Source organism: Citrobacter sedlakii NBRC 105722 (assembly GCF_000759835.1).
Classification (GTDB): domain Bacteria; phylum Pseudomonadota; class Gammaproteobacteria; order Enterobacterales; family Enterobacteriaceae; genus Citrobacter_A; species Citrobacter_A sedlakii.
On sequence record NZ_BBNB01000009.1, the window covers coordinates 170,161 to 227,831 of the forward strand.

49 protein-coding genes (2 of these 49 only partly in view) are annotated in these 57,671 nt (G+C 56.6%); 22 read left to right on the plus strand and 27 right to left on the minus strand.

From position 1 onward, the window contains the following. Nucleotides 1-824, plus strand: partial view of an N-acetylglucosamine-binding protein GbpA gene (gene gbpA, locus CSE01S_RS13630; RefSeq protein WP_042289422.1) — the 3' portion only. Its footprint begins 628 nt before the window's first position; 824 of the gene's 1,452 nt are visible here — the last part of the coding sequence; the start codon falls outside the window, past its left edge; the stop codon is at nt 822-824. 100 nt (nt 825-924) lie between these two features. Here the strand turns inward: gbpA and mgtA are convergent, their stop codons facing one another. Together mgtA and mgtL are read right to left on the minus strand one after the other, a co-directional pair. Then, entirely contained in the window at nt 925-3,633 is a 2,709-nt protein-coding gene (mgtA, locus tag CSE01S_RS13635; RefSeq protein WP_042289424.1) for a magnesium-translocating P-type ATPase, read from the minus strand. A gap of 146 nt (nt 3,634-3,779) precedes the next feature. Next, on the minus strand, nt 3,780-3,833 hold the full coding sequence (mgtL, locus tag CSE01S_RS23535; RefSeq protein WP_350396681.1) for a mgtA regulatory leader peptide MgtL: 54 nt from the start codon (nt 3,831-3,833) through the stop codon (nt 3,780-3,782). A gap of 189 nt (nt 3,834-4,022) precedes the next feature. On the opposite strand from mgtL, the gene treR reads away from it, so the two are divergent. The 5 genes from treR (at nt 4,023) to nrdG (ending at nt 11,403) form a co-directional block, all read left to right on the plus strand. Further along, a complete protein-coding gene (gene treR, locus CSE01S_RS13640) occupies nt 4,023-4,970 on the plus strand; it encodes a trehalose operon repressor TreR (protein WP_042289426.1) in 948 nt (315 codons plus the stop codon). Nucleotides 4,971-5,115: 145 nt separating this feature from the next. Further along, a complete protein-coding gene (treB, locus tag CSE01S_RS13645; protein ID WP_042289756.1) occupies nt 5,116-6,534 on the plus strand; it encodes a PTS trehalose transporter subunit IIBC in 1,419 nt (472 codons plus the stop codon). A 48-nt stretch (nt 6,535-6,582) separates the two neighbouring features. Then, on the plus strand, nt 6,583-8,238 hold the full coding sequence (gene treC, locus CSE01S_RS13650) for an alpha,alpha-phosphotrehalase (protein ID WP_042289428.1): 1,656 nt from the start codon (nt 6,583-6,585) through the stop codon (nt 8,236-8,238). Between the two features lie 403 nt (nt 8,239-8,641). Continuing rightward, a complete protein-coding gene (gene nrdD, locus CSE01S_RS13655; RefSeq protein WP_042289430.1) occupies nt 8,642-10,780 on the plus strand; it encodes an anaerobic ribonucleoside-triphosphate reductase in 2,139 nt (712 codons plus the stop codon). A 158-nt stretch (nt 10,781-10,938) separates the two neighbouring features. Next, nucleotides 10,939-11,403 (plus strand): anaerobic ribonucleoside-triphosphate reductase-activating protein, encoded by a 465-nt coding sequence (gene nrdG, locus CSE01S_RS13660; protein WP_042289432.1) that lies wholly within the window; start codon nt 10,939-10,941, stop codon nt 11,401-11,403. A 48-nt stretch (nt 11,404-11,451) separates the two neighbouring features. Here the strand turns inward: nrdG and CSE01S_RS13665 are convergent, their stop codons facing one another. The 10 genes from CSE01S_RS13665 to pmbA all read right to left on the minus strand — a co-directional run bounded on the left by CSE01S_RS13665 (nt 11,452) and on the right by pmbA (nt 20,595). After that, on the minus strand, nt 11,452-13,362 hold the full coding sequence (locus CSE01S_RS13665; protein ID WP_042289435.1) for a BglG family transcription antiterminator: 1,911 nt from the start codon (nt 13,360-13,362) through the stop codon (nt 11,452-11,454). Nucleotides 13,363-13,380: 18 nt separating this feature from the next. Further along, a complete protein-coding gene (gene dagF, locus CSE01S_RS13670; protein WP_042289437.1) occupies nt 13,381-14,121 on the minus strand; it encodes a 2-dehydro-3-deoxy-phosphogluconate aldolase in 741 nt (246 codons plus the stop codon). Continuing rightward, nucleotides 14,118-15,236, minus strand: coding sequence for a DgaE family pyridoxal phosphate-dependent ammonia lyase (locus CSE01S_RS13675; RefSeq protein ID WP_042289439.1), 1,119 nt, complete (start codon nt 15,234-15,236; stop codon nt 14,118-14,120). The genes dagF and CSE01S_RS13675 overlap by 4 nt, the downstream gene beginning before the upstream one ends. Further along, nucleotides 15,220-16,353: an amidohydrolase/deacetylase family metallohydrolase gene (locus tag CSE01S_RS13680; RefSeq protein WP_042289442.1), complete on the minus strand. Its 1,134-nt coding sequence runs from the start codon at nt 16,351-16,353 to the stop codon at nt 15,220-15,222. Before CSE01S_RS13680 ends, CSE01S_RS13675 begins: the two co-directional genes overlap by 17 nt. Before the next feature lie 92 nt (nt 16,354-16,445). Beyond that, nucleotides 16,446-17,090 (minus strand): DUF4310 family protein, encoded by a 645-nt coding sequence (locus tag CSE01S_RS13685; protein WP_042289444.1) that lies wholly within the window; start codon nt 17,088-17,090, stop codon nt 16,446-16,448. Nucleotides 17,091-17,101: 11 nt separating this feature from the next. Then, nucleotides 17,102-17,878 (minus strand): DUF4311 domain-containing protein, encoded by a 777-nt coding sequence (locus CSE01S_RS13690; RefSeq protein ID WP_042289446.1) that lies wholly within the window; start codon nt 17,876-17,878, stop codon nt 17,102-17,104. Between the two features lie 22 nt (nt 17,879-17,900). Continuing rightward, on the minus strand, nt 17,901-18,200 hold the full coding sequence (locus tag CSE01S_RS13695; protein WP_042289449.1) for a DUF4312 family protein: 300 nt from the start codon (nt 18,198-18,200) through the stop codon (nt 17,901-17,903). A 2-nt stretch (nt 18,201-18,202) separates the two neighbouring features. Next, nucleotides 18,203-18,565, minus strand: coding sequence for an SFCGS family glycine-rich protein (locus CSE01S_RS13700; RefSeq protein WP_000435389.1), 363 nt, complete (start codon nt 18,563-18,565; stop codon nt 18,203-18,205). Nucleotides 18,566-18,575: 10 nt separating this feature from the next. Further along, nucleotides 18,576-18,914, minus strand: coding sequence for a glycine dehydrogenase (locus CSE01S_RS13705; RefSeq protein WP_060570912.1), 339 nt, complete (start codon nt 18,912-18,914; stop codon nt 18,576-18,578). A gap of 328 nt (nt 18,915-19,242) precedes the next feature. Then, on the minus strand, nt 19,243-20,595 hold the full coding sequence (pmbA, locus tag CSE01S_RS13710; RefSeq protein ID WP_042289456.1) for a metalloprotease PmbA: 1,353 nt from the start codon (nt 20,593-20,595) through the stop codon (nt 19,243-19,245). A 95-nt stretch (nt 20,596-20,690) separates the two neighbouring features. Between pmbA and yjgA the strand changes: the two genes are divergently transcribed. Then, on the plus strand, nt 20,691-21,242 hold the full coding sequence (gene yjgA / locus CSE01S_RS13715) for a ribosome biogenesis factor YjgA (RefSeq protein ID WP_042289458.1): 552 nt from the start codon (nt 20,691-20,693) through the stop codon (nt 21,240-21,242). Nucleotides 21,243-21,345: 103 nt separating this feature from the next. On the opposite strand, the gene mpl is transcribed toward yjgA, so the two are convergent. Then, nucleotides 21,346-22,719: a UDP-N-acetylmuramate:L-alanyl-gamma-D-glutamyl-meso-diaminopimelate ligase gene (gene mpl, locus CSE01S_RS13720; protein WP_042289460.1), complete on the minus strand. Its 1,374-nt coding sequence runs from the start codon at nt 22,717-22,719 to the stop codon at nt 21,346-21,348. A 175-nt stretch (nt 22,720-22,894) separates the two neighbouring features. Here mpl and fbp point away from each other — a divergent pair, with 175 nt between their 5' ends. Beyond that, on the plus strand, nt 22,895-23,893 hold the full coding sequence (gene fbp / locus CSE01S_RS13725) for a class 1 fructose-bisphosphatase (RefSeq protein ID WP_042289463.1): 999 nt from the start codon (nt 22,895-22,897) through the stop codon (nt 23,891-23,893). A gap of 63 nt (nt 23,894-23,956) precedes the next feature. Here the strand turns inward: fbp and CSE01S_RS13730 are convergent, their stop codons facing one another. From CSE01S_RS13730 to ytfQ, 5 genes are all read right to left on the minus strand, one after another. Further along, nucleotides 23,957-25,069, minus strand: a complete 1,113-nt coding sequence (locus CSE01S_RS13730) for a methyl-accepting chemotaxis protein (RefSeq protein WP_084589017.1) — start codon at nt 25,067-25,069, stop codon at nt 23,957-23,959. Between the two features lie 81 nt (nt 25,070-25,150). Beyond that, the gene (gene yjfF / locus CSE01S_RS13735; protein ID WP_042289465.1) at nt 25,151-26,152 is read right to left on the minus strand and encodes a galactofuranose ABC transporter, permease protein YjfF; all 1,002 of its coding nucleotides are present in this window, start codon (nt 26,150-26,152) and stop codon (nt 25,151-25,153) included. Next, entirely contained in the window at nt 26,139-27,161 is a 1,023-nt protein-coding gene (ytfT, locus tag CSE01S_RS13740; RefSeq protein WP_042289468.1) for a galactofuranose ABC transporter, ATP-binding protein YtfT, read from the minus strand. Before ytfT ends, yjfF begins: the two co-directional genes overlap by 14 nt. Nucleotides 27,162-27,174: 13 nt before the next feature. Beyond that, entirely contained in the window at nt 27,175-28,677 is a 1,503-nt protein-coding gene (gene ytfR, locus CSE01S_RS13745; protein ID WP_042289762.1) for a galactofuranose ABC transporter, ATP-binding protein YtfR, read from the minus strand. A gap of 75 nt (nt 28,678-28,752) precedes the next feature. Then, nucleotides 28,753-29,709, minus strand: a complete 957-nt coding sequence (ytfQ, locus tag CSE01S_RS13750) for a galactofuranose ABC transporter substrate-binding protein YtfQ (protein ID WP_042289469.1) — start codon at nt 29,707-29,709, stop codon at nt 28,753-28,755. A 308-nt stretch (nt 29,710-30,017) separates the two neighbouring features. Here ytfQ and ppa point away from each other — a divergent pair, with 308 nt between their 5' ends. Continuing rightward, a complete protein-coding gene (ppa, locus tag CSE01S_RS13755; RefSeq protein ID WP_042289473.1) occupies nt 30,018-30,548 on the plus strand; it encodes an inorganic diphosphatase in 531 nt (176 codons plus the stop codon). A gap of 338 nt (nt 30,549-30,886) precedes the next feature. Here ppa and CSE01S_RS13760 read toward each other — a convergent pair whose 3' ends face one another. From CSE01S_RS13760 to tamA, 3 genes are read right to left on the minus strand one after another with little or no spacing between them, the layout of a single operon-like run. Further along, complete coding sequence (locus CSE01S_RS13760; protein WP_042289476.1) at nt 30,887-31,231, minus strand: gamma-glutamylcyclotransferase family protein; 345 nt, start codon at nt 31,229-31,231, stop codon at nt 30,887-30,889. A gap of 2 nt (nt 31,232-31,233) precedes the next feature. Next, complete coding sequence (gene tamB / locus CSE01S_RS13765) at nt 31,234-35,013, minus strand: autotransporter assembly complex protein TamB (RefSeq protein WP_042289478.1); 3,780 nt, start codon at nt 35,011-35,013, stop codon at nt 31,234-31,236. Further along, nucleotides 35,010-36,743 (minus strand): autotransporter assembly complex protein TamA, encoded by a 1,734-nt coding sequence (tamA, locus tag CSE01S_RS13770; RefSeq protein ID WP_042289480.1) that lies wholly within the window; start codon nt 36,741-36,743, stop codon nt 35,010-35,012. The genes tamB and tamA overlap by 4 nt, the downstream gene beginning before the upstream one ends. A 215-nt stretch (nt 36,744-36,958) precedes the next feature. Between tamA and msrA the strand changes: the two genes are divergently transcribed. Continuing rightward, nucleotides 36,959-37,597: a peptide-methionine (S)-S-oxide reductase MsrA gene (msrA, locus tag CSE01S_RS13775; RefSeq protein ID WP_042289483.1), complete on the plus strand. Its 639-nt coding sequence runs from the start codon at nt 36,959-36,961 to the stop codon at nt 37,595-37,597. A gap of 1 nt (nt 37,598) precedes the next feature. On the opposite strand, the gene CSE01S_RS13780 is transcribed toward msrA, so the two are convergent. Further along, complete coding sequence (locus CSE01S_RS13780) at nt 37,599-38,654, minus strand: LacI family DNA-binding transcriptional regulator (protein ID WP_042289486.1); 1,056 nt, start codon at nt 38,652-38,654, stop codon at nt 37,599-37,601. A 189-nt stretch (nt 38,655-38,843) separates the two neighbouring features. Between CSE01S_RS13780 and CSE01S_RS13785 the strand changes: the two genes are divergently transcribed. From CSE01S_RS13785 to paeA, 6 genes are all read left to right on the plus strand, one after another. Further along, nucleotides 38,844-39,998, plus strand: a complete 1,155-nt coding sequence (locus tag CSE01S_RS13785; protein WP_042289489.1) for a Gfo/Idh/MocA family protein — start codon at nt 38,844-38,846, stop codon at nt 39,996-39,998. A gap of 15 nt (nt 39,999-40,013) precedes the next feature. Continuing rightward, on the plus strand, nt 40,014-41,198 hold the full coding sequence (locus CSE01S_RS13790) for a Gfo/Idh/MocA family protein (RefSeq protein ID WP_042289491.1): 1,185 nt from the start codon (nt 40,014-40,016) through the stop codon (nt 41,196-41,198). Continuing rightward, complete coding sequence (locus tag CSE01S_RS13795) at nt 41,195-42,262, plus strand: Gfo/Idh/MocA family protein (protein ID WP_042289492.1); 1,068 nt, start codon at nt 41,195-41,197, stop codon at nt 42,260-42,262. Before CSE01S_RS13790 ends, CSE01S_RS13795 begins: the two co-directional genes overlap by 4 nt. Nucleotides 42,263-42,272: 10 nt before the next feature. Further along, nucleotides 42,273-43,295: a Gfo/Idh/MocA family protein gene (locus tag CSE01S_RS13800; protein WP_042289765.1), complete on the plus strand. Its 1,023-nt coding sequence runs from the start codon at nt 42,273-42,275 to the stop codon at nt 43,293-43,295. 79 nt (nt 43,296-43,374) lie between these two features. Then, complete coding sequence (locus CSE01S_RS13805) at nt 43,375-44,913, plus strand: MFS transporter (RefSeq protein WP_042289494.1); 1,539 nt, start codon at nt 43,375-43,377, stop codon at nt 44,911-44,913. Nucleotides 44,914-45,055: 142 nt separating this feature from the next. Further along, on the plus strand, nt 45,056-46,396 hold the full coding sequence (gene paeA / locus CSE01S_RS13810) for a polyamine export protein PaeA (protein WP_042289497.1): 1,341 nt from the start codon (nt 45,056-45,058) through the stop codon (nt 46,394-46,396). A 71-nt stretch (nt 46,397-46,467) separates the two neighbouring features. Here the strand turns inward: paeA and CSE01S_RS13815 are convergent, their stop codons facing one another. Continuing rightward, on the minus strand, nt 46,468-46,674 hold the full coding sequence (locus CSE01S_RS13815) for a DUF1107 domain-containing protein (protein WP_004857160.1): 207 nt from the start codon (nt 46,672-46,674) through the stop codon (nt 46,468-46,470). A gap of 325 nt (nt 46,675-46,999) precedes the next feature. Between CSE01S_RS13815 and CSE01S_RS13820 the strand changes: the two genes are divergently transcribed. Further along, nucleotides 47,000-47,557: a YtfJ family protein gene (locus CSE01S_RS13820; protein WP_042289501.1), complete on the plus strand. Its 558-nt coding sequence runs from the start codon at nt 47,000-47,002 to the stop codon at nt 47,555-47,557. Here the strand turns inward: CSE01S_RS13820 and cysQ are convergent. Beyond that, a complete protein-coding gene (gene cysQ, locus CSE01S_RS13825; protein WP_042289503.1) occupies nt 47,547-48,287 on the minus strand; it encodes a 3'(2'),5'-bisphosphate nucleotidase CysQ in 741 nt (246 codons plus the stop codon). The two genes, CSE01S_RS13820 and cysQ, sit on opposite strands and share 11 nt — an antisense overlap. Nucleotides 48,288-48,477: 190 nt before the next feature. On the opposite strand from cysQ, the gene CSE01S_RS13830 reads away from it, so the two are divergent. Beyond that, nucleotides 48,478-50,421 carry a bifunctional 2',3'-cyclic-nucleotide 2'-phosphodiesterase/3'-nucleotidase gene (locus CSE01S_RS13830; RefSeq protein ID WP_042289506.1) on the plus strand — a complete coding sequence of 648 codons (1,944 nt, stop codon included), beginning with the start codon at nt 48,478-48,480 and terminating at the stop codon, nt 50,419-50,421. Nucleotides 50,422-50,473: 52 nt separating this feature from the next. Here CSE01S_RS13830 and CSE01S_RS13835 read toward each other — a convergent pair whose 3' ends face one another. After that, entirely contained in the window at nt 50,474-50,854 is a 381-nt protein-coding gene (locus tag CSE01S_RS13835) for a winged helix-turn-helix transcriptional regulator (RefSeq protein WP_042289507.1), read from the minus strand. An 87-nt stretch (nt 50,855-50,941) separates the two neighbouring features. On the opposite strand from CSE01S_RS13835, the gene CSE01S_RS13840 reads away from it, so the two are divergent. From CSE01S_RS13840 to CSE01S_RS13850, 3 genes are all read left to right on the plus strand, one after another. Next, on the plus strand, nt 50,942-51,808 hold the full coding sequence (locus tag CSE01S_RS13840) for an SDR family oxidoreductase (protein WP_042289511.1): 867 nt from the start codon (nt 50,942-50,944) through the stop codon (nt 51,806-51,808). Nucleotides 51,809-51,871: 63 nt separating this feature from the next. Continuing rightward, nucleotides 51,872-52,696 (plus strand): AraC family transcriptional regulator, encoded by an 825-nt coding sequence (locus CSE01S_RS13845; protein WP_042289514.1) that lies wholly within the window; start codon nt 51,872-51,874, stop codon nt 52,694-52,696. 76 nt (nt 52,697-52,772) lie between these two features. After that, nucleotides 52,773-53,738, plus strand: a complete 966-nt coding sequence (locus tag CSE01S_RS13850) for a DMT family transporter (protein ID WP_042289515.1) — start codon at nt 52,773-52,775, stop codon at nt 53,736-53,738. Nucleotides 53,739-53,784: 46 nt separating this feature from the next. On the opposite strand, the gene CSE01S_RS13855 is transcribed toward CSE01S_RS13850, so the two are convergent. After that, nucleotides 53,785-55,338, minus strand: a complete 1,554-nt coding sequence (locus CSE01S_RS13855) for a methyl-accepting chemotaxis protein (RefSeq protein ID WP_042289517.1) — start codon at nt 55,336-55,338, stop codon at nt 53,785-53,787. A gap of 245 nt (nt 55,339-55,583) precedes the next feature. On the opposite strand from CSE01S_RS13855, the gene ytfE reads away from it, so the two are divergent. Next, complete coding sequence (gene ytfE / locus CSE01S_RS13860; RefSeq protein WP_042289519.1) at nt 55,584-56,246, plus strand: iron-sulfur cluster repair protein YtfE; 663 nt, start codon at nt 55,584-55,586, stop codon at nt 56,244-56,246. A 93-nt stretch (nt 56,247-56,339) separates the two neighbouring features. On the opposite strand, the gene cycA is transcribed toward ytfE, so the two are convergent. Beyond that, nucleotides 56,340-57,671: the 3' portion of a D-serine/D-alanine/glycine transporter gene (gene cycA / locus CSE01S_RS13865; protein ID WP_042289521.1), read on the minus strand. 78 nt of this gene lie beyond the right edge of the window; 1,332 of the gene's 1,410 nt are visible here — the last part of the coding sequence; the start codon falls outside the window, past its right edge; the stop codon is at nt 56,340-56,342.

Genomic DNA, 57,671 nt, shown 5'->3' on the forward strand with positions numbered 1-57,671 from the left:
CTCTCAGCGGTCAGATTGCCGGTAATAACCTGAACGCAGGCGATAAAGTCATTGCCCGCTTCTTTGACGCCAATGGTGAAGTAACCTCAATGCGCACTGAAATGACCATTGCCTCCGCTGCTCAGGGCGATGCGAACCAGTGGGCCTTCGATATGGCGCAATTGATCAACAGCACCCACAGCGATGTGCGCGTAGGCGTGAAAGACGAAGGGGGTGAGATCGGCCCGGTACATGGCGCGAATAGCGTGTTCGTAAGAGAAGGCAGCGCGCTGCAGTCTGTCGCTATCTCTTATGAAGAGCAAAAAGCGCAAGTGAACGAAACCATCGCCGTTACCGATCTGCAGTACAGCAAGATTGCGCACGGCAATGCCACCGTGACTTTCCACGTGAATACGCACGGCGATGTGAATTTTGAAGCCCACGTGATGAATCATCACGGCGCGGAAAAAGGCTATCTGAAGCAGGACATGAACAACGCCAACCAGGACGTCACCATGACCCTGACTGACGTGACTGCTGGTCACCATATGCTGAAATACTATGCGACCAACAAAGACGGCACGCTGTTTGCTCAGGACGTGTTGAACCTGATGCTGGAAAGCGACGCGGCGACCGACAACGCCGGTCACCACGACTTTACCTTCCCGGACAGTATCGCGTCTTACAAAGCCGGTACCGTGGTGCTGCAACCGAAAGACGGTAAGACCTACGAATGTAAGCCTTTCCCGTACAGCGGCTACTGCGTCCAGTACGCTCCAGGCGCTAACCAGTTTGAGCCAGGCGTTGGCGCACACTGGAAAGAAGCGTGGGTGCTGAAGCACTAAGCCGACTGCCGGACGGGGTCATGCTCGTCCGGCTTTTTACCGCAGACACCGGAGGGCGGTTTCGCTTTGCCCGACCGGCTCATAAGCGACCCACTGCGCATTACTGCCAACCGTAGCGGCGACTATAGAAGCCTTTCACCAACTGCGTTAACGTCATATAGCCTACCAGAATACCGACCAGCCACGGGAAGTAGCTCAGCGGCAGCGCCTGCAATTGCAGATACCCGGCCAGCGGCGAGAACGGCAGCGCAATGCCCACCATCATCACCACCAGCGTCATCAACAGCAGCGGCCACGCGGCGCGACTCTGAATGAACGGCACGCGGCGGGTACGAATCATATGCACAATCAGCGTTTGCGACAGTAGCCCCACCACAAACCAGCCGGACTGGAACAAGGTTTGCGCCTCCGGCACGTTCGCGTGGAAGACCCACCACATCACGCAGAACGTGATAATGTCGAAGATCGAGCTAATCGGACCAAAGAAGATCATAAAACGCCCCAGATCTGTCGGATTCCAGCGCTGCGGCTTCTGGATCTGCTCATCGTCCACGTTATCAAACGGGATCGCCACCTGCGATACATCGTACAGCAGATTCTGAATCAGTAAGTGTAGCGGCAGCATGGGCAGGAACGGTAAAAAGGCGCTCGCCACCAGCACGCTGAAGACGTTACCGAAGTTGGAGCTGGCGGTCATCTTAATGTACTTCAGCATATTCGAGAAAGTGCGACGACCTTCGATCACCCCTTCTTCCAGCACCATCAGGCTCTTTTCCAGCAGGATAATGTCGGCGGCTTCCCGGGCAATGTCCACGGCGCCATCGACGGAAATACCGATATCCGCCGCACGCAACGCCGGAGCGTCATTAATACCGTCGCCCATAAAGCCCACGACATGCCCTTCGCGCTTAAGCAGTGTGACAATGCGTTCTTTATGCATCGGCGTCAGACGGGCAAACAGCGTGGTACGCTGCGCCAGCGTCGCCAGCTCGTCGTCGCTCAGGCTTTCGATATCGCTGCCAACAACCACTTCACCCGCGTACAGTCCGACGTCATGGCACACTTTTGCCGCGACCAACTCGCTGTCGCCGGTCAGAATTTTCACCGTGATACCGCTGGCCTTCAGCGCCTTTAACGCAGGCGCCGTCGTCTCTTTCGGCGGATCGAGGAAGGCGATGTACCCTTCAAGGATCAGATCGGATTCGTCGATACGCTGGTAATCGCCTTCTCGCGCAGGCAGATAGCGGGTAGCCACCGCCACCACGCGCAGCCCCTGACGATTCAGGGTATCGGTGACGCGCTTCACGCGGCGCAGCATGTTGTCATCCAGCGGCACGATTTCTCCGTTATGGCGCACATGCGTGCTGACGTTGAGGATTTCCTGCAGCGCGCCTTTGCACACCAGCTGATGCACCTCCGCATGTTCAGCGACCACCACCGACATGCGGCGACGTTCGAAATCAAACGGGATCTCATCAATTTTCTGCCAGCGGGTCGCAAGTTCGCGCGCGGAGGCTTCATCCACGCCCTCCAGCACGGCGGTATCAAGCAGATTTTTCAACCCCGTCTGATAATGGCTGTTCAGCCATGCCGCGTGCAGAACGCGATCGCTGGGTTTGCCGGAAATGTCAGTGTGGTTTTCCAGAACAATTTTGTCCTGGGTCAGCGTACCGGTTTTGTCGGTGCAAAGAATATCCATCGCGCCAAAGTTCTGAATGGCGTCGAGATGCTTCACAATCACCTTTTGCTTCGACAGTTTCACCGCGCCGCGCGCCAGTGTGGAAGTGACGATCATCGGCAGCATTTCCGGCGTCAGTCCGACGGCCACCGAGAGCGCGAACAGCGCCGCTTCCCACCAGTCGCCTTTGGTATAGCCGTTGATCACCAGCACGATGGGCGCCATCACCAGCATAAAGCGAATCAACAACATACTGACGCGGCTGATGCCTTTCTGAAAGGCGTTCTGTTCGCTTTCCTGTTCGCTGACGCGGCCTGCCAGTTGCCCAAACCAGGTGTTGGCTCCCGTGGCAATCACAAGGGCCTGCGCCGTACCGCTCACGACGTTGGTCCCCATAAAGCACAGGGTATCGCACTCAAGCGGGTTGTTATGCGCCGGCTCGCGGGTGTTAGCCACTTTTTCCACCGGCAGCGACTCGCCGGTTAACGACGCCTGGGCGACAAACAGATCGCGCGCCTGAAGCACCCGCAGATCAGCCGGGATCATGTCTCCCGCCGCCAGTTTTACGATATCGCCAGGTACCAGTTGATCAATCGGGACGTCGATCCAGCCGTTCTCGCCTTTTTCATTGATCACCCGCAACACCGTCGCGGTATTGCTGACCATCGCTTTTAGCGCATCCGCCGCTTTGGTCGAGCGTGCTTCCTGAACGAAATTCAGCAGCGTGGAGATCGCCACCATCAGCGCGATCACTCCCGCCGCAAACAGATCCTCCGTGGCGTAAGAGATGGCCCCCAGAATGGTTAACAGAATATTAAATGGATTGCGGTAGCAGACCCACAGATGTACCCACCACGGCGATGGCTGCTGGGCGGGTAACTGATTGTCGCCGTGCTTTTCACGCGCCGCATCCACTTCCGTCGGCGTCAACCCTTCCGGGTGGGCGCCGAAAGTTTTCCACAACGTCGCGTCATCCATGACGGCCACTTTCAGGCAGTGTTCGCTGAGTGATGACGGGATCGGCGTACTGGCAAGCGTCTGCGCGTTCGGTAACGGATCGCGATGCACCAGGCGATCGGGCAAATGGCGGCTGAGCCGGGCAAAAAGCTGGCGAGTGATATTTTTAAACATAGGCAGTCCCTCCGCGCCAAAAACAGAAAGGCGCAGAAAAAGCGTTCAGGCGTGGCAAAGCCTTACCTGACAGGCAATTTATTTTCTTAACAGGGACGTTAACGCGTCACTGTCTTACGTCGCCGGTAAGACAGCGAAAGGCAGGCTTACCGGAAAAAAGTGTTTCTCCATCGCGGGAGAGGGGTGGGATCGGGATCCATAAAGCCTCCGGTAAGTGAATAATTTAAGACGCAGATTATAAGCCGCAGATCATACTCTTTGTGGCTATTATGGCGATATAATAACACCCTGTGATTAAACCAATGATAAACCAGACTTTGCTCATTGCGGTTCAAATGCGTAAAGTTATCCTCTTTACCTCTTCTTGATGCCTGCTATGGGAAAACGGGATGCAAAATCGGCTGACTATCAAAGACATCGCCCGTCTGAGCGGCGTGGGAAAATCCACGGTTTCGCGCGTACTCAATAACGAAAGCGGCGTGAGCGAGCGCACCCGCGAACGCGTGGAAGCGGTAATGAATCAGCACGGTTTCTCCCCCTCCCGCTCTGCGCGCGCCATGCGCGGTCAGAGTGACAAAGTGGTTGCCATTATGGTCACCCGCCTTGACTCGCTGTCCGAAAATCTTGCCGTACAGACCATGCTGCCCGTGTTTTATGAACAGGGCTACGATCCCATCATGATGGAAAGCCAGTTCTCCACAGCGAAAGTAGAAGAACACCTCGGCATGCTGAAGCGCCGCAATATTGACGGCGTCGTGTTATTTGGCTTTACCGGCATTACCGACGCGATGATTGCGCCGTGGCAGGCTTCGCTGGTGCTGCTGGCGCGCGACGCGCAGGGCTTTGCTTCCGTCTGTTATGACGACGAAGGGGCGATAAAAATGTTGATGCAGCGCCTGTACGATCAGGGTCACCGCAACATCAGTTTTCTCGGCGTCCCCCACAGCGACGTCACCACCGGTAAGCGCCGCCATGAGGCGTACCTGGCGTTTTGCAAACAGCGCAAGCTGCATCCCGTCGCCGCGCTGCCGGGTCTGGCAATGAAGCAAGGTTACGATCATGCCGCCAGCGTGATCACGCCAGAAACCACGGCGCTGGTCTGCGCCACTGACACCCTCGCCCTCGGGGCCAGCAAGTATTTGCAGGAACAGCGGATCGACGCGCTGCAACTGGCGAGCGTTGGCAATACGCCGTTGATGAAATTCCTCCATCCCGAGATCGTCACCGTCGATCCGGGCTACGCCGAAGCCGGACGCCAGGCGGCTTCCCAACTGATCGATCAGATCACCGGGCGCGGCGAACTGCGCCAGATCGTCATTCCTTCAATGCTTTCCTGATCCGCAACTGACCGCTTTCTGTACACGAATTTGTGATCTTCGCTGCGTTTCGGGAACGTTCCCATTTTTAAATATTCATCGCGGATATATTCTGTCGCCAGTCCAGCAACACCCATTTTCACAGTCATCGCCATGAGGCTTCATGATGAGTAAAATCAAACAAACGGATATCGACCAGCTTATTGCGCTGGTTGGCGGGCGGGAAAACATCGCGACGGTGAGCCACTGCCTGACACGTCTGCGCTTTGTACTGAATCAACCAGCCATTGCCCGTCCGAAAGAGATCGAACAACTGCCGATGGTTAAAGGCTGCTTCACCAACGCCGGACAATTTCAGGTAGTGATTGGCACCAATGTCGGTGATTACTATAAGGCGCTGCTGGCCACCACCGGCCAGGCCCACGCCGACAAAGAGCAGGCGAAAAAAGCCGCGCGCCAGAATATGAAATGGCATGAGCAGTTGATCTCCCATTTCGCCGAAATCTTCTTCCCGCTACTGCCGGCGCTGATCAGCGGCGGCTTAATCCTTGGCTTTCGCAACGTGATTGGCGATGTGCCGATGAGCAACGGCCAGACGCTGGCGCAGATGTATCCGGCACTGAAAACCGTCTATGACTTTTTATGGCTGATTGGCGAAGCGATTTTCTTCTACCTGCCGGTCGGGATCTGCTGGTCGGCGGTCAAAAAAATGGGCGGCACGCCGATCCTGGGTATTGTGTTGGGCGTCACGCTGGTTTCACCGCAGCTAATGAACGCGTATCTCCTCGGGCAACAACTGCCGGAAGTCTGGGACTTTGGCCTGTTCAGCATCGCTAAAGTTGGTTACCAGGCGCAGGTGATCCCGGCACTGCTGGCAGGTCTGACGCTCGGTTTTATTGAAACGCGCCTGAAGCGCATCGTGCCGGACTACCTGTACCTGGTGATCGTACCGGTTTGTTCGTTAATCCTCGCGGTCTTCCTCGCCCACGCGCTGATCGGTCCGTTTGGTCGGATGATCGGCGACGGCGTCGCGTTCGCGGTGCGCCATCTGATGACCGGTAGCTTCGCCCCCATTGGCGCCGCCCTGTTTGGCTTCCTGTACGCCCCGCTGGTGATCACCGGGGTGCACCAGACAACGCTCGCCATCGATATGCAGATGATCCAGAGCATGAACGGCACGCCAGTCTGGCCGCTTATCGCGCTGTCTAACATCGCCCAGGCGTCCGCCGTGGTAGGAATTATTATTTCCAGCCGTAAACATAACGAACGCGAAATCTCCGTGCCCGCCGCCATTTCCGCCTACCTGGGCGTTACGGAACCGGCGATGTACGGCATCAACCTGAAATACCGCTTCCCGATGCTCTGCGCAATGATTGGCTCCGGGCTTGCCGGTCTGCTGTGCGGCCTGAACGGCGTGATGGCAAACGGGATTGGCGTCGGCGGCCTGCCGGGCATTCTCTCGATTCAGCCCACCTACTGGCAGGTGTACGCCGCCGCTATGGCGATCGCGATTGTTATTCCGATGGTGCTGACTTCGTTTGTGTATCAGCGTAAACACCGTCAGGGCACCTTACAGATTGTCTGACTTCATTTGGGGCGCAGTTGCGCCCCCTCGCATAACCAGGAATTTGCTATGACTACCCTTCCCCATTGGTGGCAAAACGGCGTGATCTACCAGATCTATCCAAAGAGTTTTCAGGATACCACCGGAAGCGGCACCGGCGATTTGCGCGGCGTGACCCGACGTCTCGACTACCTGCAAAAGCTGGGCGTGGATGCCCTCTGGCTGACGCCGTTCTATATCTCCCCACAGGTAGATAATGGTTACGACGTTGCCAACTACACCGCCATCGATCCGGCCTATGGCACGCTTGACGATTTCGACGAACTGGTGGCCCAGGCCAAAGCGCGCGGCATCCGTATCATCCTCGATATGGTGTTTAACCATACTTCCACCCAGCACCCGTGGTTTAACGCCGCACAGGACAAAAACAGTCCGTATCGCGAATTTTATCTCTGGCGCGACGGCTCGCCTGACGCGACTCCGAATAACTGGCGCTCCAAATTTGGCGGCAACGCCTGGCGCTGGCACGCGCAAAGTGAACAGTATTACCTGCACCTGTTCGCGCCGGAACAGGCGGACCTGAACTGGGAGAACCCGGTGGTGCGCGCCGAACTGAAAAAGGTGTGCGAGTTCTGGGCGGATCGCGGCGTAGACGGCCTGCGTCTGGACGTCGTTAACCTGATCTCCAAAGACCCGCGTTTTCCTGACGACCTGGACGGAGACGGTCGACGTTTCTACACCGACGGTCCGCGCGCCCATGAATTTCTGCATGAGATGAACCGCGACGTGTTCACCCCGCGCGGTCTGATGACCGTCGGCGAGATGTCCTCCACCACCCTGGAACACTGCCAGCGCTACGCGTCACTCAGCGGCAGCGAACTGTCGATGACCTTTAACTTTCATCATCTGAAGGTGGATTATCCCGGCGGCGAAAAATGGACGCTGGCGAAGCCGGACATGGTGGCGCTAAAAGCCCTGTTCCGCCACTGGCAGCAGGGAATGCACAACGTGGCATGGAACGCGCTGTTCTGGTGTAACCACGATCAGCCGCGCATCGTTTCGCGTTTTGGCGATGAAGGCGAATACCGCGTTCCGGCGGCGAAAATGCTCGCGATGGTACTGCACGGCATGCAGGGCACGCCGTACATTTACCAGGGCGAGGAGATCGGCATGACCAATCCGCACTTCTCGCAGATCACCGACTACCGCGATGTGGAAAGTCACAATATGTTTGCAGCGCTGCGCGCGCAAGGGCGCGAAGCGGATGAGTTATTGGCGATCCTGGCGAGTAAATCCCGCGACAACAGCCGCACGCCGATGCAGTGGGACGATAGCCCAAATGCCGGGTTTACCACCGGCGAACCGTGGATTGCGCCCTGCGATAATTACGCCGACATCAACGTGGCGGCGGCAGTGGGCGATCCGAATTCTGTGTTCTACACCTACCAGCGGCTGATCGCGCTGCGTAAAGCAGAGCCAGTATTGACCTGGGGCGACTATCAGGATCTGCTGCCCGACAGCCCGCATCTCTGGTGCTATCGTCGTGAATGGCAGGGCCAGACGCTGTTGGTGATCGCCAACCTGAGCGGTGAATGCCAGCCCTGGCAGCCAGAACGCTGGCACGGTAAGTGGCAATGCCTGATGCATAACTACGAGGAAGTCTCGCCGCAGCCGACAACCATGACGCTACGCCCGTATGAAGCAGTCTGGTGGTTGCGGAAGTAAATCCATACCTCTGTCCTGCCCGGCGAAAGGATTCCCGGGCTGAATGTGCCTCCCGCCTTACCTTCCTGTTATCGTTGAATAATTAATCAGATTTTTCTCGCAATAATTTACAAACCGCGTAGTGCCCGTCATCTGTACGCTCTGGTTTTTACTTTGCGCTACATCAAGAAAAGTTCAAACACTTTTGATGCAAATCACTACATATAGAATTTAAAATGCACGCCGACCCAATATGTTGTATTAATCGACTACAATTGCTACAACGACAAAACACCGCCTGAGGGCAAAATTGTGGATAACATGGGTCTGGATTGCGGGAAGTCATTGGATAAAGAGATGAATAAGCCCAACACGGCTTCCCCAGCCTCTGTGGATAACCTGTTCTTATAAATATGGAGTGATCATGACACCGCATGTGATGAAACGAGATGGCTGTAAAGTGCCGTTTAAATCAGAGCGCATCAAAGAAGCCATTCTGCGTGCAGCTAAAGCAGCGGGAGTCGATGACGCAGATTACTGCGCCACCGTCGCAGAAGTCGTTAGCAGCCAGATGAATGGACGTAGCCAGGTCGATATCAATGAGATCCAGACCGCGGTTGAAAACCAGCTGATGTCCGGTCCGTATAAGCAGCTGGCGCGCGCCTACATTGAGTATCGCCACGATCGCGATATCCAGCGCGAGAAGCGCGGCCGCCTGAACCAGGAAATTCGCGGCCTGGTGGAGCAAACCAACTCCGCGCTGCTTAACGAAAACGCCAACAAAGACAGCAAAGTGATCCCGACCCAGCGCGATCTGCTGGCCGGTATCGTGGCGAAACACTACGCCCGTCAGCACCTGCTGCCGCGAGATGTCGTGCAGGCGCACGAGCGGGGTGATATCCACTACCACGATCTGGACTACTCGCCGTTCTTCCCGATGTTCAACTGTATGCTGATCGACCTGAAAGGCATGCTGACTCAGGGCTTCAAAATGGGGAACGCGGAGATTGAACCGCCGAAGTCCATCTCCACCGCCACGGCGGTGACCGCGCAAATTATCGCTCAGGTCGCCAGCCATATTTACGGCGGCACGACCATTAACCGTATTGATGAAGTGCTGGCGCCGTTTGTCACCGCCAGCTTCAATAAGCACCGTAAAACTGCCGATGAGTGGCAGATTCCGGATGCCGACGGCTACGCGCATTCGCGTACCGAAAAAGAGTGCTACGACGCATTCCAGTCTCTGGAATACGAAGTAAACACGCTGCACACCGCTAACGGTCAGACACCGTTCGTGACCTTTGGCTTTGGGCTGGGCACCAGTTGGGAATCGCGACTGATTCAGCAGTCGATTCTGCGCAACCGCATCGCGGGTCTCGGCAAAAACCGCAAGACTGCCGTGTTCCCGAAACTGGTGTTTGCCATTCGCGACGGCCTGAACCACAAGTTTGGCGATCCGAACTACGACATTAAGCAGTTGGCGCTGGAGTGCGCGAGTAAGCGCATGTACCCGGATATCCTGAATTACGATCAGGTCGTGAAAGTGACCGGTTCGTTCAAAACGCCGATGGGCTGCCGCAGCTTCCTCGGCGTCTGGGAAAACGAGAACGGCGAACAGGTACACGATGGGCGCAACAACCTGGGCGTAATCAGCCTGAACCTGCCGCGTATCGCGCTGGAAGCGAAAGGCGACGAAGCGACGTTCTGGAAACTGCTGGATGACCGCCTGGTGCTGGCGCGAAAAGCGCTGATGACCCGTATCGCCCGTCTGGAAGGCGTGAAAGCGCGCGTGGCGCCCATTCTGTATATGGAAGGCGCCTGTGGTGTGCGTCTGAAAGCCGACGACGATGTCGCAGAGATCTTCAAAAACGGTCGCGCGTCGATTTCGCTGGGGTATATCGGTATTCATGAAACCATCAACGCCCTGTTCGGCAGCGAGCACATGTACGACAACGACACACTGCGCGCCAAAGGCATCGCGATTGTCGAACGTCTGCGCCAGGCGGTGGATCAGTGGAAAGACGAAACCGGCTACGGCTTTAGCCTGTACAGCACGCCGAGTGAAAACCTCTGCGACCGCTTCTGCCGTCTGGATACCGCCGAGTTTGGCGTGGTGCCGGGCGTAACCGATAAAGGCTATTACACCAACAGCTTCCACCTCGACGTGGAGAAGAAGGTGAACCCGTACGACAAGATCGACTTCGAAGCGCCTTACCCGCCGCTGGCGAGCGGTGGCTTCATTTGCTATGGCGAGTACCCGAACATTCAGCACAACCTGAAAGCGCTGGAAGACGTGTGGGATTACAGCTATCAGCACGTGCCGTACTACGGTACCAACACGCCGATCGACGAGTGCTATGAATGCGGCTTTACCGGTGAGTTCGAGTGTACCAGCAAAGGCTTTACCTGCCCGAAATGCGGTAACCACGACGCCGCCCGCGTCTCCGTCACCCGCCGCGTCTGCGGCTACCTGGGCAGTCCGGACGCACGTCCGTTTAACGCCGGTAAGCAGGAAGAAGTGAAGCGCCGCGTTAAGCATTTAGGTAACGGGCAGATCGGTTAAGCAGGCAGTATTATTGCCCGGCAGAGCGACGCTTTTCGCAAAGCAACTGGCGTCAGGACAAGGCGGAAAGTCAGTGAATCCCGGGGAGCTTACAGTCGTAAGTGACCCGGGTGAGCGAGCGCGGCCAACGCAGTAATGGCGTCAATTGAGAAGTGAAGATGAATTATCACCAGTACTACCCTGTCGACATCGTCAACGGCCCCGGTACCCGTTGCACATTGTTTGTTTCAGGTTGTGTGCACGAGTGCCCCGGCTGCTACAACAAAAGCACCTGGCGGCTGAATTCCGGTAAACCGTTTACCAAAGAGATGGAAGACCAGATCGTTAACGATCTGAACGACACGCGTATTCACCGTCAGGGAATTTCGCTTTCCGGCGGCGATCCGCTGCATCCTCAAAACGTACCGGATATCCTGAAACTGGTGCAGCGCATTCGTGCTGAATGTCCGGGAAAAGATATCTGGGTGTGGACCGGCTACAAGCTCGATGAGCTCAACGCCGCGCAAATGCAGGTAGTGGATCTGATTAACGTGCTGGTTGATGGCAAATTTGTGCAGGATCTGAAAGACCCGGCGCTTATCTGGCGCGGCAGCAGCAATCAGGTTGTGCATCACCTGCGTTAACAGGCTTGTTTATTTGCGCAACATACTGAAACAGCGGACAAACGGCTCTCAAAAACGGCTCACGCACTCCATCGCCACCGCTTTAAAGTCGGCGAAATTCTGGCAGGCGCACAGGCGCGTCATGGCGCGCTCGCGCAGGAAGGTCACGAAAATATCGTAGATCGCCATCGCTTCTTCATATTCACTTTTGCTGATGGCGAGTAAAAAGATGACGTGCGCGGTTTCATCTCCCCAGGCAATACCCTGCGGCGCCAGCACCGTATAGACCACCGTTTTTTTCGCCAGCAATCCGAGGGCGTGGGGCAGCGCGATGCTGTCGCCGAGCATAGTACTGACAATGGCTTCACGCTCGACCACCGAATCAAGAAATTCGGCATCGACAAAGCCTTCACGGTGTAACTGATCGCACAGCGTTTTAAACAGCGTCTGCCTTTCCATCTCACCGTCAATAATGCGGAAATGGGCGGCGTCGAAGTATTTGTTCAACATCCACGGACGGGTACGGTCGACCAACACCAGCTTGCCGATCTGCTCCAGTTGATAGTCGGTGGGAAACGGCGCAATCTGCACGACCGGTTTGTCTTTTTCACCGACCCGCGCGGTGGCAATCACAAAATCCTCGGCGATGCTTTCGCGCTGCTCGTAGTCGCGCAGCGTCAGCGTACGAACAATTTCAATCTGCGGATACTTGCGCGCCAGTACCGCTTCAATCATCCGCACCATCGCGTTACCCGCATCGCAGACCAGCAGAACCTTCGGCTGCCGCTGGTAACCAATGTTGTAACTACGTTCAAGCCCTACGCCAATATGCAGCACCAAAAAACCGATCTCATTTTCGCTGATGCTATAGGGCGTGTATTTCCCCCAACTGGAGACGGCCGCCAGCGTCATGTCCCACGCCATTGGATAATGCTGTTTGATGTTTTCCAGCAGCGGATTCGGCAGCATGATCTGGTAGCGCACCCGGGTGATCATCGTTTTGATATGGGTCAGCAGATCCGCATGTAATTGCTTGTCATTCAACAAGTTGTAGTTGTACTGGTTATTGATAAAACGCAGGATGTAATTCACCAGCGCTTCTTCGTCGTCGGCGTTGATCGCGCTCGGCGCAATCTCCTGCACCTGGCGGGCGGCAATATGCACCTTTAGCCAGTTTTCTTCCGACACCGAAAGCGGGTGATTCGCCAGATGCTGGATCACACCGGCAATCTCACGCGCCGCCAGGCAGACATTTTCTTCCACTTCTTCGGTGGCAAATTCCGACAGCGGATAGCCTTCGCTGATGCGGCGCACCGCCACCGCACAGTAAAGGCGTAGAAACAGCTCGCCTTCGTCGGTCAGGCGAATGTGAAAACGGTTAAAAATATCCTCAAGGACAGGCTGCAACTGCGACGGCACGCCTGCGTACAGCGCCTCTTCCATCACCAGCGGATTCGCCGGATCCTGCTGTACCAGCGTCCATAACAGATCGGTCAGACAGGCGCGGATCGCCATCTCGCTGCCAAACAGCTTCATGCCATGACGCGGGCGGGTTTCCAGCGTCAAATGGTAACGCTGCAGCCATTCACGCACGTCCGCCATGTCGTTTTGCAAGGTCGCCCGACTGACAAACCATTCATCAGCTAAATCTTCCAGCTTGATGGAAAAGGCGGAAGTCAGAAAGCGCACCATCAGATGATACACGCGTTCCTGGCTGGTGCGCGGAATGCGTAGCGCGCTGGGCTGCTGCGCCTGTAAGGTCTGAAAACTGGCCGGGTCATCGATCCTGAGCTGATAACCGTTTCCCCGGCTGAGGATAAACTGCGCGCCGTGCTGGGTCAGCAGAGCGTTAAGCGCCGTGATATCGGCACGAACAGTACGCGTGGAGACCGACAACCGCTGCGCCAGCTCATCCTGCGGCAGCGTCTCGTTTTGCAACATCGCAAACAGTTGCGCTAAACGTTGGTTGGGGAATCGCACGTCACTCTCCTCGTTTTTTTAGCCTAAGCACGTCCGGGTGAGCGCCAGCAACTGGCGCACATCGTCCGGACGGGTATTACCGCTCACCTTATCAATAATTGAACTATAAATGTGAGGAATGATTTTGCTCACACCCGCGTCCAGCGCAATCTGCAAAATCTCGGCATAGTTATCGAGATCTATACCGCCCGTCGGCTCCAGCCAGAAGTCATAACGCGCACAGGCTTCCGCTACCGCTTTAAATTCATCGCGGCATTTCAGGCCGCCCATCGGGAAGTATTTGATGGAACTGCCGCCCATATCCTTGAGCAGGGCAATGGCCGTTTCGACCGGAACTATGCCGTCAGCGGCGCGGCTGCTTAGCGGCCCGGTAGAAATCTTCACCTTTCCCGGCGTGCCGGTAGGCGACACCAGTCCATTCACCACCGTTTCGCCCTGCCCCAGCAGCGCGCGGCTGGTCCCAACGCCGGTGAAAACCTGATTGACATGCTGCGGCTGCACCTGACGCGAGATCTCACTCACCATCGCCGACTGGTTCGGGTCGCCCGCGCCAAGCCCTACCGACAGCGCGTTATCGATCAGTTGGGCATATTCGCGCATATCAGCCACGGCGCTGTCGACATCCGGGTAATGTTTAGAGAGCACGCCGACCAGCACATGTCCTTCCGCCGCCGCGTAGATCTCCCGGGCGTTATCCTTCGAGCCTGCCAACACGTTCAGGCAAACGCGATCGCGGTAAAAATTAGGGGTCAGTTTCATGCTGTTTTCTCCTGGTTAATCACCTCGCCAATACGGCGCGCCACAATCTCCAGTTGCGCGCGGTCTACGCTGCGCACATCTGCTTCAATAATCCCTTCGTTGGCTTTGTACCCGCGGAAATAAATGGCGTATTCGCCCTGTTTGAGCGCCTCTACCAGTTCGCCGGTCGCGATGCCGGTCACCGCTTCATCGAATTTAATCTCAGCGCGCGCAATGTCGCGTCCGGCGCTGTCCCACACCACGCGGGCGCTTACGCCGTTCAGGGTGTTCAGCGTGTCGATAAACGGCGTCATTTTTTCCACCATTTCCGCCCCGCTCTCTTTTTGCGCGTTCAGGTAAAGCTCAATGGCGCAGGTCAGGCCGAGGATGCCCTCTTTACCGACCTTCATCGCCCGGCCAATGCCCGCCGTCTGACGTTTCACCCATTCCACATACTGGGTTTTGCCTATCACCAGACCGCTGGTCGGACCCTCAATGGCCTTCGCGCCGCTATAGATCACCAGAGAAGCGCCGGCGCGGTAGTAGCACTGCAAATCTTCTTCCGCTGCGGCATCGACGATCAGCGGCAGATTGTGTTTGCGCGCCACCACCACCGCCTGCTCGACGCTGAGCATACTTTTCTGTACGCAGTGGTGGGACTTGATATAGAGGATGGCCGCAGTACGCGGCGTAATCGCCGCCGCCAGTTGGGCTGCGGAGCATTCGTTGGCATAGCCAGCCTCCACCAGCTTACCGCCGCCGAGGGCCACCATTGTGCCGACCGGCGCGCCGAAATTGACGTTATGGCCTTTCGGCAGCACGATTTCGTTCTTTTCTATTGGCGTAACGTGGAGGTTTTCCAGCAACCAGTCGCTGTCCTGCACCAGAACAGCAGCCACCGACTGGGCAATGCCCGCTGACGCGCAGGAGACCACCGTCGCGCCTTCCACCTCCAGCAGTTTCGCAATGTACTCGCCGGTTTTATTCACCAGATCCTTCATTTCAAAGTACTGATTCATCCCGGCCATCGCCGCGTCTACAACTTCCGGGCGCGGCGTGGAAACGCCCAGCGCCGTCATGCGGCCCGAAGTATTAATGACTTGTTTTAGATTGTATTTCTCAAAAATTGAAGGCATGTTCCGCGCTCCCTTGTTCGGTCATATAGCCCTTGCCCGCGCGAATCGCGGCAAGCGGCACTAACAGCATGTCAGCCTGTAAGCTGTCGTTTTCAGCATCCACCAGCACGGTGGGCTGGCGTTGAAGCGTAAAGAGGGTGAGATCGGCGTCCAGGCCCGGCAGGAGGCGACCTTTATTTTTCAGACGCAGCCCTTCGGCGGCGTTAACGGTCACACAGTCGATGACCTGCGGCAGCGACATGCCGATAGCAAGAAATTTCGACATCACGTTGGCAAGTGAATGCACCGGACCGCTGATGCGGTTGCGGCAATAAATGTCCGAACTGATGGTGTGCGGCAGAATGCCTAAGCTGATGGCGCGCTTCGCCACCGCAAAGCTCAGGCTGGCGGTACCGTGACCGACATCAAGCCGCACGCCGCGCTGAATCGCCCGGGTGACCGAGGCGCGCAACGCCCCTTCCGGCGTCAGAATGCGGTTAGGTTTGCCGTTGTAGCAATGGGTGATGATGTCGCCGGCACTCAGTAGCCCGGCAATGTCATCCAGATTCGGGGGGTTATTGCCGATATGCACCATCAGCGGCAGTTCGCCGTTCTCTTTCTGAATGGCCTTTGCGCGCGCCAGCGGGGTGATGCCGTTTTCACCGACCACACTGCTGCTCATGCGCGCTTTCAGGCCGACGATAAAGTCCGGGTGACGCTTCACCGCCTGCTTTACCGCGTCGGCGTCAATATTCGCCATGTTCGCCAGTTCATTTTGCGCAATCAGCCCGACGCGGGAGATATTAAGCAGCGCATACACCTCCGTCGCCGCGTCGCGGGTAAGGGTGTAGAAATCATCAATATCGTCAGCACCGGTACTGCCTGCATCCACGACGGTGGTCACGCCGGTTGCAATGCCGACGCTGTCTGGCTCGTCATAATAAATGGGGGATTTCGGATAGCAGTGAACGTGAGAGTCAATCCACCCGGCGCTGGCGTAGCATTCGCCGCGTAAGTCGACGGTTTTCACCGCCGGATCGTTTATCTCGCCCAGCGCGGCAATTTTGCCGTCCTTTATCGCGATATCGCATACCGTGTCGTCGACCAGACGTGCACGGCGCAGGAGTAAATCAAACATGTCACTCTCCTGTTTGCGCGGGCGATTCTACGCCCGCCGGGATGATGTGCCGGATAGCGGCGTCACTGCCTTATCCGGCCTGGAGGCGGTCATCAGCTGATCGCGATCGGGAAGATGGAGCCTAAAATCATGGCGCCGAGGATCGCGCCGCCGGTGATCGGTTTTTGCCAGATATAGAACAACAGCGCGCCCAGCAGCGACCCCACGCCAATCGGAATAGAGGCGGTCATCGCGCTCAGAATAATCAACGGTCCCAGGAAACGGCCAGAGGCGTTACCGGCCCCCATCATGACGTCCGCCCCATAGGTCGAATCGCTCTGGTTGATGGTGAATTTACGCGCCAGAATGATGACGTAACCAATCGCCAGGCCAATCGCCAGACCGGTTACCAGAGAGGCGATAAAGTTCTCGACCGGGAAAATAATGCCAGCGCCGAGCAGCAGCGCCGGAACGCCCAGGCCAACGCCAGTCTGAATGGCCCCGCCGATATCCAGAATCCCCACCAGCGAACCTTCAATAATGCGGGCGAACAGGAAGCTGGCGCCAAACGCCGCAACCGCGCCGTAGGAGCCGGTATCCATCCCCGCCTTCAGCATCGCCACAAAAGCCACTTCGTTAAACGCGCCGATACCGTACAGGTAGTACATGTGCGTCCCGGCAAACACGCCGGAAGAGAGCAGGCCAACGAAGATCGGAAACGACCAGTCGGCAAACCAAAAACCTTTATTCTGTTCCATTGTGGCCTCCGTTATTTGCCGCTAAGCGAGTTGTGGATCAGTTCGAGCCAGTTCGGCACGGTCATGTGGAAGGATTCGATCAGCTTCATATCGAAGCCGCGGAAGAAGCCGCTCAGGACAAACAGCAGCACAATGGCGGCCATCATGACTTTGGTGACGTGGTTCCAGCCGCTCTCTTCGACGCCCTTGCCGATCAGAATACCAAGCACCAGCCCCGGAACGGCGTTCCCCATAATCAGCTGCGCCGCGCCGCCGAAAACGGTCGCCCAGAAACCGGATTTCTTACCGGCGTCGATCGCCGCCAACCAGAAGATCACCGGCATCACGGTGTTGACCAGCAGGTTTGCCGCAGGCACCAGCACTTTCACAGCGGTGACCTGCAAGGCTTCCGGCACCGAGGAGGCGGTGAGGTTCAGGAAGGTCACCACGATCATGCCGATGATGCCGCAGGCAATCGCCATCTTTTTCGGATCGTGCAGCGTTTCACCCACGTTGCGGTTTTTGAGCATCAACGCCGCCGCGCCCCAGTTCGGTATGATGCGGTGATCGACGTCCTGAGTGAACGCCCCCGCCGCCACGGAGGACGCCCAGGCGTTGAAGAAGAAGCCCAGGCCGAAGGAGAAGTGAGAAGCCGGATCCCCTTCGCAGGAGTTCAGTTCCCCCAACGTACGAAATGCGCCCATCCCCTGTGTGGTAGGCGCATGAAACATGCGTGCAGCCCCGGCACCCACACCTACGCCGACCAGGCCGCCGATGATGAGCGATTTTATTAAAATTATCAGGAACATAGTTATGCCTTTTTAACAAGAATCAGCGTTGCGAGACAAAATCCACCTTGTCCAGATTGATGGCTGTCACGTTGACGGTCACGTCCAGCTCCACGCTGTACGTCCGCCTTTCGCGGCGCAAAAAGAAGAACAGAAACGCTTCTTTTCGTACCGATTCACGCGCCTGAACAACCTGCACATCCTGTGGCTCAATACGCAGTAAAATATGCGGCGATGCCTTCATGACCGCAGCCTGAACGTGGTTCAGGGCATCGGCAAAGGCGCGCGCTTTGGCTTCGCCTTTCCCGGAGACTCTCACCGTGGTGGTGAATTGTTCTTTCATACTCAGGCGCCGTACTTTTTCTGCCAGGCCTGCACCAGACGTTCGCCAAGCTCTTCTTTATCCATAAAGCCGAAACCCAGCACGTTGCAGCCTTCGTTAATCGCCGTTACGCCTTCATCCACTGAGCGCATCCCGTATTTGGCTTTATAGCCATGTTTGTTTTGTGCGGTGATCGCACCTGCGCCGCCGCTGCCGCAGAAAGAGATGCCGAAGGTGGCATTTTCCGCTTTCATAACGTCCCCCAGCTTCATATCCGCCGCCACGCCCGGCACCACTACCGCACGGCCGCCCGCTTTCTCGACGCCTGCCGCCACTTTCTGGCCTTTTCCCAGACGATCGCCAATCACAACGGTAATTTGTTCCATTATTTGCTCCTTAAAGATTGTCTTTCGCGACTTCGAAGTGGACCGACAGCAGCCAGGCTTCTTCCTCGGGAAGATTGCCAAACGCCGCCACCACGTCGCGGGCAAGCGCCATTGATTCGGCGGATATTTCATCAAATAAACTGGCTTCCACTTCCGGCAAAGGCTCGCCGGTCACTGACCGGTGCGCCATGGCGCGAACATGAGACGTCAGCATTTGTTCCTGTACGGCGTTGGGAATGATGTGATGTTCACGCAGTAATGCGTACACCTGCGCCAGCATGCGATCGGCCAGTGCCGCCGTCTGCGCCACCTGTTCCCCCATGTCGTTCATTACTGCTCCGTTATTCACTCGTCTTACCCCGTTAATGGCTCTGGGTTAAAACTAACGGCGGAGGTAAAAAGTTTGTAGCGAGTTGTTTTCCACTTCGAAGTGGAAAGGTGAGTGGCGATAGTGATCTGTTCCACAGAAAAAGCGGTTTTGCTGATTTATCGCTGGAAAAGTGTGATTTGTATCGAGAAATGAAGCGGAAACGAAAGGAGGAAAACGAACAATGCTATTGATGGAATAAGTTGAGAAGTGTGATGGGTATTACGTTTACTTATGGGTGCGAAGCAATGCCGGATGACGCCGCAAAGCGTCTTATCCGGCCTGTCGCGCGTTTGCCGCCTGAGGCGGATTATTGTCCGGCAATCTTCATTTCCGGCAGCAGGACGGAGCCGCACTGAATATTGCTGCGGGTTTCGATATCGTTACCGACAGTCACGATATTGCGCCACATCTCTTTTAAATTCCCGGCGATGGTGATTTCACTTACCGGATACTGGATTTCGCCGTTCTCCACCCAGAAGCCGGCCGCGCCGCGCGAGTAATCACCGGTGATGCCGCTTACCCCCTGGCCCATCAGTTCTGTCACCACCAACCCGGTGCCCATCTCTTTCAGCATCTGCTCAAAGCTCAGCCCTTGTCCGGCAATACGCCAGTTGTGAATGCCGCCCGCATGGCCGGTGCTTTTCAGTCCCAGCTTGCGCGCGGAATAGTTGGTCAACAGCCATTGGGTCAGAATGCCGTCTTTGACGATGTCACGGCGTTCCGTGCGCACGCCTTCGCTGTCGAACGGTGACGACGCCAACCCTTTACGCAGGTGCGGATGTTCTTCAATTGTCAGCCAGTCGGGAAGAATTTGTTTACCCAGCGAATCCAACAGGAAGGTGGATTTACGGTACACCGAGCCGCCGGCAATCGCGCCAACCAGGTGGCCGAACAGTCCGGTCGCCACTTCATTAGCGAAAATCACCGGCGCTTTCATGGTCGAAAGTTTACGCGGCGCCAGGCGGGACAGCGTACGACGCGCGCACTCGGCCCCAACCCACTCCGGCGTTTGCAGGTCGCCCAACGCGCGGCCAATCGTGTAGGCGTAGTCACGCTCCATATCGCCGTTCTCTTCGGCGATCACGCAACTGGACAGCGAATGACGGGTAGAGCAATAGCCCTGCAGCATACCGTGGCTGTTCCCGAACACTTTAATGCCATAGTGGCTGTTAAAGCTGCCGCCCTCGGTGTTGGTGATGCGCTTGTCCGCCTGTAAGGACGCCTGCTCGGCGCGCGCTGCCATCTCAATAGCTTCGTCCGGGGACACGTCCGCCGGATGGAACAGATCGAGATCCGGCGCATCGAAGGCCAGCAGCTCTTTATCCGCCACGCCTGCGCACGGATCCGGCGAGGTGTAGCGCGCAATGTCCAGCGCCGCCTGTACGGTACGGGCAATCGCTTGCGGACTGAGGTCGGTGGATGACGCGCTGCCTTTACGGTTCTGGTGATAAACGGTAATCCCCAACGCGCCATCGCTGTTGAATTCAACATTCTCCACTTCACCGTAACGTGTGCTCACGCTAATGCCGGTGGTTTTGCTGACGGCGACTTCCGCGCCGTCGGATTTGCCTGACGCTAATGACAGCGCTGTCGAGACCGCTTCTTCCAGAATCTTACGCTGCGCTTCAACTTGTGAGATTACTTTCATCGCAAATGCCATACTGTAGAGAGAGTTTCTCTGAAGTCTAACAGAGAACCGTTTTTCAGTGCGCATCTTAACTGTTAACATTAGCCTCTTTTTTTAAGGAGCCTGAGATGACAAAGCAGCCCGAAGACTGGCTCGACGACGTTCCCGGTGATGACATCGAAGACGAAGAAGATGAAATTATCTGGGTCAGCAAAAGTGAAATTAAACGCGATGCCGAGGAGTTAAAACGCCTGGGCGCAGAAATTGTGGATCTGGGGAAAAACGCGCTGGATAAGATCCCGCTGGATGCGGATCTGCGGGCCGCCATTGAGCTGGCTCAGCGTATCAAGATGGAAGGTCGTCGCCGCCAGTTGCAGTTGATTGGTAAAATGCTGCGAAGCCGTGACGTGGAGCCAATTCGTCAGGCGCTGGACAAGCTGAAAAACCGCCACAACCAGCAGGTGGTGCTGTTCCACAAGCTCGAAAACCTGCGCGATCGTTTGATCGTCGAAGGGGATGACGCGGTCGCGGAAGTCCTGAACCTGTGGCCCAATGCCGACCGTCAGCAATTACGATCGCTGATCCGCAACGCGAAGAAAGAGAAAGAAGGAAATAAACCGCCGAAATCCGCGCGCCAAATCTTCCAGTATCTGCGCGAACTGGCGGAAAACGACGCGTAATAGCGTGTGGCAATCTGCCGGATAGCGGCGCGTGCGCCTTGTCCGGCTATCGAGATTGCGCATTGTCCAGGCCCGGTAGGCGCCAGCGCCACCGGGTACTGTTTTACTCTGTGGCTGCCGCTTTCTTCGCCAGCCCATCCAGCAACTTCTGGTGGATACCGCCAAACCCGCCGTTGCTCATCACCAGAATGTGATCGCCCGGCTGCGCGGTTTTCACGACCATCTCCGCCAGCGCGTCAACGTCTCCGCTCCAGTGCGCAGGCTGTACGCAGGCCTCCGCCACTTCAGCCACCTGCCACGGAATATGCGGCGGCTGTAGCAGATACACCTCATCGGCGCGGCCTAATGACGGCGCCAGATCGTCCTTGCACAGTCCCATTTTCATGGTATTGGAACGCGGTTCCAGCACGGCGATAATGCGCGCGGTGCCGCCCACTTTGCCGCGCAGCGCGGCAAGGGTCGCCAGGATCGCGGTCGGGTGATGGGCAAAATCATCATAGACGGTCACACCGTTCGCTTCGCCACGCAGTTCCAGACGACGGCGGGCGTTAATAAACGACCCCAGCGCCGTTGCGGCATCCGCAGGCTGAACGCCGACATGACGCGCAGCGGCAATCGCCATCAGGCCGTTGTGCATGTTGTGCTCGCCCACCAGCGACCACTTCACTTCGCCCACTTTTTCACCATCCAGCCACACTTCCCACTCAGAGGCATCGACGTTCAGCTTCTTCGCCTGCCAGTGGCCCTGCTCGCCCACCAGCTCCTGCTCGCTCCAGCAGCCCATCACCAGCGTCTGCTTGAGGTTAATATCGTGTTCCGGCCAGATAATCCGTCCCTGGCCCGGTACGATGCGCACCAGGTGGTGGAACTGTTTCTGGATCGCTTTCAGATCGTCAAAAATATCCGCGTGATCGAACTCCAGGTTATTGAGGATTAGCGTGCGCGGGCAGTAATGAACAAACTTGGAGCGCTTGTCGAAAAAGGCGCAGTCGTATTCGTCGGCTTCAATCACGAAGAAATCGCTTTCGCCCAGACGCGCTGAGACCTCGAAGTTGCCCGGAACGCCGCCAATCACAAAGCCAGGCTTGTAGCCACAGGCTTCCAAGATCCAGGTCGCCATGCCAGCAGTGGTGGTTTTACCGTGTGTGCCCGCCACGGCCAGCACCCAGCGGTCGCGCAGGACAAAATCATGCAGCCACTGCGGGCCGGACATGTACGGGATGTTTTTTTCCAGCACCGCTTCAACGCACGGGTTCCCACGCGTCATGGCGTTGCCAATGATCACCAGATCAGGCTGTGGGTCGAGCTGACTGGCGTCATAACCCTGAATCAGATCAATACCTTGATTTTCAAGTAACGTGCTCATCGGCGGATACACATTGGCGTCCGAACCTGTTACTTCATGACCAAGTGAGCGCGCCAGCATCGCCAGGCCGCCCATGAAGGTGCCACAAATTCCCAAAATATGAATGCGCATACGTCACTATCCTTTTTTAATCTGCGGGCCATTTTACGCATATGTCAGGCAAGTGAGAAACGCATTTCAGGATAATCCGTACTTTGCTGGCGCGATTCACCTGAGCGCAGCCCCTGAAATATTTGTTAAGATTGTTACGGTCGCTTTACTCCATATCAATTGCAGGGAAAGTGTTATGAAAACGTTAGGTGAATTTATTGTCGAAAAGCAGCACGAGTTCTCTCATGCTACCGGTGAGCTCACTGCTTTGCTGTCGGCAATAAAGCTGGGCGCCAAGATCATCCACCGCGATATCAACAAGGCCGGTCTGGTCGATATCCTGGGTGCCAGCGGTGCTGAGAACGTGCAGGGCGAGGTTCAGCAGAAACTCGATCTGTTCGCGAACGAGAAACTGAAAGCTGCACTCAAGGCGCGCGATATTGTCGCGGGCATCGCCTCTGAAGAAGAAGACGAAATCGTCGTTTTTGAAGGCTGTGAACACGCGAAGTATGTCGTACTGATGGACCCTCTGGATGGCTCGTCCAACATCGATGTTAACGTCTCTGTCGGAACCATTTTCTCTATTTATCGTCGCGTGACCCCGGTTGGTACGCCGGTGACGGAAGAAGACTTCCTGCAGCCAGGCAACAAGCAGGTTGCCGCAGGCTACGTGGTGTACGGTTCTTCCACCATGCTGGTGTACACCACCGGCTGCGGCGTACATGCCTTTACTTACGATCCGTCGCTGGGCGTGTTCTGTCTGAGCCAGGAACGCATGCGCTTCCCGCAGAAAGGCAAAACTTACTCCATCAACGAAGGCAATTACATCAAGTTTCCGAATGGTGTTAAGAAGTACATCAAATTCTGTCAGGAAGAAGATAAGCCGACCAATCGTCCTTACACCTCGCGCTACATTGGCTCACTGGTGGCGGACTTCCACCGCAACCTGCTGAAAGGCGGGATCTACCTCTACCCAAGCACCGCCAGCCATCCGGAAGGGAAGTTGCGCCTGCTGTATGAGTGCAACCCGATGGCGTTCCTCGCCGAGCAGGCGGGCGGTAAAGCCAGCGACGGGAAAGAGCGTATTCTGGATATCATTCCGGAAAGCCTGCACCAGCGTCGTTCGTTCTTCGTCGGTAACGATCATATGGTTGACGACGTTGAGCGCTTTATTCGTGAGTACCCGGACGCATAAAGATGACAGACGGCATGCGCAGGCCGGATAAGGCGAAACCGCTATCCGACCTGCGTTTTGCCGTTACGCCGTCTGCAGTTTAAAGGTCGCCATCGCGTCGATTAAGGCCTGAGACTGCGCTTCCAGCGAGCGGGTGGCCGCAGAGGACTGCTGCACCAACGCCGCGTTTTGCTGCGCGGTTTCATCCATCTGGCTAACCGCGATATTAACCTGCTCAATGCCGCGGCTCTGCTCCTGTGACGCGCTGGCGATTTCCCGCATTAGCGTCGTCATGCGCATCACTTCGCTGGCGATCTCATCCATCGTTTCGCCCGCCTGCATGGCCAGATCGCTGCCTTCGTTCACCTGCGCCTGAGAATCGCCGATAAGCATACGGATCTCTTTCGCCGCCTCGGCGCTGCGGCTCGCCAGGTTACGCACCTCGCCTGCCACCACGGCAAAACCGCGCCCCTGCTCCCCGGCCCGCGCCGCTTCAACGGAGGCGTTCAACGCCAGGATATTGGTCTGGAAAGCAATGCCGTCGATCACGCCAAGAATATCGGCGATCCGGTGTGAACTGCCGGAAATATCGCGCATTTTCTCAATGACATAACAGACCATTTCGCTACCGCGGTCGGCGGTGTCAGAAACAGACTTTGCCAGCCGGTGCGCCTGGTCGGCGTTTTCCGCATTCTGCTTCACCGTCGCGGTAAGCTCTTCCATGCTGGCGGCAGTTTGCTCCAGCGATGTCGCCGTCGATTCAGTACGCGAAGCGAGATGCAGATTGCCGGCGGTCAGCTCACGACTGCCGGTGTCAATTTGCGCGCTGGCATCACGGACGCGCCTGACGGATTCACTCAGCGCCACGCGCATCCCGGCAAGCGCCGACTGTAGACGATTGAACTCGGCGCTGGCATAACGACTTTCAACAGACGATAAATCCCCCGTTGCCAGACGCTCCAGTTGCTCAACCGCGTTATCAAGCGGCTTCAGGAGTTGGTTACGCAGCAGCAACCAGACCACCATCAGCAGCGCAATGGCAGTCAGCGTCGCGCCGGTCATGATCCCATAGTAGAACCAGGAAGTGATGATTCGGGTGGAGGCGTACATCCCCATACTGCCCGTCAGCAGCAACAGCAGGGTAATCAGCGACAATAAAACCAGCAGGGAAAGTCGTAGGGAGAGGGATTTTGGCATCGTTATTTTCCGGTTGAAGTCTGTACAGAAACTATCGACAACAACCGGAAAAAGTTTAGGTGATTACGCGATGCCTGCGTTTCACTTTGGTAAGACCGAGGGGGATATTCTGCGTACCGGCGCGTTTTGCCGGTTCTCCCACAGCACCGTCAGGCCGCGCTGTAACGCGATGAAGATAAATAACAGGATCCCGATGGCGATTTTCGTCCACCACGAACTGAGCGTGCCGTCGAAATTAATATAGGTCTGAATCAGCCCCTGAATAGCCACGCCAAACAGCGTACCGAGCACTGTGCCGACGCCGCCGCTCAGCAGCGTGCCGCCAATGACCACCGAAGCGATCGCGTCCAGCTCCACGCCAACGCCCGCCAGCGCGTAACCGGCCTGGGTATAGACAGAAAAAACGATTCCGGCGAGCGTCGCCAACCCGGTGGACAGCATATAGATGCGAATGGTGGTGCTGCGCGTTGAAATGCCCATCAGGTTTGCCGAGGTCGCGTTGCCGCCAATGGCGTACACCTGATTCCCAAACCGCGTGCGGTGAGCCAGAAAAATGCCTGTCACCACCACCGCCAACATCAGCAGACCCATTGCGCTCAAACGCCCGCCGCCGGGGATCTTCCACGCCAGGCTGGAAAGGGTATCGTAAACAGGATGGTCAATCGGAATCGACTCTTCAGACACCAGATAGCTGACTCCGCGCAGAAAGAACATCCCGGCAAGGGTGATGATAAACGCCGGGATCTTCAGCGCGTCAATCAGTAATCCCATAAACGCGCCGAAGGCGCAGCCCATCGCCAGCACCAGTGGAAACGCCAGCAACGGCGACACGCCCCAATAACCAATGGCTTTCGCCAGAAATACGCCAGTGAAGGCGATCACCGAACCGACAGAAAGATCGATACCGCCGGAGAGGATCACAAAGGTCATCCCTACGGCGATGATGCCGAGAAAGGCGTTGTCAGTGAGAATATTGCAGATCACCCGCGTGGAGGCGAAGCCGGGAAACTGGGTCAGGCAGTACAAATAGCCCAGCACAAAAACCCCGAGGGTGATCATCAGCGGTAGGTTACGTTTTATCACGACCACGCACTCCTTTTAGCAAACTGATAAAGCGCTGCGACTGGACAATCAGCACGCACAGCACCACGACGGCTTTGACGACCTGATTCATTTCCGGCGGGAATCCGGACAGTAAAATGCCGGTGTTCATGCCCTGAATGATCAGCGCCCCCACCACCGACAAAAACAGGTTGAAGCGTCCGCCCATCAGCGAGCCGCCGCCGATAACCACCGCCAGAATGGCGTCCAGCTCCAGCCATAGCCCGGCGTTGTTGGCGTCGGCGCCGCGTATATCCGCCGCAACGATGATCCCGGCAATCGCCGCGCACAGCCCGCTGAGCACATAGGTGAGCATGACGATGATCCGTGTATTCACGCCGGCGTTTTTGGCCGCGCGAATGTTAATGCCTACCGCTTCAATAAACATACCGAGTGCGGTTTTACGGGTCAGCAACCAGAACAGCAGCAGAGTGATCAACGCCACGATCACCGGCGTCGGAAACAGCAGCAGGGATCCGCTGCCAAACCAGGAGAGCGCAGGCGAGCTAAAGGTGACGATCTGTCCGGAGGTGATCAACTGCGCGACGCCGCGCCCGGCCACCATCAGGATCAGGGTGGCGACAAACGGCTGGATTTTCAGGATCGCCACCAGGACACCGTTCCATAATCCGGCTAGGATCCCCGAGCCAAGCGCGGCGAGCAACACCACCGGCAGGCTGTGTCCGGCGACGGTCATGGCCGCGGTGGTGGCCCCCGCAATGGCCATCACCGCGCCGACAGAGAGATCGATGCCGCCGGTAGCGATCACCAGCGTCATACCGATCGCCAGCAGCGCCACAGGCGCGGCGCGATTGAGAATATCGACAGGGCTACCGAACAGACGGCCATCCTGCAGGACAATCTGGTAAAAATGCGGCGCAACCAGACTGTCCACCAGCAGCACCAGCAGGAGCGCTATCAGCTGCGGCGTCCCGGTCGGCCAGCGAAAGCGTCGCTTTGGCGAGGTGCTTTGCGGGAGAGATTGAGGCATCACAAAAGTCTCCTTACGCCGCGATGGCGTTCATGATCGCCGGAACAGAGAGTTCAGCCAGGGGGATCTCCGCCACCTGTTTTCGGTCGCGCATAATGATGACCCGATCCGCATAACCGACCAGTTCCTCCAGCTCCGAAGAAATCACCAGCAGCGCCAGACCGTCGGCGCAAAGGGTTTCGATCAGCCGGATGATCTCGGCATGCGCGCCGACGTCAATCCCGCGGGTGGGTTCGTCGAGGATCAGGAACTGCGGTTTGGTCAGCAACCAGCGCGACAGCAGCACCTTCTGCTGATTGCCGCCGGAAAGAAACTCAATCGGCTGTTCCGCGCTGGGCGTGCGTATACCAAGCTGGCGAATGAAACGCGCCGCAATGTCGTTTTGCTCCTTGCGCGGGATCGGCCTCAGCCAGCCGCGCTGAGCCTGGAGCGCCAGAATGATATTTTCCCGTACCGATGCGGCGGCAATGATACCGTCGGTTTTCCGATCCTCCGGACAAAACCCGATCCCCAGGCAGGATGCCTGATGCGGCGATCGCAGAGCGTGCGGTTTGCCTTTGATCTGCGCGCTGCCGCTGTCTGCCGGCTTGATGCCAAAGATCACTTCCGCGGTTTCCGTCCGCCCGGAGCCTAACAGCCCCGCCAGACCGACGATCTCACCGGGGCGCACTTCCAGATCGAACGGGGCGATCGTCCCTTTCCTGCCATACCCTTTGAACGCAGCGATCGGTTTGTCGCTCAGCAAGGTGCGCCCCGCGCGCTGAAGCGCGTTGGTTTCCAGCTCGCGTCCCAGCATCATTTTCACCAGTTCGATCTGCGGCAGCTCGCGCGTTTCACGACAGCCAACAACGCTACCGTTACGTAAGACGGTGATCCTGTCGCTCACGTCGTAGACCTGATCGAGGAAATGGGTCACGAAGATCAGGCTGACGCCGTTGTCGCGCAAGCGGCGCATCAGACCAAACAACATCTCCACTTCCTGGGTGTCAAGGCTGGCGGTCGGCTCGTCGAGGATCAGCACTTTTGCAGAGAGATCGATAGCCCGGCAAATGGCGACGATCTGCTGCATTGCCACTGAAAAGCGGTTTAGCGGCTCGCGCACGTCGAGCGAGAAGCCGTAAGACGCCATTAGCGCCGAGGCGCGTGCTTCCATCTCCTTGCGCCGCAACAGGCCAAAACGCCGGGGCTCACGGCCAATAAACAGATTATCCGCCACCGACATGTTTGGCAGCAGGTTAACTTCCTGATACACCGTACCAATGCCCAATTGCTGTGCATGGGCGGTATTCCGGGGTGAGATCGCACGGCCTTCCAGAAATATCGTACCGCGATCGGCGTGATATACCCCGGTCAGCGCTTTGATCAGCGTCGATTTCCCCGCGCCGTTTTCCCCCAGCAGCGCCATGATTTCGCCGCGCCGTAGCGTGAAGTCGACGTTATCCAGCGCTTTGACGCCAGGGAAGAATTTACTCAAGCCCTCGGTACGGAGGATCGCCTGGTGTTGAGCAGTGGTCATGGTTCCTCCGGTACATTCTGAACCCGCTTTACCGTAGGCCGGGTCAGCGTCGCGCCACCCGGCCTTGTCAAACAATCAGTAGCCCATATTTTTCTTCTTCTCTAACTCTTCTTTCGCGGTATCCGGCAGATAAAGCGTCGATTTGGTGATGGTCACTTTTTCCGGCATCGTGCCGTCTTTCTTGAACTTCTCGAGCGCGTCGAAAGCCGGACCCGCCATGTTTGGCGTCAGTTCAACGCTGGCGTTGGCATCACCGTCAATCATCGCTTTGAAGATGTCGGGCACGCCGTCGATGGAACCGGTGAGAATGTCTTTCCCTGGCTTCAGTCCCGCCTCTTTTATCGCCTGAATGGCGCCAATCGCCATATCATCGTTGTGGGCGTAAACCATGCAGATGTTCTTGCCGTTGTTTTCCGCTTTGATAAAGCTTTCCATCACCTCTTTACCTTTACTGCGGGTAAAGTCGCCAGACTGGGAACGGATAATTTTGATGTTTGGCGCATTGGCGATGGCTTCTGCAAAGCCTTTCTTACGGTCGATAGCCACGCTGGCGCCGACTGTTCCCTGCAACTCAACCACGTTACACGGCTTACCGTTCACCTCTTTGATCAGCCAGTCGCCTATCAGTTTGCCTTCAAGGACGTTGTCGGCGGTCACCGTCGTCATATAGAGAGATTTGTCTTTGACATCGATGGAGCGGTCGAGCAGAAAGACCGGAATTTCCGCGTCCTTCGCTTCCTTCAGCACCGGTTCCCACCCTGTCGCAACCACCGGCGCAATGAAGATAGCGTCAACCCCTTGCGCCACGAACGAGCGCACTGCTTTAATCTGGTTTTCCTGCTTCTGCTGGCCGTCGGCGATCTTCAGCGTAATCCCCCGCTTTTCGGCCTCGCTTTTCGCCACGTTGGTCTCGGCGGCGCGCCAGCCGGACTCTGAGCCGACCTGCGAAAATCCTACGGTTAAGGGGGCGGCCATCGCCATAGACGACATGGCTGCCGAAACTGCTGTGACTAAAAGTAAGCGCTTCCACATAACTGTGTCCTCGTAGGGTGAGTTTTTGTTGGTTAAGAAACAGTCGCGAAAAAACTATAGACAATCGAATATGTAACGAATTGCGTTACATCACACTTCAAAAAAGTAAATAGAACGTTAATCACAAGTTTGTAATCGCTTTCATTTACCTATGAAAAAAGCGGCTGAAGATATGGATTTTCCTGTCATGCGAGCGCGCTAAAAAGGCCATGCGGGAGGGAGGTAAAAACAAAATCAGGCGAAGACATTCGGCGCGAGATAGCTATAATACTTGCCACTTGTTTACGACACAGTTAAAGGAAACAGACATGAGCTTACTCAACGTACCTGCGGGTAAAGAGCTGCCGGAAGATATCTATGTAGTGATTGAGATCCCGGCTAACGCAGATCCGATCAAATACGAAGTCGACAAAGAGAGCGGCGCGCTGTTCGTTGACCGCTTCATGTCCACCGCGATGTTCTATCCGTGCAACTACGGCTACATCAACCACACCCTGTCTCTGGACGGTGACCCGGTTGACGTACTGGTCCCAACGCCGTACCCGCTGCAGCCGGGCTCTGTGATCCGCTGCCGTCCGGTTGGCGTGCTGAAAATGACCGACGAATCCGGTGAAGATGCGAAACTGGTTGCAGTGCCGCACACCAAGCTGAGCAAAGAGTACGATCACATTAAAGACGTGAACGACCTGCCGGAACTGCTGAAAGCGCAGATCACTCACTTCTTCGAGCACTACAAAGACCTCGAAAAAGGCAAATGGGTGAAAGTTGACGGCTGGGACAACGCCGAAGCCGCTAAAGCGGAAATCGTTGCTTCCTTCGAGCGCGCCGCGAAGAAATAAGTTCGTTACGCGATAAAAACCCTGAACGTCGGGCATCGGCGGATCAGGGTTTTTTTATGCCTGATGAAGCGCCTTAACCGGCCTAACTTCCCCTCTTTCACGATAGCCTGCGTCTTAATAACGCAACGTCGACCACCTCATCCCCAGCCATGCCTGTGCGACGGAGCTGTTTGGCGCAGAGAGCCCGCGTCCGTAAATGGTTGTTAGTATCCTCCCTGGATTTCTCCCTCTTCACAGTGAAGCGGAACGGAGAGAAAAGAAATGGCGTGATGGGATGACAAATAATGATGCGTAGCGCCTCGCAAAAAACAACGCCACCCGAAGGTGGCGTGCTCAATTCAGTACTGGTCTCTGTCTAACCAGTTACCGCTTTCGATCAGCGTTAATCCCGTCACCGGACGTTGGTACACATACATCCATGCACTTCCGTACGGCGTCTGGATCAACTGGCGTGCGTATTCGCCGCCCCGGGTGCGCAGGGCATCCAGTTCGGCCAGCGTGGCGTTATCAATACGATAAACTTCACCCTGTACTGTTCCGTTCCCGGGAACTGCGCCTGGATAGTGGCCCAGGCTGTACAACTGGTAGTTATCAATACTGTATTCGCCCAGCAACTGGGCGTTGGTCATCCAGTGGCTGTTGCCTTGTTTGGTTCGTAAACTGCCGTAGACAAATATTCGCATTGCTAAAACTCAAACTGATAGAGCAAATCCAGTGCCTGATCTACGCCAGACACGGCTTCCAGATATAGCTTAGGCATCAGGCGATAACGTAGCGTGAGCGTGGCTAAAGAGTCAAATATGCCCACACCGTATTTCACCTGTAGACCAGGCAATACATATCCGCTGACCACCACCTGGGATGAGTCCCCTACCCCCTGGGTGTCCAGCGCCAAATTGCTTACGCCAAATGTCTCCCCGATTTTACCCACAACCTGACCACTTTGTGCAACCCCCAGGCCAATGAGCATGGAGGTCATCGCTGCGCTGTCGCTTTGATCGCTGTCCAGTCCCTGTCCGCGCAGCAGATAAGAGAGCGCCATTTGCTGTGACATGGCCGGATCAGAGAAGATCTCCGCCTTCGGTTCATCCGCCGATCCGGTGACGCGAACGCCAGCGATTACATCATCTTCGGTCGCTTCCGGGTTACGAATCGCTTCGATATTGAGTAAAGGCTGATCCGGCGGGCCAGAGAAGAGCAGTTCGCCCTTACGCACTATCAGATCCTGCCCGTAGGCGTGGAAGCGGCCTTCCGGAATATTAATCTGTCCGTTAAGCCCCAGTCCCTGTTTATCCTGCGCCACTTTCAAATCGCCCGTCAGACGGGCTTTCAGGCCAAACGCGTCCATCCGCACGTTGTTGCCGACGTGGACGATCAGGTTGCTGTTGATCGGGATCCCGGCGGTCTGCGGTTCTTCAGGCTGTAACTGATCGTTGAGCATGACTTCGTCGCTGGAGACGCCCACTGCGCTTTCCGGCAACTCATGCACCACAATGCGCGCCCACGGCACGTCGACACGACCGTCGAGGGTGAATAAGCTCGGCGTCGCTTCAAACACCACGTCCGGCGAGACGTCCAGCCGTACCATTGGCGGTACGGTAATGCGCACCCGGCTGCCTTTCGCCGCAACCCGCGCGCGCCAGTTGTCGATCTGGCTCCAGTCTGCGTCACCGCTGAGGTTTATCTGCCCCTGCTGAGTACGTACTTCCCCGGTCAGGGTCGAGCGCGTACCGTTAAAATTCATCGCCAGCTGACTTGGCTGCATGTCAAACGGCATAAAGTTGCCGTCGATATCCAGACCGCTTAGCTGGAGCTGACCAAACATCTGCGGCCCCTGGACATCGCCGCCGAGACGCAGGTTCGCGTTCAGCATCCCCGCCGCTTTTTCACCGCGGGCAAAGATCGGGTTCACCATCGCCAGATTGAGGTTGCGGATGTTCACATTGCCGCCGAGATTACGTCGCCCCTGCGGATCGGTCACCTGCACCTGACCGTCAAGCTGTCCGTTATTGGTCAGGCGAATCAGCCAGCCCAGTTCCGCGCGATTGTTATGCAGATCGGCGCTGACGTTCAGCGTGTCAAACGCCAGCGGCAGCGGCCCGTCGTTAACCGTCTGCGTCACCTTCACGTTACGTCCGGAAAGCGTCACGTTGCCCTGCGGCAGCCCCTCTTTGGTGGTGTCCCACGCCACGTCAGCCTTCCCGGTAAAAACGCCGCTGGCCTGAGTGGTCTCTGGAATAAACGGCTTCAGCATCGCCAGATCGAAGCGGTTGAGATTCACCACCGCCCGGCCTTCCGCCCCGGCGTCAATGGTTTGCGGCACACACAGTTCAGCGTTCGGGTTCGTCCAGCAATGTGGCCCAATGCTGATTTTCTGCTCCTGGTTGCGGTAATCCAGTGCGATGGCGCGGGTCAGCGACCACGGCCCCACCGGCGTCTGGAAGCGGGTATTGCTGAGGGTACCTTTCCAGCGCATCTCTTTTCGGTCAAAGCTACCGGCCAGATCGAGCTGTCCGGAAACCGGCTCGCCCTGAACCCGCAGCTGCAACTGGTGCTGCTTCTCGCTGCCTTTCGCGTTCAGCGTGACAAGATTGATATTCACATCCGGCTGCGAGATTCGTTCTACCCTGACATCAAGCTGTCCGGCAATCTGGTCGGTGGATTTGATATCTCCTTCTACCCGCACCTGGGCCACGGAGAGTTCCTGCCAGCGTAGGCCGCGGGCGGTGATATCCGCCAGCAGTTGCGGCGCATCGACCGTGCCGCGCACCTTTAACAGGCCTTTCGCCGTACCGCCTAATCCCGGCAGTGCGTTATCCAGCCCCGGCGCGTCAATGGTGGCGTCCAGATTCAGCTCTTTGACGCCCAGCTCGCCTTTCACATCCGCGCTGTTCGCCCCCAGTTCCAGATGCAGTCCTGGAATGATCCACTGCATGTAACTGTTGCCCTTCAGCGAGCCGTTAACGTTAACCTTGTTCTGCTTAACGTTGCCTGTCAGCTTCAGCTCCGGCACCTCCATCTGCCACGTGCCGCCATACAGGCTGCCGCGGGTTTTGACCAGACCATTGAGCCTCGAGGGCCAGTCCGGCACCTCTTTGGCGGTGTTAATGCCATCCAGCGTCAGTTCACCGCGCCAGCTGATCGCCTGCTGCCAGTCCACCAGCGCTTTCAGCTCGGTTTTCCCTTCCAGCGCGGCGACGGTCAGCTTGTTGAGGTTAATCTGCTGTTCGTTGCCTTTCGCATCCAGAGTGATGGTCGCCGGGGGAATATCCTGACCTTTCACCGCCGTGCGCATCGACAGCGTGTAGTCGGTCATTTTGCCGGTGAGTTTGAGCCGGATATCATCGGCCTGGAACTGCTTATCGCCGGTAAACGGCCAGTAAACCTGCTTACTGACCACGTCCAGATTGAGCGGCAGCCCGGCCTCCGCCAGCCGCGTCTGCGCCCGCAGATCCACATCCACCGGACCGGAGAGATTCACGCCGACTTCCAGCTGTTCGCGCAGCGCGCCGCCCACCTTTAGCGTGATCTTCTCGCCCTTCAGCGGCTCCACGTTCAGCGTGCTGTTGAGGGTCATATCCACTGGCCAGTTATGGCTTAACTGTGCCGTACCGGTCGCATTTATCGTCCCCTGACTGGAATCGATATCCAGCGCGTCCAGCTTCATATTGCCGTCAATGCTACTGACCTTCAGCAGCAGGCTAAAGACCGTCAGATCGGTATCGCCCGTAAGACGCAACTGCTCGCCTTTAAACGCTTCGATATTAAGATTCAGCGGCAGGTGAACGTCGGTCATTTCCGGCAGCACCGGCCTGGAGAACAGATCCTTGAGCGTTTCGCCGAGCGGTTTTTCGTCCGGCTGCGGATTCTGGATCTTCGGTTCCACGACCTCTTCTTGCGCCACGTCCGCCACTTTCGGCAGCGCGATCAACAGCCCCTGTAATGAGGTGGGCTTCAGGGTCAGATTTTTTTCCTGCCAGTTCAGGCCTGAGGTGAAATCCATTACCGAAACGGTGGTGTCGTCAATTTTAATATTGACGTTTTCCAGCGCGACGCGAGAAAGGGTGATGGGATAGGGCGTGGAGAGATTCAGCGGGCCGCTGTCTTCCTCTTCCTCTACCTGTTCCGCGGGCGGCATCTTTTTGCTGTCAATGACGACGTTGATGTCCTTGAGCGACAGATCGTTGACGCACAGACTGCTGTTCCACAGGCAGTCCAGCCCCACGGCCAGATGCACTTCGCCGGCATTCACCGCCACGCCCGGCTGGTCGTAACGGATATTTTTCAATGACAGGTCACGCCAGCCGCCGGTCACCTGGCCGATTTCCAGCCCCGGCACCCAGCGGTTCGCCGCGTTGAACACCAGATGCAGACCGGTGGTGGTGCCCACCAGAAACCCGACGGTTGCCAGCAGCAGCAGGATAAAAATCAGTACGCCGAGGCTTATCTTCTTCCATAAACTCATAATTCAGGCCCCAGACCGATGTAAAACTGTAAACCATGCTCGTCTTTGTCGCCGATCGGCGCGGCGATATCGAGCTTGATCGGCCCGACCGGCGACTGCCAGCGCACGCCAACCCCGGCGCCGGTTTTGAAGTCGCTTCTGCGGATATCGCTGACCGCTTCGCCGCTGTCGACAAACATCGCGCCCCACCATTTTCCGCTGACGTTATACTGATATTCCAGCGAGCCGGTTGCCAGCTTTGACGCCCCTTTCAGGTCGCCATTGCTGTCTTTCGGCGAGATCGATTTATATTTGTAGCCGCGAATACTGCGGTCGCCCCCGGCGAAGAAGCGGAGATCCGGCGGCACTTTGTCAAAGTCGCCGGTCTCAATCCAGCCGAGATTGCCGCGCATCACGAAACGGTGGCGATCGTACAAGGTGCGGATCCAGACGTTTTGCGCCTGGATCACCGAGAAATCGACATCTGATCCCCAGGCGGTGTTGGAGTAGTGAATCGAATAGCGCTGCGAGTCGCCCCACGTCGGCATCAGGCCGCCGCGCGAGCGGGTACGGCTTATCATCACCCCCGGATACAGCAGCATGGTGGTATTGGTCACTTCGCCCTGGGTAAAGTGGTCGAGACTCCAGCGCAGGTTTATCGCCCGCTGCCAGCCGCTGGAAAGATCCCAGTAGCGCGAAAGCGCAAGCGTGGTGGAATCCTGTTCGGTATCGTTGAGATCGGTACGCTTAAAGCCGCCCTGCACCAGGTAATACTGCTCCAGCGGATTCTTTAAGAGCGGGATTTTGTAGCTGAAATCCAGCACCTGTTCGGGGGCGGAGATGCTGGCGCTGGTGGTCAGGCTGTGCCCGTACGAGTTCATCCACGGTTTTTTCCACGTCGCCTTTACCCGCGGGCCGACGTCAGTGGAATAGCCCACCCCGGTTTCGATGGTGTTTTCGGTGCGCGGCGAAACCACGCCCTTTAGCGGCAGCACTTTGGTCTGGCGCGCTTTGTCGAATTCCGGCGCAACGACCACCGAGTTGAACCATCCGGTCGCCGAGAGACGACGGTTTAACTCGCCGAGATCTTTTGATTCATACTGGTCCCCCTCTTTAAACGGCACCAGATTTTGCAGATACTCATCGCGGATCTGCGAACCTTCGAAAGTGACATGACCAAAGCGGTAGCGCTCGCCGCTGTTGTAGTCGATATCCCAGAAAGCCTGATGGCGGTCGAGCGCGACGCCCAACTGGCTCTTATTAAATTCGCTGTCGAAATACCCTTTACGTAGCGCCACGCTGGTGAGGGACTTTTTAAAACTGTCGTAATCCCCGTGATTCAGCACCGTCCCGACTGCCGGACGCGTTTTCAGCAGATCCAGATAATCTCTGTCGGTACGCGCGCCGCCGCGTAAAATGACTTCGGTCCCGCCAATGCGCACCGGTTCACCCGGCGTGACCCTGGCGATCAGCACCTGACGCCCCTTTGCCGGCGGCGGACGCAGGTCAAAGTCGATCGTCGGCTCGTAGTAACCGAGCGCCTTTAGCCCCTCACGGATAGCATCATCCACGCGCGCGCGAAAACGCCGGTCCGGCGTCACTTCGTCGCTTTGAATTGTGGAGAGCTGCGCACGGACGTTTTTCTCCAGTTCTCCTGATAGCCCCTCGACCTGTAATCGGACGTTCGCGGCCCAGGCGGAACTGCTTAAGCACAGCAGGCTCACCCAGCATAACTGACGGATATGTGGCACTTTTTCTCCTGAATATCCCTTATTTCCACCCCTGGAAAACAACCATAATGCCGATCCACGGCTTAACAAAAACCCAACAACTGGGATTGAAAAACAGACGACAACCCAAATATTTCTTATGTTTAAGATAGACGTATTCGTAATGGATATTGTGTGCAAATACGCGTCTTGTTACAACCTTAACCCCAATTACTGATTATCGGGAGAACGGCACCATGAGTTTATTCGACAAAAAGCATCTGATTTCACCGTCAGAGGCGCTACCTGGACGCAATACCCCGATGCCGGTGGCGACGCTTCACGCCGTCAATGAACATTCAATGACGAACGTGCCCGAGGGGATGGAAGTCGCCCTTTTCGCCATGGGCTGCTTCTGGGGCGTTGAGCGCCTGTTCTGGCAGCTCCCTGGCGTTTACAGCACCGCGGCGGGGTATACCGGCGGCTATACGCCTAACCCGACCTACCGGGAAGTGTGTTCCGGCGAGACCGGCCACGCCGAAGCGGTACGCGTGGTGTATGACCCGAAAGTTATCAGCTACGAGCAGCTGTTACAGGTGTTCTGGGAAAACCACGATCCGGCGCAAGGTATGCGTCAGGGCAACGACCACGGCACCCAGTACCGTTCGGCCATTTATCCGCTGACGCCGGAGCAGGACGCCGCCGCGCGCGCCAGCCTTGCGCGTTTTCAGTCGGCGATGACCGCCTCCGGCGACGATCGCCACATCACAACGGAAATCAGCAACGCCACGCCGTTTTACTACGCCGAGGACGATCACCAGCAGTATCTGCACAAAAATCCGTACGGATACTGCGGCATCGGCGGGATTGGCATTTGTCTGCCGCCACAAGGGTAATCTATCGTGACACGGCCACGCGGGCGGCGTGGCGCGTGGCGCTAACCACCGTGCCCTTATCCAACACCTTGCCTTTCAGGCATAAATTGAATACCGGCGCGGATGGCCGGTTGAGCCGGTTTTGCAATAAATGCACGGCTTCCACCCCCAGCGCCCGACAGGGAATGGTGATGCAACTCACCGTTGCAATAACCTCCGCGTCCAGTCCCTCCACGCCGGTGGTCATGAGCGAGATCCCCTCCGGCATGCGAACGCCCGCTTTTTCCAGCACGCGCTGAATGCCCACCGACATCGGCGCACTCGCGCAAAAAATCACTTCCGGCCACGCCTCGCGTGGCGTAATGCGCAGCCAGTCGTCTATCGCCTGTTCCGCCTCCCCGGCGGTAAACCCTTCGGTGACCAGCAGATCCCGCTGTGAATCAAACGGGATCTGATACTGGCGATAGACCTCTTTAATGCCTTCCAGCCGCCAGTACATGGTTTCGCGCCGCAGGCTGGTGATGTGAAGTATGCGGCGGTGCCCCTGATCGAACAGATACTGCGCCGCAAGGTTGCCAATCGCCCGGTGATCCGGTGATACCGCGTCGAGTAGCCCCTCCCGATCCTGCGAATTCACCAGCACGCAGGGTTTATCCAGCGACTGCGCCAGTTTGTGGATGGTTGGATCGTCAATGCCGATCAGAATGATGGCGTTGATATTCTTATTGTTGGCTTTTTCCAGAAAGATTTTGATATCGGCGCGTTGCTCGTCCAACCCACACCAGGTGAGATACACATCGTGCGGCGCAACCGCGTCAGCGATGCCCCGCGTCACCTCCAGGTAAAAAGCGTCGCCCTGGGCGGTGAACGTTCGCTGGGGGGCAAAAACCACGATCCCGTTAATCAGCAGGCGACCGCTGGCGAGGGAGTCGAGCACGCCCAACTGGCGCGCGCAGTTCACTATCGCTTCACGCGCCTTGTTGCTGGTGTAAGACTTTCCGCTGAGTACCCGGGAAACGGTACTGACCGAGAAGCCGGTCAAGGCCGCAATTTCGTCCATTTTTAGCTTGCCTGACATTCTGTGACCCCGCTCGCAATGCATCTTTGCAAATTTTTGCAGATGTACCCCATTGATTCTAAAACGCCTTTTTGCTTCGCGGGCTAACTTCTTTTGTATCCTGCAAGCCCTCTCACAAAATCCCGTTGTCGACGTTTCAGCCGTTTTCTATGTTCCGCTTATCCCCCATCGCACTGAGTAAGGCCTGACATGAAAAAAGTACGCTTTGGCATTATTGGCGTCGGCAATATCGGCACCGTCCACGCCCGTTATCTGCTGGCAGGTAAGGTTGAAGAAGCCTGCCTGACCGCCGTTTGCGATAACAATCCCGACAAACATGCCGCCATCCGCCGTCTGACGGGCGAGTCGGTCGTTCTGTTCAGCGACGCGCGCGAGATGCTGGAAAGCGGTCTGATCGACGCGGTGATTGTCGCCACGCCGCATTACGATCATCCGGCGCTATCGATAATGGCAATGCGCCGGGGCATACACACCCTCTGCGAAAAACCCGCTGGCGTCTACACCGCGCAGGTTGAGGAAATGAACGCCTGCGCCCGCGAATGCGACGTGGTGTTTAGCATGATGTATAACCAGCGTCCCAATCCGCTGTACCAGAAAGTGAAAGATCTCATCGACAGCGGCGAACTGGGCGAACTGCGCCGCTCCAACTGGATCATCACCAACTGGTATCGCTCGCAGAGCTATTACAACTCCGGCGGCTGGCGCGCCACCTGGAAAGGCGAAGGCGGCGGCGTGCTGCTCAACCAGGATCCTCATCAGCTCGATCTCTGGCAGTGGCTGGTGGGAATGCCGGTGCGGATGCGCGCCTTTTGCCAGTTTGGTAAGCATCGCCAGATTGAGGTCGAAAACGAGGTCACCGCGTATGCGGAATACGCCAACGGCGCAACGGGGGTGTTTATTACCACCACCGCAGAAGCGCCGGGGACCAACCGGCTGGAGATCGCAGGCGATCGCGGCAAAGTGGTGGTGGAAGAAGGCCGCCTGCGCTTCTGGCGTTTGCGCGAATCAGAAACCGAGTTCAATGCCCGCTGGCAAAACGGCTTCGGCGAGCCGGAGTGCTGGGAAGTGACGATTCCCACCGCGGCGGAATGCAGCGAGCATGATGTGATTACCCGTAATTTCACCGCCGCTATCCTGCACGGCGAGCCGCTGATCGCCCCCGGTCTGGAGGGGATTCGCGGTCTCACGCTTTCTAACGCCATGCACCTGTCCACCTGGATCGATGACTGGGTCGCGTTTCCCTTTGACGAACAGCGCTACTACCAGTTGTTGCAAGAACGCATTGCGTCATCGGTAGAAAAACATGTCGCCAGCCGCACGCTGGACGCTTCCGGCACCTGGTAACGACGAGGAGGAAGGATGCTGAACGTTGCGATTGTTGGAACGGGGAATATTTCCCATAACCATATTCAGGGCTATCTGGCCTTTCCTGAACGCTGCCGGATCGTCGCGCTGGTGGATATCTATCCGGAGAAAGCCGAAGAGAAGAAAACCCGCTACGGGCTGGCTGAAGCGCAGGTGTTCGCCAGCCACGCCGCGCTGCTGGCGGCGGATCTGCATATCGATCTGGTGGACGTCTGTACGCCGCCTTACGTCCACGCGGAAATCGCCATTGATGCGCTGAATAACGGAAAGCATGTGCTGTGCGAAAAACCAATGGCGGCGTCGCTGGAGGAGTGCGACGCGATGATCGCCGCCCAACGGGCCAGCGGGAAAACCCTGTCGGTGATTGCGCAAAACCGCTTTACTGACGCGTTCTGGCGCTTAAAGGCGGCGGTGGACTCCGGCCTGGCAGGCAATATTTGCCATGCGCAGGTGGACTCCTTCTGGTGGCGCGGACACTGCTATTACGACCTCTGGTGGCGCGGCACCTGGGAAAAAGAGGGCGGCGGCTGCACGCTGAATCACGCGGTGCACCACATCGACGCCATCCAGTGGCTGCTCGGCTTTCCCAGCGAGGTGGTGGCGATGATGACCAACGTCGCCCACGATAACGCCGAAGTCGAAGACCTCAGCGCGGCGATTTTCAGATACCCCGGCGGCGCGCTGACGCAGTTGACCGCCTCGGTCGTTCATCACGGCGAAGATCAGAAGATTGTCATCCAGGGCGAAAAGGCGCGGATCTCCGCGCCGTGGAAAGTGTTCGCCAGTCAGTCCGCCGACAACGGCTTTCCGCAGCCGGAAAACAATCTTGCGCTGGAAGCGCGCCTGACCGCGCTGTTTCACGCCACACCCGCCCTCACATGGACCCTGCATACCGGGCAAATCGAAAACGTGTTAACCGCCATTGAACAACAAACCGCGCCGCTGGTGGACGGTGAGCAGGGGAAACGCTCACTGGAACTGATCGCCGCGATTTACAAATCGGCCATCACCCGTTCCGTGGTCACGCTGCCGGTTGCCCGCGACGATGCGTTTTATCGCACCGGCGGCCTGCTGGAGAAAGCCCCGCATTTTTATGAGAAATCCGCTTCCGTGAGCAATTTTGCCGAAGTGGGCGCAATCCCTCTGGGTAAAGACTTAGATTCAGGAGTAGAAGCATGAGCTTAAACGATGGAATGAACTATGCCCCGACCGGCAAACCGCAGCCGGTGGTCCAGCCTGGCGAGTTTATGATTGCCGCCGCCGCGCTCGATCACGGCCATATCTATGGCATGTGCAACGGGTTGATTGAGGCTGGCGCGACGCTGAAATGGGTATATGACCCCGACCCGCAGAAGGTGGCGGCGTTCGTGAAGCAGTACCCTCAGGCGCAGGTGGCTGACTCGCTGGACACGCTGCTCAATGACCCGGACATACAGCTGATCGCTGGCGCGGCGGTGCCCTCAGAGCGCTGTCCGCTGGGGCTGAAGGTGATGGCGGCCGGAAAAGATTACTTCACGGACAAAGCGCCGCTGACTACGCTCGGGCAACTGGAAGACGCCAAAGCGATGGTAGCCAAAACCGGACGAAAATATGCGGTGTACTACAGCGAACGCCTGCACGTCGAAAGCGCGGTCTTCGCCGGTGAGCTAGTGAAAAAAGGGGCGATAGGCCGGGTGGTGCAAACGCTCGGTACCGGCCCGCATCGCGAGGGCAGCGGGCGTCCGGACTGGTTCTACGACCGTCGCTATTTCGGCGGCATTCTCTGCGATATTGGCAGCCATCAGATCGAGCAGTTTCTGTTTTACACCGGCAACAGTAACGCTCAGGTTGTCGCCAGTCAGGTGCGTAACGTGAATCACCCACAGTATCCGTTGTTTGAAGATTTCGGCGACGCGATGCTGGCGGGCGATAACGGCGCCACAGGCTACTTTCGCTGCGACTGGTTCACCCCGGACGGCCTCTCTTCCTGGGGCGACGGACGCTTAACCCTGCTCGGTACTGAGGGCTATATCGAAATCCGTAAATATGTCGATATCACTCGCGGCGAGCAGGATGTGGTCTATCTGGTCAACAAAGAGGGCGAGTTCCGCTATCCCGTGGCGGGGAAAGTCGGCTTCCCCTACTTTGGCGAACTGATCCTCGACTGTCTGCATCGCAGCGAAAACGCCATGACCCAGGCGCACGCCTTTAAGGCCGCCGAGTTGTGCGTTAAAGCACAGATGCTGGCAAATGCGCGTGGATGACGGAGCGCCCATGAAAACACTGAACGCCGCCATCATTGGCTGTGGAGCCATCCACACCACCCACGTAGAGGCACTGCGTCAGTTGCCCGCCGTGACGCTACGGGCCATTGCGGAATGCAATATCAACCGGGGGCGACAACTGGCCGCAGAATATGACTGCCAGCTCTACCATGACTATCGTGAAATGCTGTGGGATGACGCCATCGACGTGGTGCATATTTGTACGCCGCATTATCTGCATAAGCCGATGATCCTCGCCGCGCTGGCGGCGGGGAAACAGGTCTTTTGCGAAAAACCTGCGGTGATAAACGCGCTGGACGTGGCGGAAATCGACGCCGCCCTTCTGCACGCCAAAGGAACGCTGGGCATTTGTTATCAGAACCGGCTTAACCCCACCAGTATCGCTATTCAGCAGCAACTGCAGGACGGGACAATCGGCAAAATGCTCGCCATTAAAGCTGTGCTGACCTGGTCGCGCGGCGGCGGTTATTACACCGACAGTCCCTGGCGCGGGAAACATGCCACCGAAGGCGGCTGTCTGCTGATCAACCAGGCGATTCACACCCTTGATTTGATGCAATGGTTTGGCAAGGGCGTCACCCGCGTGAAAGGCGTGGTCGACAGCAGTTGGCTGGCTGACATTATTGACGGCGAGGATAGCGCGATGGCTACCTTCGCCTTTGCTAACGGCGCGCGCGGGCTGTTCTACGCCAGCAACTGTTACACCACCAACTCACCCCTGCAAATGGAAATTCACGGTGAACATGGCTTGCTGCAGCTTGAGGGCAGTGAGCTGTGGTTACTGCGTGACGGCGCGCGGCACAAGCTGGCGAGTGATTCCGCCCCGGACGGCAGCGGCAAAAGCTACTGGGGCGTCGGCCACCGGGAAGCGATTCGCCAGTTCTACAATGCGGTACGCGATCCCGCCGCCGCAAAAGTATGCGGCATTGATGAAGCCGCGAAATCCTTGCAGATCGTCGATGCCATTTATCGTTCGTCGCAATTACGGCACTGGATAACCCTGGAGAAATAAACCCGCAATGCGTTAAACCCAGGCCGGAGCTGGCGACGCCGCCCTCCGGCAATAAAAAGTCCCCTACAGGAATAATGATATGGCGAAACCTACTGAACGGAGAGTGGGTTACGGCGTAGCGATAGGCTATGGCGTAACCGATTTATTTGGAGGCGGTGCATTCGCGGTTATTGGCACCTGGCTTTTATTTTTTTATACCACCTATTGTGGATTATCGGTGCTGGAAGCGGGCTCGATATTTGCAATCGCCCGAATTATTGACGCCATTTTAAGTCCGGTGATGGGCTATATTACCGATAATTTCGGTAATACCTGGCTTGGCCGGAAATTTGGCCGGCGACGTTTCTTTTTGTTAATCAGCGCCCCGCTCATGTTTCTCTACGCGCTGGTGTGGGTCACCGACATGAGCTACTGGTATTATCTGGGCACCTATCTGTCTATTGAGCTGCTGTCAGCGATGGTGCTGGTGCCATGGGAGACGCTGGCCGCAGAGATGACTAACCGCTTTAGCGAACGTACGCGTCTGGCTGGCGTCCGTATGATGTGCTCGTCGCTGGGCGGATTTTTAGCGGTGTCGGTGCCGGGTATTATCATGCAGTTCACCGGTAAAGATAATTCTTTTACCTATACGCTAACCGGGATTGTTTTTGCGATCATTTATTTTGTCGCGGTGTTTACCACCTGGGCGACAACGTGGGAAGCGAAAGACGTACGCGAAGAATATGAATTCACGCCGGAAACGCAGCGCAGCAGTGGGTTATTCAACCATCTTAAGTATCTGGTTATTGATCTTTTTTCATCCTTTAAAATACGTATTTTCCGTCAACATATTCTTATTTATATTTGCTCGTTTACCGCCATGGATGTGTTTGGCTCGGTATTTACCTATTACGTGGTTTACGGCTTAAAGCAGGATGCGGCGACGGTGTCTGGATTACTCAGTATCGCGGCGTTTGTTTCTATTCCGGGTACGTTTGGCTTTATGATGCTGATGAACAAGCTAAATATGACGCCATCCAGCGCGCTACGGCTTTCTTACGGCTGTATTTTTATCGTTCTCGCCAGCCTGCTGGCGATTTACGTCGTCGACGTACCGATCCCCGCCCTGCTCTTTTCCGCCCTTTTTGTGCTGTTCGGTCTGGCAAAAGCGGGGTTGTATTACATTCCGTGGAACATCTATAGCTTTATTCCGGATGTCGATGAGATTGTCACCCGCCAGCGTCGGGAAGGGATTTTTGCCGGGGTGATGGTATTAACCCGTAAAAGCACCGTCGCACTGGCGATTATGCTGATAGGCGTGGTACTGGAAGAGAGCGGCTTTGTCAAAGGCGGCGGTGCGCAACCCATCAGCGCCCTGCACGCCATTATCGGTCTGATGATCTTCGCCACCGCGGCGTTGCTGGCCGTCAGCTTCTATACCACATTCAGGTTTACGTTGACCCAGAAGACGCACAAGATCCTGATTAAAGAGGTGGCGCGGCGCAAGCTGGGCGGCAACTGCGCCGACTGTGACGAAGAGACCCGCCAGGTCATTAAAGCCCTGACCGGCTATGAATATGACGAAGTCTGGGATGCGAAGCCTGGCGCGAAAAACCCTGCCGTTATTGCTGAAAATTAACCCTCTGGCGACTTTACAGTCGCTTACGCTATACTAGCCCCTGAACTTACCGGCTCACCGCTACGAGCCGGTTTTCAATTTCTGTATCGCACGAATTATAAACTTCCCTTCCGAGGATCTGACCTGAACGGTCGGATAAGATATGTTAAACAGTATTTTTATCATTCTTTGCCTGATCGCTGTGAGTGCGTTCTTCTCGATATCCGAGATCTCGCTTGCCGCCTCACGTAAAATCAAACTGAAGCTGCTGGCCGATGAAGGCAATCTTAATGCGCAGCGCGTTCTGAAGATGCAGGAAAATCCCGGCATGTTCTTTACCGTGGTGCAAATTGGCCTGAACGCAGTCGCCATTTTGGGCGGTATCGTCGGCGACGCCGCCTTTTCACCGGCATTTCACTCGCTGTTTTCCCGGTACATGTCAGCGGAACTCTCCGAGCAGTTGAGCTTTATTCTCTCTTTCTCGCTGGTAACCGGCATGTTTATTCTCTTCGCGGACTTAACCCCGAAACGCATCGGTATGATTGCGCCAGAAGCTGTGGCTTTGCGTATCATCAACCCGATGCGCTTCTGTCTGTTTGTGTTCACCCCGCTGGTGTGGTTCTTCAACGGGCTGGCGAACGTGATCTTCCGCATCTTCAAACTGCCGATGGTGCGCAAAGATGACATCACCTCTGACGATATCTACGCCGTGGTGGAAGCCGGGGCGCTCGCGGGTGTGCTGCGTAAGCAGGAACATGAGCTGATTGAAAATGTCTTTGAGCTGGAGTCGCGTACCGTGCCGTCTTCCATGACCTCACGTGAAAACGTAATCTGGTTTGATCTGCACGAAGATGAGCAAAGCCTGAAAACCAAAGTCGCGGAGCATCCGCACTCTAAGTTTCTGGTATGTAATGAAGATATCGACCATATCATTGGCTACGTGGACTCAAAAGATCTGCTGAACCGGGTGCTGGCGAATCAAAGCATGGCGCTGAACAGCGGCGTGCAGATCCGCAATACGCTCATTGTTCCCGATACTCTGACCCTCTCCGAGGCGCTGGAAAGTTTCAAAACTGCCGGGGAAGACTTCGCGGTGATCATGAACGAATACGCGCTGGTGGTGGGTATTATCACTCTGAATGACGTGATGACCACGTTGATGGGCGATCTGGTCGGCCAGGGGCTGGAAGAGCAGATTGTGGCGCGCGACGAGAACTCATGGTTGATCGACGGCGGTACGCCAATCGACGACGTGATGCGCGTGCTGGATATTGACGAGTTCCCGCAGTCGGGCAACTACGAGACCATCGGCGGCTTTATGATGTTTATGCTGCGGAAGATCCCAAAACGTACCGACTCGGTGAAGTTTTCCGGCTACAAATTCGAAGTGGTGGATATCGACAACTACCGTATCGACCAGTTGCTGGTGACCCGTCTGGACAGCAAACCCAACGTTCTGACGCCGAAACTGCCCGATGCGAAGGACGAGACCCACGCCTCCTGATCCCACAAACATCAACGGCTCCCATCGGGAGCCGTTCATTTACTACGTAACACAACTGCATAGCACTTTGGTTAAGCCATCTCAGTTTGCAGACGCAGAACCTGACGGTTAACTTCGGACATCACAGAAAGATGCTGTTTGTCCTTCACTTTTGGGATAAGAATCTTACCCTTATCGAACTCAAAAGCGCCAACGTCCTTGATATATAACCGTCCGCGGAACAGGATCTTCACGTACTTCGCCACCTGCAGTGGGTTGTACCGTTGGAAAATTTTCATTGTTGTCTCCTGCGTAAGTCTTACGCCCTTGCGGCGCCACAATCGGCCCAACAGTTCTAAGGCGCAAATTTTAATGCCATTTGACTATAGACTATCTGTACGATGTTTCCAGCGTGTATAAGTTTATTTACCTTTTTATTACAGTTAATCAGAATCATCTTTGATTGCTGCCGATGCCTTCAGTATAAGACGTCGTTTTTCGCAGGATTTGTGCGCCCGTCCGCAAACTGACGCCGCGTTTACGGGAAAAAGCATCATTCGCACATATGATTAAACAGCGGCCCCAAGTGGTCGGATCACCTGCAAACAAGAAAAAGGAAACACCATGACCCTACGTAAGATTCTGGCGCTGGCATGCCTGTTAGCGCCGATGATGGCTTCCGCCCATAGCTTCGAAATCAACCAACGCGTACCGGCGGTGGGAATAGCCGATCGCGGCGAGCTGGTGCTGGAAAACGATACGTTCAGCTACAAAAAGTGGAACAGCGCGCAACTGCCGGGCAAAGTGCGCATCCTCCAGCACATCGCGGGACGCACCTCGGCTAAAGAGAAGAACGCCACGCTGATAGAGGCGATTAAATCGGCAAAACTGCCCCACGATACCTATCAGACCACCACTATCGTGAACACCGACGACGCCATTCCCGGCTCCGGCATGTTTGTGCGTAGCAGCCTGGAGAGCAATAAGAAGCTCTACCCGTGGTCGCAATTTATTGTCGACAGCAACGGCGTAGCGCTTAAGGCCTGGCAACTGGAGGAAGAAAACTCCGCCATTGTGGTGCTGGATAAAGAGGGTCGGGTGCAGTGGGCCAAAGACGGTGCGTTAAGCCAACAAGATGTGCAGCAGGTGATCGCCCTGCTGCATAAATTACTCAGTAAATAGACACCCGAAAGCCGGGGTTGAGGAACGATTCACGCGGGGTGTAGTCCAGCGGTTTGCCCTGCCAGTCGTGAACGTGCGCCCCGGCGGCGGCGGCAACCGCATGGCCAGCGGCGGTATCCCAGATGCAGGTCGGTCCGAAGCGCGGGTACAACTGCGCCTGTCCTTCTGCCACCAGACAGAATTTTAACGACGAACCGATCGACGTGGTCTGGTGTTCGCCCAACTGCTGAAGATACTCTTTCAGTTCGTTATCCGTGTGCGAGCGACTAATGACTACCAGCGGCGGACGCGCATCGCGTACCTGGATCGGTTTGCGTACGCTGCATTCCTCTTTCCAGGCCTTGCCCTCAGCGGCGCTATACATCACCTTCATCACCGGCGCATAAACCACGCCCAGCACCGGTTTACCGTTATCGATCAGCGCGATGTTAACGGTGAACTCGCCATTGCGTTTGATAAACTCTTTGGTGCCGTCCAGCGGGTCCACCAGCCAGTAGCGCTGCCAGTGCTGACGCACTTCCCAGGCGGGGGGATCTTCTTCCGACAGAACCGGGATGTCCGGCGTTAACGTCTTTAACCCTTCAACGATGACGGCGTGCGCGGCGATGTCCGCTGCGGTGACGGGAGAATCGTCCTGCTTGCTAACGATCTCCATCGGTTTGATTCCATCATAAACCTGCATAATGGCATCGCCCGCGTTCCGTGCAAGCTGACAGACTTGTTCTAACATTCTCCACCTCGTTTTCGTACAGTGGTGTTAACTCGTTGTTTTACTTATACCCCATTGCAGGAGGATCCGCCAACTGTGATAGCGTCTGCGTTTTTGCCGCCGCTTTTCATGTCATGATTCACAGTTCTGTAAGAAAGAAAATTTATATACATTTTCTTTTGTGGCCTCGATCTAAAAAAGGATGCCCCTGATGATTAAGTTTAGTGTAACGCTTTTGGCCACGCTGATCGCGGCCAGCGTGAACGCCGCGACGGTCGATCTGCGAATAATGGAAACCACCGATCTGCATAGCAATATGATGGATTTCGATTATTACAAGGATACGCCAACCGAAAAATTCGGACTGGTACGCACCGCAAGCCTGATCAACGCAGCGCGTGGCGAAGTGCAAAACAGCGTACTGGTCGACAACGGCGATCTGATTCAGGGAAGTCCCTTAGGTGACTACATGGCGGCGAAGGGGCTAAAGGACGGCGATATTCACCCGGTCTATAAAGCGATGAACACGCTGGACTACGCGGTCGGTAATCTCGGCAACCACGAGTTTAACTACGGGCTGGATTATCTGCACAAGGCGCTGGCTGGCGCGACATTCCCCTACGTCAACGCCAATATCATCGACGTGAAAACACAAAAGCCGCTGTTTACGCCGTATCTGATTAAAGAAACGGACGTGGTGGATAACGAAGGCCATACGCAAACCCTGAAAATTGGCTATATCGGCTTTGTGCCGCCGCAAATCATGACCTGGGATAAAGCCAACCTGAGCGGCAAAGTGACGGTGAATGATATTACCGAAACCGCGCGGAAATACGTGCCGGAAATGCGCGAGAAAGGGGCGGATATCGTCGTGGCGATTGCTCACTCCGGCCTTTCCGCCGACCCGTACCAGAGCATGGCGGAAAACTCCGTTTATTATCTCAGCGACGTGCCGGGCATTAACGCCATTATGTTTGGTCACGCGCACGCGGTCTTTCCGGGCAAAGACTTTGCCGGTATCAAAGGCGCAGATATCGCTAAGGGCACGCTAAACGGCATACCAGCGGTGATGCCGGGCATGTGGGGCGATCATCTTGGGGTTGTGGATCTGGTGCTTAACAATGACAGCGGAAAGTGGCAGGTAACCGGAGCGAAAGCTGAAGCGCGCCCGATTTACGACCCCGCGGCGAAAAAGTCGCTGGCCGCCGAAGATGAAAAGCTGGTGCGGATTCTGAAAAGCGATCATGACGCCACTCGCGATTTCGTCAGCAAACCGATCGGCAAATCCGCCGACAACATGTACAGCTTTCTGGCGCTGGTGCAGGACGATCCGACCGTACAAGTAGTGAACAACGCGCAGAAAGCCTATGTGGAACATTTTATTCAGGGCGATCCGGATCTGGCGAAACTGCCGGTATTGTCTGCCGCCGCGCCGTTTAAAGTGGGCGGACGTAAGAACGATCCGGCCAGCTTTGTCGAAGTCGAAAAAGGTCAGCTTACCTTCCGTAATGCCGCGGATCTGTACCTGTATCCGAACACCCTGGTGGTGGTGAAAGCCAGCGGTAAAGAGGTGAAAGAGTGGCTGGAGTGCGCCGCCGGGCAGTTTAATCAGATTGATATCAACAGCAGCAAACCGCAGTCGCTGATCAACTGGGACGGTTTCCGCACGTATAACTTCGACGTGATCGATGGCGTGAACTATCAGATTGACGTCTCCCAGCCCGCCCGTTACGACGGCGAATGCCAGACGGTAAATCCAAAAGCCGAGCGCATCAAAAACCTGACCTTTAACGGCAAGCCGATCGACCCGAATGCGCTTTTCCTGGTCGCCACCAATAACTATCGCGCATACGGCGGTAAGTTCGCCGGAACCGGCGACAGCCATATCGCGTTTGCCTCACCGGATGAAAACCGTTCTGTGCTGGCGGCGTGGATCGGCGCGGAGTCGAAGCGTACAGGCGAGATCCACCCGGCAGCAGATAATAACTGGCGTCTGGCGCCGATTCACAGCGACCGCAAACTGGATATTCGCTTTGAAACCTCACCCACCGCGAAAGCGGCGGCATTTATTAAAGAGAAAGGGCAGTATCCGATGCAAAAAGTCGCCACTGATGACGTTGGGTTTGCGATTTATCAGGTGGATTTGAGCAAGTAAACGTTGTGTTGCGTGCCGGATGGCGCTGTTCATGCGTTTATCCGGCAAGACGTCATGCCGCACGCGCTTCCCGCAGCGCCAGCACCTGCGGTAAATTCAGCTCAATCCAGTCCGCCAGCGCGGCGACCTTTTCACTCACCTGCTCGCCAAGCGGCGTCAGGCTGTACTCGACATGCGGCGGTACCACCGGATAGGACACCCGGTTGATAAACCCATCCCGTTCCAGCGCCTGCAATGACTGCGCCAGCATCTTTTCACTCACGCCCCCCATTTTGCGCCGCAGATCGCTAAACCGCTGCGTGCCGTCACGCAGCGCAACCAGAATTAACACGCCCCAACGGCTGGTGACATGCTTAAGCACGTCGCGGGAAGGGCACTGCTCGGCGAACAGGTTGCCGTCGCGAAGCTGCTGAGAAAGAGTGGATTTACGCATTACACTTACCTTTTTGTACGTACTTACTAAAAGTAAGTTTAGGTGATAGCGTAATGGAACACAACAGACACGTAAAGGAGTCACCCCATGATTGCCATCACCGGCGCTACCGGCCAACTCGGCCACCATGTTATCGAAAGCCTGCTAAAAACTGTTCCCGCCAGCCAGGTCGTGGCGATTGTGCGTCACCCGGCGAAGGCCGCGACGCTAAGCCAGCGGGGAATCACCGTCCGCCAGGCAGACTATAGCGATGAGGCCGCCTTCACCACCGCGCTACAGGGCGTCGAAAAGCTGTTGTTGATCTCGTCAAGCGAGGTCGGGCAGCGCGCCGTGCAACACCGTAACGTGATTAACGCGGCGAAAACGGCAGGCGTAAAATTTATCGCTTACACCAGTCTGCTTCATGCAGACCGTTCCCCGCTCGGCCTGCACCTTGAGCATGTCGAGACTGAGAAGATGCTGGCGGGATCCGGCATCCCGTATACGCTGCTGCGCAACGGCTGGTATAGCGAAAACTACCTGGCGAGCGCGCCCGCCGCGCTGGAGCACGGCGTGTTTATCGGCGCCGCTGGCGAGGGCAAAATTGCCTCTGCGACGCGTGCTGACTATGCCGCCGCCGCTGCGCGCGTCCTCAGCACCGACGGCCATGCCGGAAAAGTGTATGAACTGGCGGGGGACGACGCCTGGACGCTGAGCCAACTGGCTGACGAACTGAGTCAACAGAGCGGCAAACACATTGTCTATCAGAACCTGAGTAAAGCGGACTTCGCCGCGGCGCTGCAGGGGGCAGGTCTGCCCGCTGGCCTGGCTGATATGCTGGCGGATTCGGATATTGGCGCTTCTGAAGGCGGTCTGTTCGATAACAGCCGCACATTGAGCCAACTGATTGGTCGTCCCACCACCACGCTTGCCGACAGCGTTCGCACCATGCTGCAAGTGTTAAAAATTAGTTAAATTAGGTGGCATCCTCACGTATCCTCTTTGATAATGGTAGGATGATGCGTGGGGAGAGATGACATGCAAGGTGTACCTGAGCAATTCAGCGATGAGAAAGACAGCGCCCGTTTTCGCCATCTGGCGGAAGTGCCGGGCGTGGAACTGTATCATGCGCATATTTCTCGCTACGCCTTCGAACCCCACACCCACGAAGCCTTCGGCATTGGGGCTATTGAGGCGGGAGCCGAGCGCTTTCGCTATCGCGGCACCCAGTATCTGGCGCCCGCCCATTCCGTTATCACCATGAATCCGGACGAACTGCACACCGGCGAAGCTGAAACCGCCGATGGCTGGCGCTACCGGATGATCTATCTTGACCCCACCCTGCTGGAAGAGATCACGGGGATCCGCCACTGGGGGTTTCGCGAAGTGACAAGACACGATCCCTTGCGTTCACGCCAGATTTGCTCGCTGATCCACGGTTTGTGGCACACCGACGATCCGCTGGCGCAGAAAGGACTGTTGCTGGATTTAATCGATACCTTCCGGCCGCTGGCGCAGCCGATGCGGGCGCCGCGTGAAGGCGCGCACCGCTTTGCGCGGGTGCGCGATTATCTCCACGACAACTACATGCGTCCGGTCACCTTAGACGAACTGGCCGCTGTCGCGGCGCTCAGTCCCTGGCATTTTCAGCGCCAGTTCAAAGCGCATTTTCACGTCACGCCGCATCAGATGCTGATGGCGATCCGCCTGTGGAGGGCGAAAGCCTTTCTCACTCTCGGGATGCCCGCCGCCGAAGTGGCCGCCGCCGCTGGCCTTACCGACCAGTCGCATCTGACTCGCGCCTTTACCCATCGCTACGGCATCACTCCCGTACGCTACCAGAGACAGGTTTTCCCCCGCTGATGCGCAATCTCATACAATACGCGCGCGTTTTCCCTGCCTACACTCGTCGCTGGGTTAAAGCAGAGGGAGAAACATAATGATTAGCGGCGTGATATATGCCCTGCTGGCAGGGTTAATGTGGGGACTGATTTTTGTCGGGCCGTTGATCGTACCGGAATACCCGGCGATGCTGCAGTCGATGGGGCGTTACCTGGCGCTGGGCCTGATCGCTCTGCCGCTCGCCTGGCTTGGTCGCGCCCGTCTTCGCCAATTGACCTCAAAGGACTGGTTCACCGCGCTGGCGCTGACCATGATGGGCAACCTGATTTACTATCTCTGCCTCGCCAGCGCCATTCAGCGCACCGGCGCGCCGGTATCGACGATGATTATCGGCACGCTGCCGGTCGTCATTCCGGTATTTGCTAACCTGCTGTACAGCCATCGCGACGGCAGACTCGCCTGGCGACGCCTTGCCCCTTCACTGGCGTTGACAGGCATCGGACTGCTGTGTGTGAATATCGCGGAGCTGGGTCAAGGGCTGCCGAATTTCAGCGGCTGGCGCTATGGCTCTGGCATCGCGCTGGCGGTGGTTTCGGTGGCCTGCTGGGCGTGGTATGCGCTGCGTAATGCGCGCTGGCTGCGCGAAAATCCGGACAAGCATCCAATGATGTGGGCGACAGCGCAGGCGCTGGTCACCCTGCCCGTCTCTTTCGCAGGCTACATCGCCGCCTGCTTGTGGCTATACAACCAAACCCCAGGCTTTGCGCTCCCCTTTGGTCCGCGACCTGCGGTCTTTATCGGCCTGATGGTGGCAATTGCGGTGCTGTGCTCGTGGGTAGGGGCTCTGTGCTGGAATATCGCCAGCCAACGGTTGCCGACGGTGATCCTTGGGCCATTAATTGTATTTGAGACACTGGCGGGCCTGCTGTACACCTTTATTCTGCGTCAGGACATTCCCCCGCTGCTGACATTAAGCGGCATAGCGCTGCTCGTTGTCGGCGTGGTGCTCGCCGTAAAAGCCAAACCGGAAAAACCCGGCGTGGCGCCCGTCCCGGAGATGTAAATGGGCCGGACAGCGCTGCGCGTGTCCGGCCTGCAGTTAATGCTGCTTATACTTTAAATACCGCTACCGTCTGATTCAGACGCGCAGCCTGTTCTTCCAGCGCGGCGGCGGCAGACGCTGACTCCTCCACCAGCGAGGCGTTCTGCTGAGTCACGCGATCCATCTCCGCCACCGCCTGTCCCACCTGATCGATTCCCCGGCTCTGCTCATCCGACGCGGAAGCGATTTCGCCCATGATGTCGGTCACGCGGGTGACCGCGCTGACAATCTCATTCATCGTTTCACCGGCTTCATGCACCAGCGCGGAACCGGCATTCACCCGATCGCCAGAGTCTTCAATCAGCGCCTTGATCTCTTTCGCGGCCTGGGCGCTGCGGCTCGCCAGCGTACGAACTTCACCAGCGACCACGGCGAATCCGCGCCCCTGCTCGCCTGCGCGCGCCGCTTCCACCGCGGCGTTAAGCGCCAGGATGTTGGTCTGGAAGGCAATGCCGTCAATCACGCTGGTGATCTGGGCTATCTTGCTGGAACTGGCGGCGATCTCATCCATGGTGCGCACGACGCCTTCCACGACCTCACCGCCCTTTTTCGCCGTACCCGAGGCGTTCTTCGCCAGTTGCGTCGCCTGGCGGGCGTTGTCCGCATTCTGCCGGACGGTGGCGGTCAACTGCTCCATGCTGGCTGCGGTTTCTTCCAGCGAAGCGGCCTGCTGTTCAGTTCGTGAGGAGAGATCGTTACTGCCCGCCGTAATCTCACCGGCGCCGGTGTAGATCGTATCGGCGCCATCGCGCACCACGCGGACGGTATTCGCCAGCGACTGCTGCATATCGCGTACGTTACGCGCCAGTAGCGCCATTTCGTTGTTGCCTTCCGCGTCAATGCTGTGCGTGAGATCGCCGGACGCGATATGGCGGATATGGGACATCACTTCATGCAGCGGCTTCAGCAGCACACGCTGCATCGCTATCCAACTGATCAGAATGATGACCACGACCGCCAGCAGGATAAAGGACAGAATCCACAGAATGCGTTGATAGTCGTTTTCGTTATCCTTGATCCCCGCGCTGGTGAGCTTCGCCTGCGCGGTGCGCCATTCGTGATAGACGCTCTGCATTGCCGTTTGTTTCTGTTCGGCGTTCTGCTTAAACATCTCTTCCAGTTTGCCTTCCGCCAGCAAGGCGTTCATTTTTGCCAGCGTCGCTGAGTAAATGCCGTACTGTTCTTCCAGCCTGTCCGCCAGGCGCTCGTCCATCCCTGGCGTTTCCGGTAGCGCATAATAGGTGTCGTAATGTTTTTTCGCGTTCGCCAGCAGAGCATCTGCGGTTTTCACCAGTTCGCTGAGCTGGCCGCCGTTGATCTGCCCTGCCATGCTGCTTTGCAAACGCAGCATCCCCCGGTTCAGCGTTACCCGCGCCTGATTGAGGCTGATCCACGCATCGGTAAATTCCGCCACGTTCTGGCTTGCAAGTTGCGACACCGTGAAATTTTGTTTGTCATTTTTCAGCGCGTTAATAAACACGCCAGCCGAAAGAAGCTGCATCGCCCCGAGCGCGAGTAGCACCACGATCAATAAAGTGATCACGTTGATTCGTTTAAACATCTTTTGCCTTTTATGTTGCAGGTGTTGTCTGAGGACTTGGTATCGGCAGCGATCGCGGGTTGTTTAATTCGCCAGGACTCCGTTTATGGGGGAATGGCACGCTTTCTGATAAGTATCAGTACGTTAAAAACGAAAGAATTTTTCGTGACAGACATCACAAAATCCTCTGACCCGAAAGGGTTATAGCGCCCACCTAAAGATGCATTTAAAATACATCTTATATTATTCAAAATGAGGTAACGGCTATGGCTTATCGCGATCAACCTTTAGGTGAACTGGCGCTTTCTATTCCTCGCGCGTCGGCGCTGTTTCGTAAGTATGATATGGACTACTGCTGCGGCGGTAAGCAGACGCTGGCGCGGGCGGCCGCACGCAAAGAGCTGGACGTTGACGCCATTGAGGCGCAGCTTGCCCAACTGGCTGAACAGCCCATTGAAAAAGACTGGCGTACCGCGCCGTTAGCCGAAATCATCAACCACATCATCGTGCGCTACCACGACAGACACCGTGAGCAATTGCCGGAACTGATCCTACAGGCGACCAAAGTTGAACGCGTGCATGCTGATAAGCCAAACGTGCCGAAAGGTCTGGCGAAGTACCTGACTATGCTGCATCAGGAGCTGTCGAGCCACATGATGAAAGAAGAACAGATCCTGTTTCCAATGATCAAACAGGGAATGGGCAGCCAGGCGATGGGGCCAATCAGCGTGATGGAAAGCGAGCATGATGAGGCGGGTGAACTGCTGGAAGTGATTAAGCATACCACGCAGAATGTGACCATTCCGCCGGAAGCCTGCACCACCTGGAAAGCGATGTACAACGGGATTAACGAGATGATTGATGACCTGATGGAGCACATCAGTCTGGAGAATAATGTCCTGTTCCCGCGTGCCTTAGCCGGGGAATAAGCGATTTGCCGGATGGCGGATACGCCTAATCCGGCCTACAACCGGTACCAGTAAGCGAGCCCGGTAAGCGTTGCCGCCACCGGGCGATACGATTTAACGCATTCCTGCCATACGTCTCTTACCGATAAACAGCCAGCCCAGTCCCAGGGCGATAAACCACAGCGGCGTGACGAGCAGCGCCTGACGGGTATCGTCTTCCAGGGTCAGCAGCACGATCACAAACACGAAGAACGCCATGCACACCCAGCACATCAGCTTGCCAAGCGGCATTTTATAGATCGATTTCTCATGCAAGTGCGGGCGCTGTTTGCGATACACCAGGTATGAACACAGGATAATGGTCCACACGAACATAAACAGGATTGCCGACACCGTGGTGATCATGGTGAACGCGCCAATCACGCTCGGGTTGACGTACAACATCACCACGCCGCCCAGCAGACAGATGCAAGAGAAGGTCAGCCCTTTGGCCGGTACCGCGCGTTTAGACAGCTTCGCGAACGCTTTCGGCGCCACCCCTTCCTGCGCCAGGCCGAACAGCATGCGGCTGGTCGAGAACACACCGCTGTTTGCCGAAGAGGCCGCAGAGGTCAGCACCACGAAGTTGATCACGCTTGCCGCGGCAGGCAGACCAACCAGTACAAACAGCTCTACGAACGGGCTCTTATCCGGTACCACGGAGCTCCACGGCGTGACGGACATAATGACGATCAGCGCGAACACGTAGAACATAATGATACGAACAGGAATGGAGTTGATGGCGCGCGGCAGGGATTTTTCGGGATCTTTCGTTTCAGCCGCCGTTGTCCCCACCAGTTCGATACCAACAAACGCAAACACTGCAATCTGGAAGCCAGCAAAGAAGCCGCTGATGCCTTTCGGGAACCAGCCGCCATCATTCCACAGGTGCGCAAAAGACGCTTCGACGCCGGTCGGTGATGTAAAGTGCATGGCGATCATCACCAGCCCCACGATAATCAGCGCGACGATGGCGACGATTTTAATCATCGCGAACCAGAACTCCATCTCACCGAACATTTTCACGGTGGCGAGGTTAAGGCTCAGCAGCAAGACCACGACAGCCAGCGAGGCCACCCAGTCGGAAAGCCCCGGGAACCAGAACTGGGCATAAGCGGTAATCGCCACGACGTCCGCCATCCCGGTCACCACCCAGCAGAACCAGTAGGTCCAGCCGGTAAAATAGCCTGCCCACGGTCCCAGCAGATCCGAAGCAAAGTCACTAAAAGATTTATATTCCAGATTTGAGAGCAGCAGCTCGCCCATCGCCCGCATGACGAAGAAGAGCATAAAGCCGATGATCATATAAACAAAAATGATCGACGGTCCGGCGAGGCTGATGGTTTTGCCGGACCCCATAAACAGGCCCGTACCGATCGCCCCGCCAATGGCGATAAGCTGAATATG

Coding starts and splice junctions, on each gene's coding strand:
- CSE01S_RS13790 (WP_042289491.1), top strand. CDS start 40,014: ATGCTGAACGTTGCGATTGTTGGAACGGGGAATATTTCCCATAACCAT.
- CSE01S_RS13800 (WP_042289765.1), top strand. CDS start 42,273: ATGAAAACACTGAACGCCGCCATCATTGGCTGTGGAGCCATCCACACC.
- CSE01S_RS13850 (WP_042289515.1), top strand. CDS start 52,773: ATGATTAGCGGCGTGATATATGCCCTGCTGGCAGGGTTAATGTGGGGA.
- CSE01S_RS13835 (WP_042289507.1), bottom strand. CDS start 50,854: ATGCGTAAATCCACTCTTTCTCAGCAGCTTCGCGACGGCAACCTGTTC.
- CSE01S_RS13730 (WP_084589017.1), bottom strand. CDS start 25,069: ATGCCAAAATCCCTCTCCCTACGACTTTCCCTGCTGGTTTTATTGTCG.
- CSE01S_RS13795 (WP_042289492.1), top strand. CDS start 41,195: ATGAGCTTAAACGATGGAATGAACTATGCCCCGACCGGCAAACCGCAG.
- CSE01S_RS13700 (WP_000435389.1), bottom strand. CDS start 18,565: ATGGAACAAATTACCGTTGTGATTGGCGATCGTCTGGGAAAAGGCCAG.
- pmbA (WP_042289456.1), bottom strand. CDS start 20,595: ATGGCATTTGCGATGAAAGTAATCTCACAAGTTGAAGCGCAGCGTAAG.
- CSE01S_RS13680 (WP_042289442.1), bottom strand. CDS start 16,353: ATGTTTGATTTACTCCTGCGCCGTGCACGTCTGGTCGACGACACGGTA.
- treC (WP_042289428.1), top strand. CDS start 6,583: ATGACTACCCTTCCCCATTGGTGGCAAAACGGCGTGATCTACCAGATC.
- CSE01S_RS13685 (WP_042289444.1), bottom strand. CDS start 17,090: ATGGAACAGAATAAAGGTTTTTGGTTTGCCGACTGGTCGTTTCCGATC.
- ytfE (WP_042289519.1), top strand. CDS start 55,584: ATGGCTTATCGCGATCAACCTTTAGGTGAACTGGCGCTTTCTATTCCT.
- mgtA (WP_042289424.1), bottom strand. CDS start 3,633: ATGTTTAAAAATATCACTCGCCAGCTTTTTGCCCGGCTCAGCCGCCAT.
- ytfQ (WP_042289469.1), bottom strand. CDS start 29,709: ATGTGGAAGCGCTTACTTTTAGTCACAGCAGTTTCGGCAGCCATGTCG.
- CSE01S_RS13840 (WP_042289511.1), top strand. CDS start 50,942: ATGATTGCCATCACCGGCGCTACCGGCCAACTCGGCCACCATGTTATC.
- CSE01S_RS13780 (WP_042289486.1), bottom strand. CDS start 38,654: ATGTCAGGCAAGCTAAAAATGGACGAAATTGCGGCCTTGACCGGCTTC.
- CSE01S_RS13675 (WP_042289439.1), bottom strand. CDS start 15,236: ATGCCTTCAATTTTTGAGAAATACAATCTAAAACAAGTCATTAATACT.
- nrdG (WP_042289432.1), top strand. CDS start 10,939: ATGAATTATCACCAGTACTACCCTGTCGACATCGTCAACGGCCCCGGT.
- CSE01S_RS13695 (WP_042289449.1), bottom strand. CDS start 18,200: ATGAAAGAACAATTCACCACCACGGTGAGAGTCTCCGGGAAAGGCGAA.
- CSE01S_RS13845 (WP_042289514.1), top strand. CDS start 51,872: ATGCAAGGTGTACCTGAGCAATTCAGCGATGAGAAAGACAGCGCCCGT.
- CSE01S_RS13760 (WP_042289476.1), bottom strand. CDS start 31,231: ATGCGAATATTTGTCTACGGCAGTTTACGAACCAAACAAGGCAACAGC.
- cysQ (WP_042289503.1), bottom strand. CDS start 48,287: ATGTTAGAACAAGTCTGTCAGCTTGCACGGAACGCGGGCGATGCCATT.
- CSE01S_RS13785 (WP_042289489.1), top strand. CDS start 38,844: ATGAAAAAAGTACGCTTTGGCATTATTGGCGTCGGCAATATCGGCACC.
- msrA (WP_042289483.1), top strand. CDS start 36,959: ATGAGTTTATTCGACAAAAAGCATCTGATTTCACCGTCAGAGGCGCTA.
- treR (WP_042289426.1), top strand. CDS start 4,023: ATGCAAAATCGGCTGACTATCAAAGACATCGCCCGTCTGAGCGGCGTG.
- treB (WP_042289756.1), top strand. CDS start 5,116: ATGAGTAAAATCAAACAAACGGATATCGACCAGCTTATTGCGCTGGTT.
- dagF (WP_042289437.1), bottom strand. CDS start 14,121: ATGAAACTGACCCCTAATTTTTACCGCGATCGCGTTTGCCTGAACGTG.
- paeA (WP_042289497.1), top strand. CDS start 45,056: ATGTTAAACAGTATTTTTATCATTCTTTGCCTGATCGCTGTGAGTGCG.
- CSE01S_RS13805 (WP_042289494.1), top strand. CDS start 43,375: ATGGCGAAACCTACTGAACGGAGAGTGGGTTACGGCGTAGCGATAGGC.
- yjgA (WP_042289458.1), top strand. CDS start 20,691: ATGACAAAGCAGCCCGAAGACTGGCTCGACGACGTTCCCGGTGATGAC.
- tamB (WP_042289478.1), bottom strand. CDS start 35,013: ATGAGTTTATGGAAGAAGATAAGCCTCGGCGTACTGATTTTTATCCTG.
- CSE01S_RS13855 (WP_042289517.1), bottom strand. CDS start 55,338: ATGTTTAAACGAATCAACGTGATCACTTTATTGATCGTGGTGCTACTC.
- fbp (WP_042289463.1), top strand. CDS start 22,895: ATGAAAACGTTAGGTGAATTTATTGTCGAAAAGCAGCACGAGTTCTCT.
- ytfR (WP_042289762.1), bottom strand. CDS start 28,677: ATGACCACTGCTCAACACCAGGCGATCCTCCGTACCGAGGGCTTGAGT.
- CSE01S_RS13820 (WP_042289501.1), top strand. CDS start 47,000: ATGACCCTACGTAAGATTCTGGCGCTGGCATGCCTGTTAGCGCCGATG.
- ppa (WP_042289473.1), top strand. CDS start 30,018: ATGAGCTTACTCAACGTACCTGCGGGTAAAGAGCTGCCGGAAGATATC.
- nrdD (WP_042289430.1), top strand. CDS start 8,642: ATGACACCGCATGTGATGAAACGAGATGGCTGTAAAGTGCCGTTTAAA.
- CSE01S_RS13690 (WP_042289446.1), bottom strand. CDS start 17,878: ATGTTCCTGATAATTTTAATAAAATCGCTCATCATCGGCGGCCTGGTC.
- ytfT (WP_042289468.1), bottom strand. CDS start 27,161: ATGCCTCAATCTCTCCCGCAAAGCACCTCGCCAAAGCGACGCTTTCGC.
- mpl (WP_042289460.1), bottom strand. CDS start 22,719: ATGCGCATTCATATTTTGGGAATTTGTGGCACCTTCATGGGCGGCCTG.
- CSE01S_RS13830 (WP_042289506.1), top strand. CDS start 48,478: ATGATTAAGTTTAGTGTAACGCTTTTGGCCACGCTGATCGCGGCCAGC.
- CSE01S_RS13815 (WP_004857160.1), bottom strand. CDS start 46,674: ATGAAAATTTTCCAACGGTACAACCCACTGCAGGTGGCGAAGTACGTG.